Source organism: Bradyrhizobium ferriligni, from assembly GCF_056837965.1.
In genome coordinates, this window is the sequence record NZ_JBXEJO010000037.1 from 1 (window position 1) to 56876 (window position 56876).

The 56876-nt window shown below is 63.8% G+C and carries 50 protein-coding genes and 1 tRNA gene (1 of these 51 running past the window's edge); 25 read left to right on the top strand and 26 right to left on the bottom strand.

What is annotated here, in order from left to right:
- From AC1VNY_RS22140 to AC1VNY_RS22155, 4 genes are all read left to right on the top strand, one after another.
- Nucleotides 1–1685 (top strand): ParB/RepB/Spo0J family partition protein (locus AC1VNY_RS22140; RefSeq protein WP_482406760.1); only part of this gene is annotated, 1685 nt, incomplete at its 5' end.
- Between the two features lie 708 nt (nucleotides 1686–2393).
- Entirely contained in the window at nucleotides 2394–2705 is a 312-nt protein-coding gene (locus tag AC1VNY_RS22145; RefSeq protein ID WP_456798625.1) for a DUF736 domain-containing protein, read from the top strand.
- Between the two features lie 509 nt (nucleotides 2706–3214).
- Nucleotides 3215–4303, top strand: coding sequence for an IS110 family RNA-guided transposase (locus tag AC1VNY_RS22150; protein ID WP_482406761.1), 1089 nt, complete (start codon nucleotides 3215–3217; stop codon nucleotides 4301–4303).
- Between the two features lie 497 nt (nucleotides 4304–4800).
- Nucleotides 4801–4944 carry a hypothetical protein gene (locus AC1VNY_RS22155; protein WP_482406762.1) on the top strand — a complete coding sequence of 48 codons (144 nt, stop codon included), beginning with the start codon at nucleotides 4801–4803 and terminating at the stop codon, nucleotides 4942–4944.
- Nucleotides 4945–6241: 1297 nt separating this feature from the next.
- Here AC1VNY_RS22155 and AC1VNY_RS22160 read toward each other — a convergent pair.
- The 5 genes from AC1VNY_RS22160 to AC1VNY_RS22180 all read right to left on the bottom strand — a co-directional run bounded on the left by AC1VNY_RS22160 (nucleotide 6242) and on the right by AC1VNY_RS22180 (nucleotide 11830).
- On the bottom strand, nucleotides 6242–7360 hold the full coding sequence (locus AC1VNY_RS22160; RefSeq protein ID WP_482406763.1) for a zinc-binding metallopeptidase family protein: 1119 nt from the start codon (nucleotides 7358–7360) through the stop codon (nucleotides 6242–6244).
- A gap of 2535 nt (nucleotides 7361–9895) precedes the next feature.
- Nucleotides 9896–10525, bottom strand: coding sequence for a hypothetical protein (locus AC1VNY_RS22165; RefSeq protein WP_482406764.1), 630 nt, complete (start codon nucleotides 10523–10525; stop codon nucleotides 9896–9898).
- 14 nt (nucleotides 10526–10539) lie between these two features.
- On the bottom strand, nucleotides 10540–10860 hold the full coding sequence (locus tag AC1VNY_RS22170) for a hypothetical protein (RefSeq protein WP_482406765.1): 321 nt from the start codon (nucleotides 10858–10860) through the stop codon (nucleotides 10540–10542).
- A 214-nt stretch (nucleotides 10861–11074) separates the two neighbouring features.
- Nucleotides 11075–11326, bottom strand: a complete 252-nt coding sequence (locus AC1VNY_RS22175) for a hypothetical protein (protein ID WP_482406766.1) — start codon at nucleotides 11324–11326, stop codon at nucleotides 11075–11077.
- 258 nt (nucleotides 11327–11584) lie between these two features.
- Nucleotides 11585–11830, bottom strand: a complete 246-nt coding sequence (locus AC1VNY_RS22180; RefSeq protein WP_482406767.1) for a hypothetical protein — start codon at nucleotides 11828–11830, stop codon at nucleotides 11585–11587.
- 915 nt (nucleotides 11831–12745) lie between these two features.
- Between AC1VNY_RS22180 and AC1VNY_RS22185 the strand changes: the two genes are divergently transcribed.
- The 5 genes from AC1VNY_RS22185 to AC1VNY_RS22205 all read left to right on the top strand — a co-directional run bounded on the left by AC1VNY_RS22185 (nucleotide 12746) and on the right by AC1VNY_RS22205 (nucleotide 19447).
- Nucleotides 12746–15940 carry a GAF domain-containing protein gene (locus tag AC1VNY_RS22185; RefSeq protein WP_482406768.1) on the top strand — a complete coding sequence of 1065 codons (3195 nt, stop codon included), beginning with the start codon at nucleotides 12746–12748 and terminating at the stop codon, nucleotides 15938–15940.
- A gap of 345 nt (nucleotides 15941–16285) precedes the next feature.
- Nucleotides 16286–16465, top strand: coding sequence for a hypothetical protein (locus AC1VNY_RS22190; protein WP_482406769.1), 180 nt, complete (start codon nucleotides 16286–16288; stop codon nucleotides 16463–16465).
- Nucleotides 16466–16573: 108 nt separating this feature from the next.
- On the top strand, nucleotides 16574–16714 hold the full coding sequence (locus tag AC1VNY_RS22195) for a hypothetical protein (RefSeq protein WP_482406770.1): 141 nt from the start codon (nucleotides 16574–16576) through the stop codon (nucleotides 16712–16714).
- Nucleotides 16715–17036: 322 nt separating this feature from the next.
- Nucleotides 17037–17234: a hypothetical protein gene (locus AC1VNY_RS22200; RefSeq protein WP_482406771.1), complete on the top strand. Its 198-nt coding sequence runs from the start codon at nucleotides 17037–17039 to the stop codon at nucleotides 17232–17234.
- Between the two features lie 1946 nt (nucleotides 17235–19180).
- Complete coding sequence (locus AC1VNY_RS22205) at nucleotides 19181–19447, top strand: helix-turn-helix domain-containing protein (protein WP_482406772.1); 267 nt, start codon at nucleotides 19181–19183, stop codon at nucleotides 19445–19447.
- 28 nt (nucleotides 19448–19475) lie between these two features.
- Here the strand turns inward: AC1VNY_RS22205 and AC1VNY_RS22210 are convergent, their stop codons facing one another.
- Together AC1VNY_RS22210 and AC1VNY_RS22215 are read right to left on the bottom strand one after the other, a co-directional pair.
- Nucleotides 19476–20846 (bottom strand): tyrosine-type recombinase/integrase, encoded by a 1371-nt coding sequence (locus AC1VNY_RS22210; protein WP_482406773.1) that lies wholly within the window; start codon nucleotides 20844–20846, stop codon nucleotides 19476–19478.
- A 210-nt stretch (nucleotides 20847–21056) separates the two neighbouring features.
- Nucleotides 21057–21141, bottom strand: a tRNA-Leu gene (locus tag AC1VNY_RS22215).
- Between the two features lie 521 nt (nucleotides 21142–21662).
- Here AC1VNY_RS22215 and AC1VNY_RS22220 point away from each other — a divergent pair.
- Nucleotides 21663–22235: a disulfide bond formation protein B gene (locus tag AC1VNY_RS22220; protein WP_482406774.1), complete on the top strand. Its 573-nt coding sequence runs from the start codon at nucleotides 21663–21665 to the stop codon at nucleotides 22233–22235.
- Between the two features lie 273 nt (nucleotides 22236–22508).
- Here the strand turns inward: AC1VNY_RS22220 and AC1VNY_RS22225 are convergent, their stop codons facing one another.
- Together AC1VNY_RS22225 and AC1VNY_RS22230 are read right to left on the bottom strand one after the other, a co-directional pair.
- Nucleotides 22509–23594 (bottom strand): AbrB family transcriptional regulator, encoded by a 1086-nt coding sequence (locus AC1VNY_RS22225; RefSeq protein ID WP_482406775.1) that lies wholly within the window; start codon nucleotides 23592–23594, stop codon nucleotides 22509–22511.
- A 324-nt stretch (nucleotides 23595–23918) separates the two neighbouring features.
- A complete protein-coding gene (locus AC1VNY_RS22230; RefSeq protein WP_028342570.1) occupies nucleotides 23919–24200 on the bottom strand; it encodes a PsiF family protein in 282 nt (93 codons plus the stop codon).
- Nucleotides 24201–24408: 208 nt separating this feature from the next.
- Between AC1VNY_RS22230 and AC1VNY_RS22235 the strand changes: the two genes are divergently transcribed.
- Entirely contained in the window at nucleotides 24409–24894 is a 486-nt protein-coding gene (locus AC1VNY_RS22235) for a hypothetical protein (protein ID WP_018269666.1), read from the top strand.
- 75 nt (nucleotides 24895–24969) lie between these two features.
- Here the strand turns inward: AC1VNY_RS22235 and AC1VNY_RS22240 are convergent, their stop codons facing one another.
- Nucleotides 24970–25527, bottom strand: coding sequence for a TetR/AcrR family transcriptional regulator (locus tag AC1VNY_RS22240; protein ID WP_482406776.1), 558 nt, complete (start codon nucleotides 25525–25527; stop codon nucleotides 24970–24972).
- Between the two features lie 94 nt (nucleotides 25528–25621).
- On the opposite strand from AC1VNY_RS22240, the gene AC1VNY_RS22245 reads away from it, so the two are divergent.
- The 6 genes from AC1VNY_RS22245 to AC1VNY_RS22270 all read left to right on the top strand — a co-directional run bounded on the left by AC1VNY_RS22245 (nucleotide 25622) and on the right by AC1VNY_RS22270 (nucleotide 29453).
- Nucleotides 25622–26056 (top strand): acyl-CoA thioesterase, encoded by a 435-nt coding sequence (locus AC1VNY_RS22245; protein WP_038386591.1) that lies wholly within the window; start codon nucleotides 25622–25624, stop codon nucleotides 26054–26056.
- A 6-nt stretch (nucleotides 26057–26062) separates the two neighbouring features.
- Nucleotides 26063–26530, top strand: a complete 468-nt coding sequence (locus AC1VNY_RS22250) for a PaaI family thioesterase (protein WP_482406777.1) — start codon at nucleotides 26063–26065, stop codon at nucleotides 26528–26530.
- Between the two features lie 230 nt (nucleotides 26531–26760).
- Nucleotides 26761–27147: a CidA/LrgA family protein gene (locus AC1VNY_RS22255; RefSeq protein WP_137476834.1), complete on the top strand. Its 387-nt coding sequence runs from the start codon at nucleotides 26761–26763 to the stop codon at nucleotides 27145–27147.
- Nucleotides 27144–27866: an LrgB family protein gene (locus AC1VNY_RS22260; protein ID WP_411779337.1), complete on the top strand. Its 723-nt coding sequence runs from the start codon at nucleotides 27144–27146 to the stop codon at nucleotides 27864–27866. The genes AC1VNY_RS22255 and AC1VNY_RS22260 overlap by 4 nt, the downstream gene beginning before the upstream one ends.
- A gap of 93 nt (nucleotides 27867–27959) precedes the next feature.
- Nucleotides 27960–28739, top strand: a complete 780-nt coding sequence (locus AC1VNY_RS22265; protein ID WP_482406778.1) for a sulfite exporter TauE/SafE family protein — start codon at nucleotides 27960–27962, stop codon at nucleotides 28737–28739.
- A 36-nt stretch (nucleotides 28740–28775) separates the two neighbouring features.
- Complete coding sequence (locus AC1VNY_RS22270) at nucleotides 28776–29453, top strand: DsbA family protein (RefSeq protein WP_482406779.1); 678 nt, start codon at nucleotides 28776–28778, stop codon at nucleotides 29451–29453.
- 77 nt (nucleotides 29454–29530) lie between these two features.
- On the opposite strand, the gene AC1VNY_RS22275 is transcribed toward AC1VNY_RS22270, so the two are convergent.
- Complete coding sequence (locus AC1VNY_RS22275; RefSeq protein WP_016841536.1) at nucleotides 29531–29737, bottom strand: hypothetical protein; 207 nt, start codon at nucleotides 29735–29737, stop codon at nucleotides 29531–29533.
- Between the two features lie 63 nt (nucleotides 29738–29800).
- Nucleotides 29801–30688, bottom strand: a complete 888-nt coding sequence (locus tag AC1VNY_RS22280; RefSeq protein WP_482406780.1) for a LysR family transcriptional regulator — start codon at nucleotides 30686–30688, stop codon at nucleotides 29801–29803.
- A 119-nt stretch (nucleotides 30689–30807) separates the two neighbouring features.
- On the opposite strand from AC1VNY_RS22280, the gene AC1VNY_RS22285 reads away from it, so the two are divergent.
- A complete protein-coding gene (locus tag AC1VNY_RS22285) occupies nucleotides 30808–31548 on the top strand; it encodes an SDR family oxidoreductase (RefSeq protein WP_482406781.1) in 741 nt (246 codons plus the stop codon).
- Between the two features lie 56 nt (nucleotides 31549–31604).
- Entirely contained in the window at nucleotides 31605–32504 is a 900-nt protein-coding gene (locus AC1VNY_RS22290; protein WP_482406782.1) for an SDR family oxidoreductase, read from the top strand.
- A 218-nt stretch (nucleotides 32505–32722) separates the two neighbouring features.
- Here the strand turns inward: AC1VNY_RS22290 and AC1VNY_RS22295 are convergent, their stop codons facing one another.
- From AC1VNY_RS22295 to AC1VNY_RS22305, 3 genes are all read right to left on the bottom strand, one after another.
- Nucleotides 32723–33790, bottom strand: coding sequence for a carboxylesterase family protein (locus tag AC1VNY_RS22295; protein WP_482406783.1), 1068 nt, complete (start codon nucleotides 33788–33790; stop codon nucleotides 32723–32725).
- Nucleotides 33791–33967: 177 nt separating this feature from the next.
- Entirely contained in the window at nucleotides 33968–34939 is a 972-nt protein-coding gene (locus AC1VNY_RS22300; RefSeq protein ID WP_057016190.1) for a S1C family serine protease, read from the bottom strand.
- A 144-nt stretch (nucleotides 34940–35083) separates the two neighbouring features.
- Nucleotides 35084–36598, bottom strand: a complete 1515-nt coding sequence (locus AC1VNY_RS22305; RefSeq protein ID WP_482406784.1) for an AMP-binding protein — start codon at nucleotides 36596–36598, stop codon at nucleotides 35084–35086.
- A 322-nt stretch (nucleotides 36599–36920) separates the two neighbouring features.
- Here AC1VNY_RS22305 and AC1VNY_RS22310 point away from each other — a divergent pair, with 322 nt between their 5' ends.
- Nucleotides 36921–37241, top strand: a complete 321-nt coding sequence (locus AC1VNY_RS22310; protein WP_482406785.1) for a PilZ domain-containing protein — start codon at nucleotides 36921–36923, stop codon at nucleotides 37239–37241.
- Between the two features lie 111 nt (nucleotides 37242–37352).
- Here AC1VNY_RS22310 and AC1VNY_RS22315 read toward each other — a convergent pair whose 3' ends face one another.
- The 3 genes from AC1VNY_RS22315 to AC1VNY_RS22325 all read right to left on the bottom strand — a co-directional run bounded on the left by AC1VNY_RS22315 (nucleotide 37353) and on the right by AC1VNY_RS22325 (nucleotide 40264).
- Nucleotides 37353–37625 carry a hypothetical protein gene (locus AC1VNY_RS22315; protein ID WP_304498557.1) on the bottom strand — a complete coding sequence of 91 codons (273 nt, stop codon included), beginning with the start codon at nucleotides 37623–37625 and terminating at the stop codon, nucleotides 37353–37355.
- Nucleotides 37626–38221: 596 nt separating this feature from the next.
- Entirely contained in the window at nucleotides 38222–39250 is a 1029-nt protein-coding gene (locus AC1VNY_RS22320; RefSeq protein ID WP_482406786.1) for a peptidoglycan -binding protein, read from the bottom strand.
- Nucleotides 39251–39277: 27 nt separating this feature from the next.
- Nucleotides 39278–40264 (bottom strand): flagellar motor protein MotA, encoded by a 987-nt coding sequence (locus AC1VNY_RS22325; RefSeq protein ID WP_482406787.1) that lies wholly within the window; start codon nucleotides 40262–40264, stop codon nucleotides 39278–39280.
- A gap of 542 nt (nucleotides 40265–40806) precedes the next feature.
- Between AC1VNY_RS22325 and AC1VNY_RS22330 the strand changes: the two genes are divergently transcribed.
- The 3 genes from AC1VNY_RS22330 (at nucleotide 40807) to AC1VNY_RS22340 (ending at nucleotide 46427) form a co-directional block, all read left to right on the top strand.
- A complete protein-coding gene (locus tag AC1VNY_RS22330; RefSeq protein WP_482406788.1) occupies nucleotides 40807–42012 on the top strand; it encodes an efflux RND transporter periplasmic adaptor subunit in 1206 nt (401 codons plus the stop codon).
- A 6-nt stretch (nucleotides 42013–42018) separates the two neighbouring features.
- Nucleotides 42019–45174: a multidrug efflux RND transporter permease subunit gene (locus tag AC1VNY_RS22335; protein ID WP_482406789.1), complete on the top strand. Its 3156-nt coding sequence runs from the start codon at nucleotides 42019–42021 to the stop codon at nucleotides 45172–45174.
- A gap of 116 nt (nucleotides 45175–45290) precedes the next feature.
- Nucleotides 45291–46427, top strand: a complete 1137-nt coding sequence (locus AC1VNY_RS22340; RefSeq protein WP_482406790.1) for an AAA family ATPase — start codon at nucleotides 45291–45293, stop codon at nucleotides 46425–46427.
- Between the two features lie 14 nt (nucleotides 46428–46441).
- On the opposite strand, the gene AC1VNY_RS22345 is transcribed toward AC1VNY_RS22340, so the two are convergent.
- The 8 genes from AC1VNY_RS22345 to tkt all read right to left on the bottom strand — a co-directional run bounded on the left by AC1VNY_RS22345 (nucleotide 46442) and on the right by tkt (nucleotide 56173).
- Nucleotides 46442–47236, bottom strand: coding sequence for an inositol monophosphatase family protein (locus AC1VNY_RS22345; protein ID WP_028332804.1), 795 nt, complete (start codon nucleotides 47234–47236; stop codon nucleotides 46442–46444).
- A gap of 229 nt (nucleotides 47237–47465) precedes the next feature.
- On the bottom strand, nucleotides 47466–48557 hold the full coding sequence (locus AC1VNY_RS22350; RefSeq protein WP_482406791.1) for a tetratricopeptide repeat protein: 1092 nt from the start codon (nucleotides 48555–48557) through the stop codon (nucleotides 47466–47468).
- Nucleotides 48558–48564: 7 nt separating this feature from the next.
- Nucleotides 48565–49254 (bottom strand): thiamine phosphate synthase, encoded by a 690-nt coding sequence (locus tag AC1VNY_RS22355; protein ID WP_482406792.1) that lies wholly within the window; start codon nucleotides 49252–49254, stop codon nucleotides 48565–48567.
- Entirely contained in the window at nucleotides 49255–50280 is a 1026-nt protein-coding gene (locus tag AC1VNY_RS22360) for a class I fructose-bisphosphate aldolase (RefSeq protein ID WP_304498562.1), read from the bottom strand.
- Between the two features lie 190 nt (nucleotides 50281–50470).
- Nucleotides 50471–51538 carry a class II fructose-bisphosphate aldolase gene (fba, locus tag AC1VNY_RS22365; RefSeq protein ID WP_026192208.1) on the bottom strand — a complete coding sequence of 356 codons (1068 nt, stop codon included), beginning with the start codon at nucleotides 51536–51538 and terminating at the stop codon, nucleotides 50471–50473.
- A gap of 143 nt (nucleotides 51539–51681) precedes the next feature.
- Nucleotides 51682–52878: a phosphoglycerate kinase gene (locus AC1VNY_RS22370; protein WP_482406793.1), complete on the bottom strand. Its 1197-nt coding sequence runs from the start codon at nucleotides 52876–52878 to the stop codon at nucleotides 51682–51684.
- A gap of 144 nt (nucleotides 52879–53022) precedes the next feature.
- Complete coding sequence (gap, locus tag AC1VNY_RS22375) at nucleotides 53023–54030, bottom strand: type I glyceraldehyde-3-phosphate dehydrogenase (protein ID WP_482406794.1); 1008 nt, start codon at nucleotides 54028–54030, stop codon at nucleotides 53023–53025.
- A gap of 160 nt (nucleotides 54031–54190) precedes the next feature.
- Entirely contained in the window at nucleotides 54191–56173 is a 1983-nt protein-coding gene (tkt, locus tag AC1VNY_RS22380; protein ID WP_304498565.1) for a transketolase, read from the bottom strand.
- Nucleotides 56174–56503: 330 nt separating this feature from the next.
- Between tkt and AC1VNY_RS22385 the strand changes: the two genes are divergently transcribed.
- Nucleotides 56504–56824 carry a DUF4164 domain-containing protein gene (locus AC1VNY_RS22385; protein WP_028343976.1) on the top strand — a complete coding sequence of 107 codons (321 nt, stop codon included), beginning with the start codon at nucleotides 56504–56506 and terminating at the stop codon, nucleotides 56822–56824.
- Nucleotides 56821–56876, top strand: partial view of a cell division protein ZapA gene (locus AC1VNY_RS22390; RefSeq protein WP_028332812.1) — the 5' portion only. Its footprint extends 328 nt past the window's final position; 56 of the gene's 384 nt are visible here — the first part of the coding sequence; the start codon lies at nucleotides 56821–56823; its stop codon lies off the right edge, out of view. Before AC1VNY_RS22385 ends, AC1VNY_RS22390 begins: the two co-directional genes overlap by 4 nt.

Sequence of the window (56876 nt, forward strand, 5' to 3'; positions counted from 1 at the left end):
ACGAGATCAGCCTGGACGAGAATGTCACCCGGGAAAACATGCATCCCGCCGACCAATTTGAAGCGTTCAGGAAGCTCGCGGACGAGCGCGGCCTCGGTGCGGAGGAGATCGCGGCCCGCTTCGGCGTCACGGCGCATGTGGTGCGGCAGTGCCTGCGATTGGGTGCGGTTTCGCCCAAATTGATGCAGCTCTATCGCGAGGGCGATCTGACCCTTGAACAGCTGATGGCCTTTGCCATCGTCGACGATCATGCCCGGCAGGAAGCTGTCTACGAGCGGCTCTCGTATGACCGGGATACCAGCACCATCCGCCGTCTGCTCACCGAAACCCATGTCGTCGCAACGGATCGTCGGGCGCGCTTTGTCGGGATCGAGGCCTATACGGAGGCGGGCGGCACGGTGCTGCGCGACCTCTTCACCGAGGATCGCGGCGGGTATCTGGAAGACGTCTCGCTGCTCGATTTGCTGGTGACAGCAAGGCTCGGCCGCGAGGCCGATAGCCTGCGGGCAGCCGAAGGGTGGCGATGGACGGAAGCCCATCTCGACTTCCCGCATGCTCACGGCATGCGTCGCGTCTACCCGCATCCGGTCGAGCTTTCGGCGGAAGATCAGGCTGCCCTTCAGGCGGTCCAGACCGAGTTCGACCGACTGACGGAGCAGCATCAGTCGGCCGAGGAATTGTCTGACGACGTGGACGCACGGTTTGGCGAACTAGAGGCCGAGATCGACCGGCTGGAGGCAAAACGGCAGGCCTACGATGCTTACGATGTTGCCCGCGGCGGCGCGTTCGTGGTTCTCAATCACGATGGCACGGTGCGGGTCGAGCGGGGTTTCATCCGCCCGGAGGACGAGAAACCTGAGGCTGAAACCGGCTCCGTCAGCGATGTCGGGGCGCGGGATGAGGAGGACCGGGGAGGCGAGGAAGCCGCGCCAGATGGCGAAGACGACGAGGGCGTGGCCGACGAGGAGGACGAGAACCAACGGCTATCCGACGCTCTCGTTCGCGACCTCACCGCGCACCGAACCTTGGGGCTGCGCCTCAATTTGAGTGAGCAGCCTGACGTCGCCATCGTGGCGGTGACCCATGCGCTCGCCGCTCAAATCTTCTATCTCGGGGCGGCCGCGCATGTGGTCGGCATCCAGCCAGTGAAGACCGATCTCGCTGCGCACGCGGACGGGATCGAGGACACGGCGGCAGGCAAGATGTGGTCGGATCGCCACGCCAATTGGGCACGGCAGTTGCCCAAGGACGTCGCCGGACTGTGGGATTTTGTGGCCGGGTTCGACCACGACAGCCGCATGGCGCTGTTCGCGCATTGCGTCTCCCTGACGGTCAACGCGGTCAAATTGCCGTTTGACCGGAGGCCACGCGCTCTGGCGGCGGCCCGTCGTTTGGCCGAGGCGTTGGCGCTCGATATAACCTCCTACTGGCGTCCGACGGTGCGCAGTTATCTCGGTCGCGTCACCAAGGCGAACATCTTGGAAGCTGTCCGCGAAGGCGTCAACGGGGAGGCGGCCGAGCGCCTGACGGACATGAAGAAGGCCGACATGGCACAGACTGCCGAACAGCTGTTGGCGGCGACCGGCTGGCTGCCGTCGTTGCTGCGGACGGCCGTACCGCAGGGGCAAACTGACGTGCAAGTCGAGCGGCAGGACAGCGAACCGCATTCGCAAGCAGCGGAGTGAAGCCTGCGCCGGGGCCGCGCGGGCGGCCCCGGGGGGTCAAAAATTTCGGCCGCGCCCTGTGGCGCGCGGCCGGTTCCATCGATGCCAAGCGGCGACTTTCCACGCATCCTCCGATCAGGGGCACGATCCGTCCCGATCGACGCCGATTGCTGCAGCCAGAGTGGCATTGCCGCACCTCCTTCAACCTTCATCAGCGAGGCGTAGATCGGGGCCGGGAAGCTCGGATCTTGGTCTTGACCGCGCATGCAGCGTGCATTGGGGCGGACAATTCCGGCGGCGCGATCGTTTCCCTGTGCGAACATGTGGCCGGGTTCGCTTGCGTTGGTTTGGCTGGGTCGTCCCTGCGATTGATGCTCGGACATCGGCTCATCTTCGACCGAGTCAGCCCCTGTCTGATGCTGCAGCGGGGCGGTCGCCACGACAATCTCCATCAGTTCCGTCGTGGTGGCGCGTCAAACGCAGTCACGATTGGGCTGATCAAGCCCGGGGGACGGCAAGAGCCTCGATCGCCTTCCCGCAACGGCTCACGCCTCTTTTTTCCCCTGCCGCGAAGCGGCGGCATTCCTCGCGAAGGACAAAAAAGCAGGCTTATCGCCGTCCTCCGCTGGCGCTGCGGGCCTTGCGGCTGCGGGCCGATCGCTCCCCGGGCCAGGGATCGCCATCGAGGCTGCGATGGGCGCGGCCCGAGCAAAACAAACGGAGATCATCATGGCGACCATCGGCACTTTCACCGCTTCTGAGAACGGCTACACCGGCTCGATCAAGACGCTGACGCTCAACATCAAGGCCAAGCTCGTCGCATCCGAGAAGGACAACGACAAGGCTCCCGACTACCGCATCTTTGCGGGAGCAACCGAGTTCGGCGCCGCCTGGAAGAAGACCGTCCGCGACAGCGAGCGCGAATATCTCTCGGTCAAGCTCGACGATCCGAGCTTCCCGGCCCCGATCTACGCCTCGCTGGTGAAAGTCGAAGGCGAGGAGGGTTTCAGCCTGATCTGGTCGCGACGCAGCGGCGATTAACCCTGACGGATCGTCGGCCCCGCCTCCTCGGAGGCGGGGCTTTTTTTGCGCTTCTCGCGCCGCTTTGGGGAGCAAGTGGAGCGGCATTTTTTATTCGGAAAGGAGGCTTCGCCGCCGGTGAGAATGCGACCGATTGGACGGAATTTGGGGCGCGTCTTGTCGTGAGTCTCCTGGAAGTCTGCGTTGGCTCGAGCTTCGAATTTCGATCGCCGGGCGTGATATTGCGGCAGTTTCGCAAGGGGGAATGACGTCTCCGCGCGTGCTCTCAGAGTTCGAATTGCGCCGGGTTTGGTGAGCGAAAGGGCTGCATTTCAGGCCGCTTCGATTGAATCCGCGGTGGATCGAGTTGGCAGTTTGAGCAAACCCAGGCGGATCAAGTGGGATGAAGAGGAGGGCAGAGGATCACTGCCGCCCGTAATCGGTCTGCGCCCGAACTTGCGGCTGATCGCGTGGCTCGCGCGCCGAATAACCCGCACACTGCACCGCCTCAGCAACGCGGAAGGCGTGCGATGGAATGGTTCTGTGGACTGGATGTCGGGATGGACGAGAGCGCGATTTGCGTGGTCGACGACACCGGCGCGGTGGCGCTTCAGACGACGGTCGTGACCGATCCGGAGGCGATCAAGGCGGCGCTCAAACCGTATCTTTCCCGGCTGCGCCGGCTCGGCCACGAGGCCGGCGCGCTGTCGCCCTGGCTGCACCCGGAGCTCGTCAAACTGGGCTTGCCGGCGGTCTGTCTCGAGACCCTGCACATCCGCGCGGCGCTGAACGCGCAGCGCAACAAGACCGACAAAACCGACGCGCTCGGCATCGCCCACATCATGCGCACGGGCTGGTTCCGGCGCGCGCATATCAAGAGCGAAGCCTGCTACCGGCTGCGGCTTTTATTGACTCACCGGCGCAATCTGAAGCGCAAGTTTCTGGATCTCGAGAACGCGATCCGGCACTCGCTGAAGGCGTTTGGCATCCGCCTGAGCCGGGTCGGGCGGGGCGGTTTTGCGCAAGCCGTGCGCGACGCGGTAGCGCACGATGCGCTGGTCAGCGAGCTGATCGACGCCATGCTGAACGCGCGCGCGGCACTGTGGAAAGAGTACTGCCGGCTGCACAATCTGGTGGTCAAACTGGTCGCCGGCCACGCGTTGTGCCGCCGCTTCATGCAGATCCCCGGCGTCGGTCCGATCGCGGCGTTGAGCTTCATGACCGCGGTTGACGATCCTTCCCGGTTCAGGCGCTCGCGCGACGTCGCCGCCTATTTTGGCCTGACCTCGCGGCGCTGGCAGTCCGGCACCTCGATCGACGTGCAGGGCCGCATCAGCAAGGCCGGTGACGCCGATGTGCGGCGCGCGCTGTACGAGGCGGCGAGCGCGCTTTTGACCCGCTACAAGAAGAAAGACAAGGTCAAAAGCTGGGGCCTGGCGCTCGCCAAGCGCAGCTCGCACCGCAAGGCAACTGTCGCGGTGGCGCGCAAACTCGCCGTGATCATGCACGCGATGTGGGTCGACGGCACGTTCTACTGCGGCGACCCCGATGCTCCAAAAGCGGACGTCAGCGCACGCGCCGCGGTCAAGCAACGCAGGCTGCTCGCGCCCCTCGCGTGAGGCCGCAGGGCCAGATTTGGGAGATCGATTGAGCTGATCAACGCGACGTTTTGAACACGGAGCTCCGCGACGAGCGGATGAGACCTGGTGCAGATCCACGACGACGGGACGCACGTTATCTTGCCTGTGGCCACGCCCCAAAACGGGCGCCTGGACCACGCGGCACTGCCTGTGATGTGGCTCCGTCCAACCGATGGAAAGATGCGCCGCGACGGCTGCCAGCTGCCCCGGAGCAGCGATTTTGGGCCGTCGACGAGCGCGGAAGAGTGCACGGCGCACCGGGACTCTCGCGCGTCGCCAACGCTTCGTGGCGTCGATGCAAGGACCTTGTCACAGCAAAGAGAGGAAGCCAGAATGGGTGAGATGAAGCGCGACAGACGACCGATTAAGAGGGCAAGATAAAAGCACTGTCGCCGAAGGACGGCTAAGTCATTGTCTGCACATCCAAGAGTTGGGGATGCGGCAGGCTGCGATGTCGCCAATCGCCGTCTAAGGCAATGCCGCTGTTCGCCGATTGCGGCTGCGACTTGGCGGTCTTCCATTGGCTTTACACGTCAGCGGTCATCGCTGCCGGGAGCCGCGACATGCGAGGAGTCGGCGACGAATTCGAAGTGAAGCTCGGGCGGATCGGCAACCTCTGAGCCAGGAGAGCGACCGGCTAGTTACGAGGCATCCGGCAGGAGGCGACGAAGGCTGGTACCAGTGCGCGGACAGGGTCGTCGTTTACAGGCGGCCGCGCGCAGGTGCGATGTCGGAGGGATGCAGACGAAGCCAGGCCAACGCCGTATTTTAGTCAAGGCACGGATCGTACGGATCAAGTCAAGTGACACGGCGCCATGCGAGCTTACCTCCGTTACATCCAACGCTACGGCGTCACGCGGGCGAGCTAAGGGAGCTGACCTTTACGGAACGCAGCGCCAGCGATCGCCAGCAATTCCGGTTTAGTGGTGCCGGAGATAGCGCGCGTTTCAGGGGGCCTGCGCGACAAGGGAGCGCAAGGAAATGACCTTGTGATCGTTCGCGACTGTATTACTCACGGCTTGCGGGCATGGGCGGCGGACATGATCGCCCACGGAGCTTGATCCAGAGACCGAGATCGAGGCCGCTCGCAAGCTCGAGTGGGAGGTTACAGCCGAGCCGTTCACGCACTTGACCGGGCAATCCTGCACGATGCACAGAATGGCGTGCTGGAGCACAATATGCAACGCGCAGGAGCCTCAGCCCGACATACCGCACGACCCTGCAGGAAAGGCTCAAGAGGTTTGCGGCAGAGAGCCGCGAGCAAGCTAGTCACATGCCTTATGTGTCGAGCGCAAACAGCTCGTGAAGAGAGCCCATCAGGCCGAGACTGCCGCCTGTCTCGATGAGTGGATGAGTTCGCCGGGTCTTCCAATTCCGACGTAGGGGCTTGGGCCTCTCCTCCCTTTAGGCTCTTAAGGCGGGCCCGTACGGGGGCCCTTCGCTTTAGGAACTTAGCGCTCTACCCAGCGTTCAATGCTTATGAGTGAGAGTGTACACGTCCTCGTCGAGAATGCCGTCCAAATCGCTTGGGACTTCCTTGAAGGGTCCGGCGAGATTATCGATGGGTACGAAACAAGCCGCTTTCTTGTAGCTACGATAGGGAAAATGGCACTGGCCGGTGAGCGACGTAAGCTCATGCTCGCAAACCGTGCTATCGACGCTTACCGGAAGAGTAAGCCACAAGCCGCATGAACAAACGGATAGACGAGGCGGTCGCATCCCGTGCTTATGAGCGCTTAATTGCGGGCCGGCGTGGCGGCGTACTCGTCCATGATCTCGAAAATTCCTCGGTAGCATCGCACTTCTTTCCGCACATGGCCTAGCTGTGCCAAAAACTGTCCAGAAAAAGTTTGTTTAAGTCCTTTTCGAGCATGTCCTTTCGCCGCGAATCCTTGTCGAGACAAGAATCACAGGACATCAGGATTCGCGGGAGGTTCGTACGCGGGTGCGCGGGAACCGTTCTCCGACATCATGCTCGCCGACAGTGCCGCCTCGGTTCTCGCGCACCAGCCGGTGGATGAATTCGAGCTTCTCGATCACGGCCGGCGCGAGAACGAAGGGATACAGATCCTTCGATCCGATCGCCCGGTTCACGCTGTTCATGGCAAAGACAAACGGCAGCCACGCGTTCGTCACTCGATCGAACTCGACGATCCTGTACGGATCGAAGTCGATGCGGACAGACAGGCCTTCGGCCGCCTCGGCAGTCGCGTGGATCTCAATGCCGAAATTGCCCGCCATCTCGAGCGTATCGACGATGTGGATATAGTGGGCCCACGTCTCCGCGAAGTCCTCCAAAGGATGTACGGAAGCGTAGGCGGACACGAAGCATTCCTGCCAGTCCGCCGGCGCTCCGTCGCGATAATGGTGCTGCAGCGCCTGCTGGTAGTCCACGGTGTCATCGCCAAACAGCCGCCGGAACTCCGTCAAACCGCCGCCGTCGCGCACCAGGGTGTCCCAGTAGTGATGGCCCACCTCGTGCCTGAAATGACCGAGCAGAGTGCGATAGGGCTCGCCCATCTGTATGCGCCGCCACTCCCGCTCGATCTCGTCGGCCTCCGTGAGGGCGATCGTTATGACGCCGTTTTCGTGGCCGGTCATGACCTTAGCCGCGGGAGTATCGGCGAGGAAGTTGAAGATCAATCCGTGCTCAGGATCCTCGGAACGCGTGCGCAGCGGTAGCTGCCAGCGCAGCAGCGAGTAGAGCAGGCGGTGTTTGGCGGCCTCGAGATCGCGCCAGCCGGTCAAGTTGTCGGGCACTGAGAGATCCGGGACCGTGCCGTTATGTCGGCAAGCCAGGCAAAGGCCGCTTTCCTGATTCTCGGGCAAAAGCCAGTTGCAGGCGCACTGGCCTGCGTTTGCGCAGAAGAAGCGGCGGGCTTCGCCGTTTACCGGCTGGAAACTCATGCCGGCGTCTTTCAGAGCGACCAGCGTCCCGCAGCTCGGATCGTAGCCAAGCTTATGGCCGCACCGGCCGCATGTGTGGTTTTCAAAATACAACACATTCCCGCAAGCTTGGCAGGAGAAAATCTTCATTGGGAAGCTCGACGAGAGAGCTAAATGGATGCGTATTGGCCCATTCAATTTCCGAGCCAAGCTTCGGTTCCAAAGCTGGAGGCGTCGACGAGCCGTCAGCGAAAGGATGCTTCGCGGGCTAGCGACACCCGGGTATACGACCGGTTCGCTTCGATGCCTGCTTTTGGCCGAAAGGCGCCGACGAGTGACGACGTCGACCTCGCTCAGTCGCCGTGTGCCCCCAGCAAAAGCTGCACGCCTCGCAAGCCTGTGCGCTGAATAGCTTTGCCGGCGGGCGGCGGTGAATAGTCGGTTTGGACTGATTCATGCTTTGGAATAGCCAAACATGGAGAAAGCGCAATGAGGCAAGACCTGTTGGCTATCAGCGGTGGAATACTTGCCACCGGCGCTGTCGCCTGGATGCTTTGGGGTAATCCAGTGCACGCGCCGCGCTTACCTCAAACATTGAACGCGGACCGAGACTTACGAGTGGTCTCTCAGCAAGGTCCGTATATGCTGGATGAGCGGTCTCGCGAGGCTTCATCACCCCCTTAGCGATGACCGCTGCTCTCGTTTGGGGCGCCGGCGCACCGGCCGAATCCTCTGTCATAGCTTTCGGTTGAGGGTGTCTCGGCACGTCGGATGGCGGACGTCAGCCGGGCGTTTCTTGTCGGGCGAATAGATTACCGCTATAGGAACGTGCAGTTGGATGCAGCGTTGCTGCGGCATGGAATGTCCCCAATGCTGCAAGCCAATGACGGCTCGACGCGAAAAGGGTTTTACCTTTGAGCCGTGCCGCGAGTGTTTTCGTCTTTACCCTGACGTCTAACTTTTGGCTCTCCCTGTACGATCGATCGGCATCATCCGGCCCCCCAGGCCGATACCAGCGTCAGTGCCGCAGGGTCGGTGTGCTTATGGAGGAAAGGGGATTTTATCCGCTCCATTGATTCATTTCTCTGGTCGCCTCTCGAGCGAGCCGGAAACCTAGCATTGCTGCATCGGAAGGTCGCCGATAGCCTGTTTGGGTCATTGACGCAAGGCGCTCGCACAAATGTCATCGTGGCGGTTGCGATGACAGTTGCAGAGAAAATAGTTCGCATTGTTCGCGAACAACCAAGTCTAACTGAACGCGAACTTGCTGACTGCCTTTTCGGAGAGGGCGCAACAATACAATGCGTCAATCCGACATGCCGTAAGCTCGTCGCTCAGGGCTTGCTCCTGCGCCAAGGCAATGGATGGAGGGCCGATCCATTCAGGTACCATCCGGCAAATCCGACACGGTAGGTCCCGCTCGATGATTAGGACTGTCTTGGGGCCCCCGGGGCGGTTTTGCGAACCTATGGCTCGTCTCGCTACTCCCACCTCAGGTTCATTTCCCCGAGGCGTTCGTCGCCCGCTGGTTGACGTCCTCGTCGCGTCGCAGCGGCGCTGGATCTCGCGACGTCCTCGGAAACGTCCTCGGACCAGCGCTCGGCGGTGTTGAAGCCGATCATCCGGATCAGATCGGAATGTTCGCGGCTTATCCGAGCCGGGCTTTTATAACGCTGGTTAACTATCGGGAACTCTGCCAGGCCGGCCACGGAACCCATGACAGGAATTAAAGCATAGGCCCATGCGCGGGCCGGAGTTGTCGCGGCAACTATGTCCGGTACCATGCTTATGCGGTCCATTCGCGTGGTTGCCGCTAGAGGCGTCATCACGCACGCCCGACAGTTAAAGTCTAAACTAGGCTCCAGCTTGGCCCCCTCGCTGGAGCTCTTCTTTTTAGATGGCGGGGTTAAATTCGGTCACCGCAAACGAGGAGCGATATGGATCGCGTGTCCCTTCTACTCCCTAGCCTTAATCACTCTGATCACGGTGGCTGGCCTGAGCGCCTTTGTGGCGATTTATCTGGAGATCGGACACCATCACTGATGGCGTGCTACCTTTCGATCTTGCGAAGCTGTCGCTTCAGGCTCTCGATCTCTTTGCGGATGTTTTCGTGGGTAGGACCGTCCGAGAATTTGGCGCGCCAGCGTTTCGCCCCGCGTTAGCTTATTGCTGAGTTCTTGGCGCTCGCGTTCGTGATCCGTCGTCTCGGCACAAACTGCACATTCGGAAGACTTAGCTTTTCTAAGATTGTGGTTCCCGTACTGGCTTCCCTCTTGCGGGCGCCGATAGCTCAGTCGCCGCATCATCGAGGCAGTCAACTCTATGTGGCCGATAGGAGCGCATGGGCTTTCGATGGCTCAAGACACCAATGTCGGTGCACTTCTCCCTTTCATGTTCAGCGCAGCGACGTGCTTTGAATCGAGCTGCCGCTGAATGATACTCACAGTCCATCCTTCCCGGATTTTCTTCAGCACTTTGTCGAGCGCTTCCTCGCGGAAGGTCGCTGCGAGCCAAATCTGGATGGACTTCGGTCGCCGGTTGCATGAGCGGTAAAAGCTGAGTGCCTAGGATTGTTTCAAAGACTTCCGTTTGGCGACCTAAAGGCGAGCAATGAAAAGGCCCCGACGGTGAGGAGACATGCGTCGGGGCCTTTGGTAGGCGAATTAAGGAAACGACGTCCGCGCGTCAGCGGCCGATTCCGGTTCCTTCGCCATAGAGTTCCCGCTCGCGCTGTATCTGGTCGCTGCTGAATGGCCGTGCCGCAGGATCAAATCCCTTCCAGCCCGACTGCTGCCAAGCGGCCGTGCGCTTGCTCATGTCCACTGATGACTGATCGAGCACGGCTTCTACTCGACCGCGATCCTGTTCGTTGACGCGTGCACAGACAAGCGTTCCGCCACGACGCACGCCCTCGGCATAGCGCGAGGCTTCCTCTTCCGGAACGCCAGATTGGGTCAACGCGCCGATGATGCCCCCCGTTGCGGCGCCTGCGACAGCACCGGCCGCAGTGGAGACAAGCCATCCAGCGGCGACGACCGGGCCGAGGCCAGGAATTGCAAGCAAGCCGAGGCCGGCGAGCAGACCTGCAGCTCCGCCCAGACCTGCGCCGATGCCCGCACCTGCACCCGCTCCCTCTGCTCGGTCGTCGACGCCGTCGCGGTCTCGATCAACTTTGCTATCCCGGCCGTGCCAGCCTTCACCATTATTCGCGATGACGCTGATGTCGGATGACGGGATGCCGCTCTGCTCAAGTCGCTGGACGACACGCTCCGCGTCGCCATAGTTGTCATAGAGGCGAGAAATCGTTGTGGTCATGCTGGTCTTCCTTTCTAGTTCGCCGGGTTCACGTTGCCCTGGAAGTCCAGGCTGACTTCGGCCTGCTTGCCACCCTTGGTGGCCTTTCCTCTCCAGACGCCGTTATCGTCCTTCTTGAGATCGGAAACCCCAGAATAGCCGGCAGCCTCAATCCGCGACTTCGCTTGTCCCTCGGTAAAGCTGTTTCGGCCCGCCACGGGTGCGTTCGAGTTGTTTTCACCCGAACGATTGACGGCGCTATTGTTCGGGCCGCTCTGCGCGGGTGGCGTTTGCGCCGAGACCGACGCTGAGCTCAGCAGAACTGCCGTGGATATGAAAGCAAGCACTCGCAACATCTTTTTGTCCTCTGGTTTGGCAATTGCCGAGGACAAATGAGCGTCAATTCGATTGGTTGCTAAGTGCGTTACTCCACCGCAGGGGACCGCTTGCGCGTTATCGCATGTTAACGAGCGGGACGATCGGTTTTGTCCCGCAGCAGATCGGCTCTAGGCGCCCTAGGATACGGCGCGGCTTTCTCGGGGGCGAAGTAGGTCCAATCACCACCGTATTTCACTCCGTCCGTACTTGAGTGAGGTGCCGCTTGAGGGCGCTGCGACTGACTGTGGTGATGGCCTCATCGAGGAGTTCGAGACGCATCTCGAGGATCGACATGAGGTCCAGATTGTCGCGCCGGTTGGACACGAGTCGTCCGCGCGTAACCGCGGTATAGATAGAGCGAAGGCTTTGCAGCGCTGTTAAATTACCTTGCGCGATGTAACCATCCACCAAGACCACGAAGGCAAGACTATACTCGACCGCCACCTTCCCGCGTGCTCCGTGTGTCATTGTCGAAGTCCCACCTGGGCGCGCCCCGCCCGTGGATGCATTGTTAGTTGTCTCATCGCGCATGTTGCTGCGTGGCGTGAATATGCGGGGTGTGGATCTTGCTTTCGGCGAATCGGCGGCTATCAAACGTCGCGCCGCAGGGACAGCGCATCAGCGACGAAGGCTGTTGAGAAGGCAGCTTCTCGCCTCGCCCCCGCATGGCTGCTTGCGCGCGATCCGATCGCGCGGATCAAGTCAGGCCTGGAAATTCGCCTCGGTCAGCGTAGGCAGCAACTCGCCCCATACCGCTTCGAACGCCGCGCGCTTCATCAAAGGTCGCGGCCGGGCCTCCGGTCGCAGCCCCGGGTGGAAGCCGCATTTCCATTCCCACTGATCGGCGTGGTTCGGCGCGCCGGTGCGCCCCCCAATCGAGTCAACGACGACGTCGCCATAGATATGTTCCACTTCCCCCCGGCCGCGCCGACGCATCAGCTCGGTCACGGTTCAGCGCTGCCACAGCTCGGCGGCTGGCCGCTTTCCGGCCTTGCCGCATTTTACACAGCGCAGGCGGCCGGCGAGGTCATGCACGTGGGTTGTGGGTGCATGTCGCAGGGCGGCCCGCGCGGCGCTTGCAACGGGTGCATTTGATCTCGAGCCTGGGATAGCCGGCATTGATGGCTTAGTCGATCAAGGGCGACGGGTCGATCGGACGCCATCGGCGCACATCTTCTCGTTCCAGTTCTGACATAGCAACTCGTCGGCCTCGCGGATTAGCGCCTCGGCGGCGTCGCGCTTCTCGGCCGATCAGGCGGCAAGCATCGCGGCGCGCCAGCTCCTTCGTCAGCGTTTTGCGGTCACCGCCGCAGAGAGGGGTGGGGTGGTGTCTTGGGCCGTGATGCGCATTCTCCTGCGGAATCGAACGTGCCGGGAGTCGCAAGGATATGACTCTGTTGCGGCGAGCCGCGCTATCCATTGGTCAATCGTTCTTTTGTTAGGCGCGAGAGCCCAGGAGTGTACTCATAAACATCGGCTTCCACTCAGAAAACGGAAGTTGCCCAGTCGTTCATCGGCGGCTTTCAGCGGACATTGTGCTTTAGGGCGCGTGCTTGCTCTTAATTTCCGCTGTGCTCGCAATGACGAGATCATGTCGCGAGATGCTCTCGCGTCTCGGAAACGATACGCGCGATTCGACTTTTGGCTACAAAGTATGGCCCAGCGCGGGCGAGGCTTTCTCCAGACTAAGGTCCCTCCTGCAGCCTGTTTTCAGCAGGCCGAAAGGGGGCACTCTGAGCAATGCTGGCCAGGATCCCAATTTAGACGAAACCTTTCAGCGGCTTGGTCGTTATGGGAACCGAAGGGCGGAGGGACTTGGATACGAATGAATATGCAAGGGCGGCGGCTGGCGGGACGCGGCCGATGACGGAGGGTGGAAAGACAGTCTCGGCGCTTGGCCGCGCCGAAGTCCTCGCCGCATTGGGCGAATGCATCCGCGAAATTCAGAATCCCGACGAGCTTGCTTATGCGGCCGCGAAATTGCTGGGCCGGACCCTCAAGGTCAGTCGGGCCGGCTACGGTACCATCGACACCGCTCGCGAGACCATTACCATCACCAAGGACTGGAACGCCCCGGGCATCAAAACCCTCGCCGGCACCCTGCACTTCCGCGATTACGGCAGCTACATCGAGGATCTCAAGCGCGGTGAAACGGTTGTTTGCGAGGATGCCGAGAAAGATCCGCGCGTTGGCGATCGCGCCAAGGCGCTGGAAAATATTTCGGCGCGCGCGCTTGTGAACATGCCGATCACGGAGCCCGACGGCGTCGTAGCGCTCCTCTATCTCAATAATACCACGCCCCGCCTTTGGACCGAGGCGGAGCTTGAGCTCATCCGCGAAGTGGCCGAGCGGACCCGTACTGCCGTCGAGCGGCGTCGCGCCGAAGCTACCATCCGCGAAAACGAGGCGCGCCTTTTGTTTCTAGATGCGCTTGGCAAGGAAACGGCAGCGAGCCACAACGCCGACGATGTGCTTGCCGTCACCACACGCATGCTCGGCGAACATCTCGGCGTATCGAGTTGCGCTTATGCGGATATGGATGCCGACGAAGACGGCTTTACCATCCGCGGCGATTGGGCGGCACCCGGCGCCATGCATATCCTCGGTCATTATAGCCTGGCGGACTTTGGCAAGAAAGCTGTGCGGGACCTGAGTGCGGGTCGGCCCCTCATCATAAACGATAATAGGAAAGAACTCGCGCCGGACGAGGCGGGCACTTTCCAGAAAATCGGCATCGGCGCCACCATCTGCATACCCTTTATCAAGGAGGGCAAGCTCACGGCGTTGATGGCAATTCACCACAAGGGCCCTCATGAATGGACACTACGCGAGCTTGCTCTCCTCAGCGAAGTAACAGAGCGCTCCTGGGCTCATATCGAACGGGTCAGATTGGAGGAAGCCGCTCGTGAGGCGGCCGAGCGTCTGCTTCTCGCCAACAAGGCGGCCGGCATCGGCACCTGGGACTTTGATCCGGTCCGTAACATTCTGCGCTGGGACGCACGCTGTAAGGCGCTGTTCGGCCTGCCGCCGGATGCCGATGTCACCTATGACGAGACGTTTCTTGCCGGGTTGCATCCCGAAGACCGCGATCGTGTTCATGAGGCGGTTTCCAAAGCCTTGGCTCCGGACTCCGTAGCCTACAGCATCGAATATCGAACGATCGGGATCAGGGACGGAATCGAGCGCTGGCTCGCTGCGACGGGCGATGCCATCTTCGAGGGCGGCCGCGCTGTGCGCTTCATCGGCACCGTGATCGATATCTCTCCTCAGAAAAAATTTGAGCGCCATCTCCGGCTTCTCAACGATACCGGCGCCTCGGTCGCCCGCGAACGCGACCTTGATAGGATCGTGCAAATCGTCACCGATGCCGGCGTTGAGCTCAGCGGCGCTCAATTCGGCGCTTTCTTCTACAATGTGATTACGGCCGATGGCGGCAGCTATATGCTCTACGCGCTGTCCGGCGTGCCGCGCTCGGCCTTTGAGAATTTTCCGATGCCGCGCAACACAGCTGTCTTCGAGCCGACCTTCAAGGGAACCGCAGTAGTCCGCTCCGATGATATCCTCAAGGATTCGCGGTACGGGAAGAATGCGCCGCGCCATGGCATGCCTGAAGGCCATCTTCCGGTCCGTTCCTATCTGGCGGTCCCGGTTATCTCGCGATCAGGTGATGTGCTCGGCGGCCTGTTCTTCGGTCATGCCGAGCCCGGGCGCTTTCAGATCGGGCACGAAACGGCACTCCTTGGCATTGCCGGCCACGCCGCGACCGCCATCGACAATGCACGTCTCTTTCTTTCCGCGGAGCGCGAACTTTCGGAGCGCCGACGCGCCGAGACCAATCTGCAGACACTTAATGCCGAACTCGAGGAACGCGTCGCCGGAGAAATCGCCGAACGCCTGAAGGCCGAAGAGCAGTTACGTCAGGCGCAAAAGATGGAAGCCGTTGGTCAGCTGACGGGCGGCATAGCCCATGACTTCAATAATATGCTTGCGGTCATCATTGGCGGCCTCAACCTCGCAAGGCGTAAACTCGTCAAAGGTGAAATCGATATCGATCGCTTCATTGATGGTTCGATTGACGGAGCCAATCGCGCCGCCACACTTACCCAACGCCTGCTCGCTTTCTCGCGTCAGCAGCCGCTCGCGCCCGAGTTACTGGACGTCAATAAAATGATCTCCAGCATGAGCGAATTGCTCGACCGATCGTTGGGTGAACTGATCGAGATCGAGACGGTGTTGGCGGCAGGTTTATGGCGTGTCAAGGCTGATCCAGCGCAGCTGGAAAGTGCGGTGCTCAATCTTGCGGTCAATGCACGCGATGCGATGGCGACAGGCGGAAAACTCACGATAGAAACCGGCAATGCATCGGTCGACGACCGTTACGCGCGCGAGTACGCGCTTGGTGCCGGCCAGTACGTTCTTATCTGCGTAACCGACAATGGTACGGGAATGCATACTGACGTGCTCGCGAAAGCTTTCGATCCCTTCTTCACGACCAAGGGCGTGGGCAAAGGTACGGGTCTCGGCTTAAGTCAGGTCTATGGCTTTGTTCGCCAGTCCGGCGGGCACGTCAAAATCTATTCAGAGCCGCGCGTTGGCACGACCGTCAAGATCTACTTGCCGCGTTATCAGGGAAACGAAGCCACATCGTCCGGAACGGCGCCGGATGCGCGTGGCGGGGTGACCGGTCATACCCGCGAAGTGGTATTGGTCGTTGAGGATGACGATCGCGTGCGGGCTATATCCTGCGAAACACTGCGCGAGCTAGGCTATACAGTGATTGAGGCGGGCGGCGCACGGGAAGCGATCCGCAAGGTCGAAGCCGGTGCTTCTCCGGATCTGCTTTTTACCGATGTTGTCATGCCGGAAATGACGGGAAGCGAGCTTGCCAAAGTCCTGGTCGAATTACGGCCTAGTCTAAAGGTGCTCTTCACTACCGGCTACACCCGCAATGCCATCGTGCACAATGGCGTTCTTGATTCCGGCACGAGCCTTCTCTCGAAGCCGTTCAATATCGAAGACCTTGCCACAAAGGTGCGGAACATCCTCGACGGCCTCTAAGGATCGGGGCTTAGCGATCGCACCTGGTACCTTGAGAACGAGTCTGGAGCCAAGCTCGCGCGGCCTGAATCATTCCGGCTGCGCCCAATTAAGCGAGAAACTGGCAGTCGGCGGCGCGCGGTCGGCCGAGCTGCTCAATGCTGGCATCCTCGAGGCTGGAAGCGGGCGTAGTTGCCAAAATGAAAGGGGCCGCTCCCGCGACCCCTGCACGAAAAATGAACCATGACCTTACCGCAATTTCTGCCCAAGGCGGCTTCCGTAAAAATACGGGGGGTGCCGTTCCGGGCTTGACGAGCTCGAATCGCCGTCTAAGTCGTTTCCGTGACAAGTCACATGAGGAAGTTAATGAAGGATATGGAGACGCACTTGGAGAAGCTTCGGATTGAAGCTGAGGAGTGCGAGCTGATCAGCAGACTGGCGACCAACACGACCAAGAAGGAATTGTTCGCCAAGCTGGCGGCGCATCACCGCGCGCTAGCTGACGAAGTCGCGCACGCAATCAGCGCATCTCAACCAAAGACCTAGTTGCAGCCGGAGGAATCTCTTGCTCGCACCCGGGGCTCCAGTCCATGTTCCGGGCAAAGGAACCGGTAGGGAATGCAGGGACATATGCAACTCCACTGGAGTGACGAGATGAATCGACGACTGGCGGCTATTTTCGGCGTTGGTCCGATCGGCAGCGACGCTGCTGTGAATCAAGGTCGTGAATGCAGCTTCGATCCCTTCCGCAGCATGATGTTCGTTCGCCGGGGCACTCGCGCCGTCATTGCATGACCGCGTCGCTATCACTGCCCTCTCGTCGGCTGCCCTTTTAGCCAGCGGCCACTGCGGAAGGGCAAGGGGCAGTTCGTTCAAGGGACGCAACCGGAAACATGGGTGGGCTTTCCACCCGCGGCGCCGTTCGGTCTTGAGAGGGTCAAGGCTGCACGGCTGGCACCTTAGTCCGGTGCGCTGGTCCAAAGACAAAACGCAAAATGGCCTTGAGGGGCCTGCCGCAGTGTGAGCATTTGGCCAGATCCAAGGCATTTCCCGCACGTGACTCGCGCGGGGAACAATGGTTCCTCGGCGGCGTTATCGCGTTTTTCGAGGGGATTCGATGGAAAAGATCGTTGAGCGAGTGGTCCGCACCTACGGAATGATGGTCAACCTCAGCCCACAGGAAGAAAGTTCAGTCAGGCAGCGGGTTGTTGAATTCGTCGAAGGCCGAACAGGCGATGAGAACGCGATCGCGGTTGAGGCTATCAAACATCTGCGCGGTGTGAAGCCGTATCGGAAGCGGTCACCTCGGGCGTGACGGCTCTGGCCGAGGCTGCTCGATTACTCGTTACCGGCCCACCTCTCTCGTCGCTATTGTTGTTCCGCGATCGAGTGCGTTGTTGATTAGATATCTGACCAGCGACATGACGCCGAGATCGCAGTCGCATCGTTCTTTGAGGTGGGTGCTGCCCTCGCGCGCGCCAGAGTAAAGCGCCGGCTCGCCGGCGCCGCCACGTGCGGTAGCGGCTCACGAAACCGGCTTCTTCGCGAACTGCGGAAAAGTCTCGGCCACAACCGGTCCATCCAGCCGCCATAGATAGCTAGGCGCCGACGAAGAATGGCTGCTCTCGCTGCTCAAGCAGTTCGCGTACGACCGGCGTCACGTCGTCAGCCAGCTGGATTTACGGATGCGCCGCCGAGCCCGCGAAGGCCTGCTTGCCCAATAAGGGAGGGAGGCCCGAGAGAGAAACCTCATACCGATGCGGATGATGGGCCGCTCTTTGGAGCCAAAGCCGCGACGCGAAATGACGGACGCCAAGGCGTGTCTCGATCAATCGGGCCGATCGCACGCTGAGAAGTCGCTAGAAGTCGCGATGAGTGGACGCCAGCGAACCGCTCTAGCGCGGTTGGTCCGGGATTTCTTGCCAAGTCTTCGAGTGCTCTGAAATCCACTTCGCGGCGTCGTGCTCAGTAGTAAAACCCTTGATGACTTCCGTTTCGCCATCGGGCCACAGAATGTCGATCCTCCAGCCAGTGCCGGGACTTTTGTAAGCCATGAAAGCCGGTCGCTGCTCGATCATTCATTGACTATGCGCCGACGGTGGCTAGCTACAAGCCAGTGATCCTGCCACACCTCCATCTTTTTTTGCTCGTGCAACCCTTAGATCTCACGCCGATCCTTTCGTGGTCGTGAGTCAAGAAGATCCGGCAACGGTGACAATTGAGGACGCGGCTCGAAACTTGGCTCTGTGGTTGCTTCGCCCTGTCCGGCACCGGTGGCTAATCACAAGGCCAATCAGGCCGACCGCTATAAGCGAGGCTCCTGCGATTATCAGCCAACACGGCAATTGCAATGAGAGCAGCAAGGCCTTTGCCATTTTCACTCCAGGACAGCGCACTCAAATGCCGCGCCCTCGGGGCGTTTTCCTCAAAGCACTTCTCACCGGCCTCGATCGAAGCGAAGACCTCGATGTGGTCCTCGTCGCTTGGCCGTGTCCGCGTAGATCCAGACAGTTCTCATCGCATCAACTCAAACAGTTCCTTAACCTCGCTCAGACCTTCTCGCAGCGTGCTGTGACCCTGCGTCTGCTCTCGCGACAAGGACGAGAAACGCTGAAGCTGCCCGCGGTCAAATTGCAGAAAAGAGCCCGTACCCTCGTGAAAGTGTTGCCGGAAAGGTGAGGCTTGCCGACAGCGTGTCGAAATTGTCGAGAAACTCCGCAATCTTACCGAGAGGCAAGATTGTTCGCCGCGATGAAGCGCGGAGCGATGAACAGCAATTGGCTCGTTCATTCCCTCGATTTGGCTAACCGCAGGCCGAGTGCGAGCCGCCCGCGAACGAAAAGGGCACGTATCTGGTGCGGTCGTCGCTCTGCGGGCAACCGGGACCCAGTAAGTTATTGATCTTCTGGGTGGGCCCGGCAGGACTCGAACCTGCAACCAGACCGTTATGAGCGGTTGAGCTGACGCGACCTGGAAATATCCTCGCGTTTCGATCCTGTCTCGCCGTTCCGCGCTCCCAAACTGGGGAACAGGAAGGTAGTTAATGGGGCGCGTGCCGCTCACGCCTTATTGAATAGCTTCACCACACGCGCCAAAGCTTGCCAGAGCTTGATGTGTATATGGCGTAACTCGATTGAAATTGCCGAAGCTCAATTCGCGAATCCTAACAGCTGTTGAAGTACCTTCATCGTTGCGTTTTGTATCATCCGGTCGGTCTCCAGACGCTGCAACCAAGCGGAGCTTTCGTGACAAGGAGAGACTATGACGGATAAGCCACCTGAGGAGGCCCGGCGAAGACCGACTGGAAGTTCGTTTTCGCCTGCGGATAATCGCGATGGGAATGTGGTTCCATTTCGCGAGCGACTCAGCTGCACGGTGGACGAAGCTTGCGCGGTAACGGGCTTGGGACGCACAAAGCTTTATGAGCTGATAGGATCGGGCCAGCTTATCACGACAACAATTGGGCGTCGGCGCCTGGTGATTGTACGATCGCTTCTCGAACTTGTGGACCGAACTATTTCGGCTTGAGCGAACCTTGATCAGCGCGATAGCTGGCTCAGCGCTGCGCGCCCTCCTTGATCGGAATGATCCTCTTGGGATCGAGCCAGTGGTCGATCCTATCAGCCCAATGTTGCATCAGCTTCGTGCGCGAGCCGATCAACGCGAGTGGCCCGTGCTTCTTGTAGAGACCTTCCACAGTGGAGTTATCGAGATGCGCGAGCTGCAGCTCCACGACGTCGCCGTCCCATGCCTTGGTGTCCTTGATCTCTTCGTGGTGAGACAGAGTCGAGAAGGTGGTTCTGAAGCCGTGGGCACAATGGTCCGTTTTGGTGTCAACGCCAAGCAGCCGCAAGCGCTTGTTGAGCGTGTTGTTTGATAGCGGCGCATCCTTCGAGCAGGAAAATGCATATCGGCGATGGCCGGTTAACTTCTGAACGCTCCGCAGGATTGCGAGTGCCTGCCGCGACAAAGGCACAACATGGTCCCAGCCGGTCTTCATCTTGAAGGCTGGAACAGTCCAGCGTTCGGCACCCCAATCGACCTCGCTCCATTCCATTTCATTGACCATGCCGGGGCGGGGAATGGTCAGCGCATCGAAGCGCAAAGCAAGGCCAACGACGTCACCAAATCTCGCTCTTGTCCACGGTGCGCTGATGAGCTTGAAGACGCGCGTGACGTCACGTGGTTCGGTGACGCCGGGACGCGGCGTTGAAATGTTGGCAATCATCTGCCCATTCAGATTGCGGAACGGATTGTAACCGTCGCCTTCGACATCGGCATAGTCGCAGATCTGCTCACCGATGCTGCGTACTCGATCGCGGGTTTCCAGTTTCCCGTCGGCTTCGTAGGAACGCATGAACGCGAGCACGTCCGGGCGCTTGATGTCCTGCCTGCACAGCTTGCCGAAGCGCTTCTTGACGTAGCCGACGCGAAGCTCAAGCACCTCGATGGTCTTGGGATCTCGCACCGCTACGATCCTGCCGCGTTTGACTTTCTCCACCTTTTTCTTCGCGAGCCACTCGTCGGCCCATTGTTCGAAAGACCGGGCGGCTGCCTGCCTGTGCTTGGCCAACTGCTTCTCGATGCTGGGGTCTTTGCCATCCTTGAGCTGGTCTTTGGCCTTGTCGCGCTCGCGCCGGGCATAGGCAAGCGAGCAAGTGCCATCGCTGCCATCGCCGTAAGGGCCGATGGAGTAGGTTTTCTGACGGCCGTGGAAGCGGTAGCCCATCCGCCAGAGCTTGGAAGCGGCGCTGCCGGGCCTGCTCACGTCCGGCGTGACGAAGAGATAGAGGCCGCCGCCGGTCACGTCGGAAATCTTGGTCGGACTCCACGCGCCTCCGCCGAATTTCGGTCGGGCAACGCGGCAGTCGACGTCGGTCCTGATCTGCTTTGGATTTGCATGCGCGTCGTCGTTCTTGCGGGCCATCTGCTCAATTCCTTAATTAGGAACAACGGAAGTCGCCGTGAACGTCTGTTCTCCCGATACCAACAGAAATACCAACAAATCGAGCGGCTGGGATCGGATGAGAACAAACGGTGACGAACACCGAGCTATGCAGAAGTGCCTATTTTTCAAGGGTTTGAAGCGCCGCGCGGACGGCTGCGGACGCTTGCGAATGGGAGCGAACAGCCTAGTTGGTGCCCCTGGCCGGAATCGAACCAGCACTCCTTGCGGAACTCGATTTTGAGTCGAGCGCGTCTACCAGTTCCGCCACAGGGGCATTCGCAATGGTCCCGGCCGGGAAGGCCGGGGTCGCGAAGCGCGGCGGACTATAGCGGGCGGCCCGTCACGGTCAACCCGCGCGGACCGGATGTCCCGCGCCCCGGCAGCGGAATTTCCGGCGGGTGTGATCCCAGGGACGACGCAACGCCGTGGCCGTCCGTATGACGTCACAGGAGAGTTTGCCCGGCGGCGGCCGCCTGCCACCGTGCCCATGCCCGGCCGCGGCTGCGGCAACGTTTCCGGGACGGAGGCGCGAGCGTAACGGTATTGTCCGTTCGTCGATCTCGATGACGCACATGAACGCAGGCTGCTCAACCCGAGTCTTTTCTTTTCCGACGAGTTGCAGGCGGCGATGACCCAGTGGCGCCTGCGCGTTCCTACGCATCATCGACTGAACGCGATTTGACCGCGGCGGACGGCGACCGTCACGGTCAACCCGCGCGGATGTGATTGTCCCCTGCCTCGACAGCGGTATCTTCACGCGATACGACCGCAATCGACGATCTTGGAGCAGGGCCAATGACCCTCCCGAACGATGCCCGCAGGAGGACCGACGTGACGATTGCCACCGCCCATCCGTCGCATGCTGCCGCCGCCGGCAATCCGGCGCTGACCTCGGCGCTGGCGATTGCGGTGATCGCGGCGGCGACGCTGGCCGGCGCCTGGTTCTTCCAGCTCGTGCTGGAGATCATGCCCTGTCCGCTCTGCCTCGAGCAGCGCTATGCCTATTACCTCGCGGTGCCGCTCGGCGCCCTGGTCGCGCTCGCGGCCGCCCGCGGCGCGCCGCGTCCGGTGCTGCTCGCCGGCCTTGCAATCCTCGGCCTCGCCGCGCTCGCCAATGCCGGGCTCGGCACCTATCACGCCGGCGTCGAATGGGGGTTCTGGCCGGGGCCGACCGATTGCACCGGCCCGATGGTGGATTTCGGCAAGGCCGGCTCGCTGCTGGACCAGCTCGACAAGGTGAAGGTGGTCCGCTGCGACGAGGTGCAGTGGCGCTTCCTCGGCATCTCGCTGGCCGGTTACAACGTGCTGATTTCGCTGCTGATGGCCGCGATCGCCGGCTGGGGCGTGATGCGAGCCGCGCGGGCATAAGCCCGTAGGGTGGGTAGAGCGAAGCGAAACCCACCATCCTTGCTGCGGAACGAAGCCGATGGGTTTCGCTGCGCTCTACCCATCCTACGCTTCCACGGATAAAGCCCGCCCGTCTCTCGATCCGTCATGCTGAGGAGGCCGCGAAGCGGCCGTCTCGAAGCATGGACGGGCACCAGCCAGGCCGTTCATCCTTCGAGACGCGCGGAGCCTGTCATCGGGCCGCGCTTCGCGCGGACCCGGTGGCGCTCCTCAGGATGACGGGACAAAGAGGGCCTAATCGTCGACGTCGTCCTGCGGCCGGCCGAACAGATGGATGATGCCCGGCGTCGAGATGGTGACGAACAGGAAGCGCGACAGATGATGCGCGCCGACGAAGATCGGGTCGATGTGCAGCGTCAGCGCCAGCGCCAGCATCGCATCCATCGCGCCCGGCGCGAAGGCGACCACGACGTCGGCGAGCCGCACATGGGTGGTGAAGCCGATCACCGCGACGAACACCGCCGAGATCAGGATGGCAATCGCAAACGAGCCGAGCCCGGCGTTGACGTGACTGAGCAGGGTCGAGGTTTTCATCCGCGCGAAGCGGGTGCCGATGATGGCGCCGATGCCGACCAGCGCGATGTTGCGCAGCCAGGGCGGCAGGCCGCCATCGACCAACCCGGAGCCGTGCAGCAGGCTGGAGGCGAGCATCGCGCCGAACATCCAGCTGGCGGGGAATTTGATCCAGCGCAGCAGCAGCGAGACGCCGATCGATAAGGCGACCAGCGCGACGAGGCCGAACGGCGAGGCGACCGAGGTCGGCAACGGCGGTGGCGCGGCATGTGTCACCCCCGTCAGCGCCAGCACCAGCGGCAGCGCCGCGGTCAAAATGATCACGCGCATGGTCTGCACCACCGCGATCGCCGCGACGTCGGCGCCCCTTTCGGCGGCCAGGATCGTGATCTGCGACAGCGCGCCCGGGCTGCCGGCAAGGAAAGCCGAGGTCTGGTCCCAGCCATGGACGCGTTGCAGATAGAGGCTCGAGCCGAAGGTCGAGCAGAACGTCGCCAGCGCCAGCAGGCCGATGGTGAGCGGATAGGAGCTCATGTGCTGCAGCAATTGCTGCGACATCAGCGAGCCCAGGGAGATGCCGAGCAGTAGCAGCACCGATTGCGTGAGCACCGCCGGCACCGCGAGCGGCCGTCCGGCCAAGGCGGCGATCGCGACCGCGACCATCGCCCCCGAGATCAGGCCGCCCGGCAATTCTGCCCACAGAAACAGCAAGCCGCCGACGGTGCCGATGACGAGAGTCTCGAGCCCGTTCAGGACTTTGCTGCGGTCGGGAATGGCCGTTGCCATCGAAGCGCGGATCAGGGTCACGCCGCCTTATGGCAAATTCGCGTGAACGCGACAAATGCATCTCGCGATTGCAGCATTGCGCCCCGGCTCGCGCGGCGCACAGATTTTCACCCTTCGAAACAAGCTGGGGATGGCGATCAGCATCGCCACAAACTCGTCATGACCGGGCCAAAGCGCGAAGCGCGTCTTCGCAGGTCTCCTGGCCATCGACGTCATTCCCACGCGCAAGCCAAGACGTAGATGCCCGGCACAAGGCCGGGCATGACGGGTTCGTCGAGGGATCGAGCGCATGTGCGATTGCCCTCCCCGATGGGGAGAGCGAATCGCATCAAGCCTGTCCGGACGTTATTTCGTCGCCGCGGGCGCGGCAGCGGCGCCGCCCGACTTCTCCTTCTTGCACTCGGAGCGGAATTTCTTGCGCTCCTTGCCGTGCAGCCCCTTGGCGTCGGCTTCCTTCGAGCATTCCAGCGACTGGGCGGTGCGCGGCTTCTTCTCGGCCGGCGCCTTGGTCTCGGCCTTCGGAGCGGCGTCCTTGGCGGCGGGCGCGGCCGTTTGCGCGAAAGCTCCGCCCATCAGCAGCAGGGAGGCAAGGGCGGTTGCGGACGCGAGCGTGGAAATCGTCTTCATGGGGCACCTCGTGAGGGAAAGAGGGTCGAAACGTCGCGCGATGATGCTGAACCGTGGATGAACATGCAGTGGTCCCGCCGCCACAATATTTTAACGCGCAGGCGCGCTGGTGCGTTGTCGCAAGTCGGGGTTGCGCTAGGATAATGGTCTTACGCCAATGCCCCCCACGGGAAACCAACGGGAAACCAGGGATGACGGGAGACCAGGGATGACCATTCAAACCAGATTGTTGTGCGTGATTGCGGTGTCGGGCTTTGCAGCCTTTGCGGCGAGCGCTCCGGCGCAGGCCCTGACCGCGCAGGAATGCAGCGCCAAGTACCAGGCGGCCAAGTCGGCCGGCACCCTCGGCGGCCAGAAGTGGAATGATTTCCGCAAGGCCCAGTGCGGCGCCGACGCGACCCCCGCTGCGGCGCCCGCCGCTCCGCCGCCGGCAGCCGCCGCGCCCGCTCCGGCCGCGCCGAAGGAAGCCAAGCAGGCGCCCGCCGCGGCACCGGCGGCGCCGTCGGGACCCGCCGTGTTTCCGAACGCCATCGATCCCAAATACGCCAAGGAGTCCGAAGGCAAGGGACGCATGCACACCTGCGTCGACCAGTACAATGCCAACAAGGCCACCGGCGGCAATGGCGGCCTGAAGTGGATCCAGAAGGGCGGCGGCTATTACAGCGAATGCAACAAGCGCCTGAAGGGCGCCTGAGTCCTTACCCGTACGGATGTTCGACGAGAGCGGCCGGCGCAAGCCGGCCGCTTTCCATGGCGGCTAGCTCTGGAGCTATTGGCTGTCCGTGAGCAGCTTGTCCGCCGACTGCGCCAGCAATTGCGCGCGCTTGCGTGGGCCGCGGTCGAGAAACAAGAGGCTCTGGCCGAAGATGAAGCAGTAGAACAAAAAGGCCTGCGCATCGGCCTCTTCAGTCGGCAGCCCGGTGGCGCGATAGAGCTGGGCGACATTCTTCAGCCGCGCGGCATCGACGCTCGCGGCAGCGGCGGCAGCGGCTTCATCGGTGCGCGCCCATTGCCGGATCGCGAGCTCGACCGCCATCGCCTCGGTGTTCATGCGCTCCGAATAGAGCGTGATGATCGCCTTCAGCCGCTCGCGCGCGCTCGCGCCGTCGAGCGCGGTGTGCTTCTCGATCGATGCGATGCGGCCGTCGCGCCAGCGCGTCAGCATGGCCTCGAGCAGCGCGGCGCGATCCCTGAAGCGGCGGTAGAAGCCGCCCTTGGTGACGCCCAGATTCTTGGCCAGCACCTCGACCCGCACACCGTCGACCCCGCTATGCGCGAGTTCGGCAAAGCCCGCCGCGACCCAGACATCGCCCTTGCTTTCAGTCATGTGATCTCCGCGTACCCCTCTGATACGGTACCGTATTGCTAGCCCGCTTCGTCCCTGATACGCTACCGTATCAAAGATCGAAAGGAGGGATCCGATGGAGGGTGAGGCGACCTATCGCGGCACGGTCTATCCCTGGCACTGCGACCATATCGGCCACATGAACGTCATGTGGTATGTCGGCAAGTTCGACGAGGCGAGCTGGAACATGTTCGCGCGGCTCGGCCTGACGCCGAGCTATCTGCGCGAGTCCGGCCGCGGCATGGCCGCTGTGCAGCAGAACATCTCCTACAAGCGCGAGCTGCTCGCCGGCGACCTCGTCGAGGTCAAGAGCCGGCTGGTCGAGTTCCGCGACAAGTCGATCCGCATCCTGCACGAGATGCGCAACGCGGAGACCGGCGAGGTCGCGGCGACCTGCGAGATCGCGGCCGTGCATATCGATCGCGCCGCGCGCAAGGCGGCGCCGTTTGCGCCGGCGATCCGCTACGCCGCGATGCCGCATCTCGTCCCGTCAGAACCCGTGAGTGCGTGACCCGCCATGTCCCGCTTCGAGCCGAAGAATCCCGATTATCGCGCGGTCGCGACCGATACGTTCGCGCGCCAGCGCGCGATGCAGACGCTCGGTATCTCGATCGCGCGCATGGAGCCCGGTGAAGTCGATCTCGCGATGCCCTACGCGCCGAAATTCTGCCAGCAGAACGGATTCGTGCATGCCGGCATCATCACCGCGGGCCTCGACAATGCCTGCGGCATAGCCGCCTTCACGCTGATGCCTGAAGGCTCCGACATCCTCACCGTGGAGTTCAAGACTAATCTCTTGGCGCCGGCCCGCGGCGAGCGGTTCGTGTTCCGCGGCGTCGTGGTCAAGCCCGGTCGGACGCTGACGGTCTGCGACGGCCGCGCCTACGCGATCCAGGACGGCGTCGAGACGCTGGTCGCAACCATGAGCGGCACGCTGATGGCGCTGGCGCGGCGGGAGCCGCGTGTGGTCGCGGCGGAAGGCTAATCCCGTCATGCTGAGGAGCCGCGTAGCGGCGTCTCGAAGCATGCACGGCCCGGCTAGTGGCCGTCCATCCTTCGAGGCTCGCTCCGTTCGCACCTCAGGATGACGGTCTGAAAAGGTGTGACGTATTCGAAAGCGGCGCCCAAGATCTGCGCACGCATCCAAGACCCGCGCATTGACAAGCTCCCGCCACACCGACCTGATAGGCGGATGCGTCGCGCGAGCTTCCTGCCATGATCGCCAGCCTCAGCCTGATCCTGCTCTGCCAGCTGGTCGGCGAGGTCGCCGTGCGCGCGCTGGCGGTACCGGTGCCGGGTCCGGTGGTTGGCCTCGTGCTGCTGCTGTTGCTGCTGCTGGCGCGCGACCGCTTTCCGGCGCTGGCGCGCGGGCCGCTCGGCGATGACGGCGTCGAGAGCGCGAGCCGCGGCATGCTCGCCAACCTCTCGCTGCTGTTCATTCCGGCCGGCGTCGGAGTGGTGCAAAAGCTCGATCTGCTCGCCGAGCACGGCATCGCGGTCCTGGTGATCCTCGCGGTGTCGGTCATCGTCACGCTGCTGGCGACGGTTGCGACCTTCGTTGCGGCGAGCAGTTTGTTTTCGCGCGAGGAGGAGAGGCCGTGAACGACAATCCGTTCTCGCTCTGGGTCTACCTCTCGCAGTCGCCGCTGCTCTGGCTGACGGTGACACTGTTGACCTACGCGGTGGCCGACGCGGTGTCGCTGAAGACTAGGCGGCACCCGCTCGCCAATCCCGTGCTGCATTCGGTGTGGATCATCGGCGTGTTCCTGCTGCTAACCGGGACCACCTACACCACCTATTTTGCCGGCGCGCAGTTCGTGCACTTCCTGCTCGGGCCGGCGACGGTGGCGCTCGCGGTGCCGCTCTACGAGAACCGCAGGCGGGTCGCAGCGGCGATCCTGCCGATGCTGGTTGCGCTCGCGATCGGCTCGCTGACGGCGATCGTCTCGGTGGTGCTGCTGGCGCAGGCGTTCGGGCTGCCGCGCGACGTCATCCTGTCGCTGGCGCCGAAATCGGTCACCGCCGGCGTTGCGATGGGCATCAGCGAGTCGCTGCATGCCGATCCCTCGCTGACCGCGGTGTCGGTGATCCTCACCGGCATCATGGGAGCGATCATCGTCACGCCGCTGATGAACTTCACCGGCATCACCGACTTTCGCGCCCGCGGCTTTGCGGCGGGCATCGCCGCCCATGGCATCGGCACCGCGCGCGCCTTCCAGGTCGACGAGGTCGCCGGCGTGTTTGCCGGGATCGCGATGAGCCTGAATGCGCTGGTCACCTCGCTGCTGGTGCCGCTGGCCGTGACATATCTGCTGCGCTAATCCCGGCTGCAGGGCAGTTTTGTGCTATTGGTATGGCGTTGAGCAGCAAATCCTTCTAGGGTCGCCGCCTCAAACGCGAGTCTGTTCCCCTTGGTGTTCTCCGCAACTCAAAGCATGCTTGGGCTGGCATCGGGCATGCTGGTCGGCTTTTCGCTGGGCCTGGTCGGCGGCGGCGGCTCGATCCTTGCCGTGCCGCTGATGGTCTATGTGGTCGGCGTGCCGGAGCCGCATGTCGCGATCGGCACGTCGGCGATCGCGGTCGCTGCCAACGCCGCGGTCAATCTCTCCAACCACGCCCGCGGCGGCACCGTGATCTGGTCCTGCGCGCTGGTGTTCGCGCTGTCGGGCATGCTGGGCGCGTTCGGCGGCTCGATCCTCGGCAAGATGCTGGAGGGGCAGAAGCTGCTCGCGCTGTTCTCGCTGGTGATGCTGGTGATCGCGGGCCTGATGCTGAAGAGCCGCGCGCGGGTCGGGCTGACCGACGTCAAGATCTCGATGTCCAACATGCCCGCGATCATCGGCCTCGGGCTTGCCACCGGAACCATGTCCGGCTTCTTCGGCATCGGCGGCGGCTTCCTGATCGTGCCGGCCCTGATGCTGGCGACCGGGATGCCGATCATGAACGCGGTGAGTTCCTCGCTGGTGGCCGTCACCGCCTTCGGCATGACCACGGCCCTGAGCTATGCGTGGTCCGGGCTGGTGTCGTGGGGCCTGGCGGGGCTATTCGTCGCCGGCGGCATCGCGGGCGGCCTGCTCGGCACGAGCGGCGCCCGCCACCTGTCGGAACGGCGCGGCGCGCTGAATATCGTGTTTGCGGCTGTGATTATCGTGGTGGCGATCTATATGCTGCTGCGTAACATCAATGTGTCCTGAACGTAGAAGGGCGACGAGCCCTTGCGAAAGCCAGCCATGACCCAATTGACGAAATCGCCCCTGATCAACGCCGGTGCCACCCGCCGCAACGTGCTCGGCCTGATCGGTGCCGGCATCGCGCTCGTGGCCGGGGGAGCCGCGCGCGCCGAGGACGACAATGTCCTGACCGAGGAGCAGGTGCTGCGCGATCGGGATATTCCGGTGATCGGCAATCCCAAGGGCGACATCACCATCGTCGAATGGTTCGATTACAACTGCCCGTATTGCCGCAAGCTTGCGCCGGAACTGCGCCAGGTGGTGCAGGACGACGGCAAGGTCCGCCTCGTGCTGAAGGATTGGCCGATCCTCGGGCCGGTCTCCAAGGTCGCGGCGCGGATGGCGCTGGCGGCGAAGTACCAGGACAAGTTCGACGTCGCGCATGAGGCGATGATCTCGGTCAATTCGCGCATCACCGAGCCGCGCATCGCCGAATTGCTTTCGGGCGCCGGCCTCGACATGGACCGGCTGAAGAAGGATCACGACGCCAACGCCAAGACGATCGACGCGATCCTTTCGCGCAACAATGAGCAGGCGTTGGCGTTCGGCTTCAACGGCACGCCGTCATTCATCGTCGGCAAGTACCGCGTGCCGGGCGTGCTCAGCATGGATCAGTTCGAGCAGGTGATCGCCGACGCCCGCAAGGCCAATATGGGCCGCAAGACCGAGCAGAATTGATCGCGCTTCCTGCGACGAAAATGGCCTCTCCGGCGCCGGAGAGGCCATCTGCTTTTGTGTCGGCTTGAAAGCAATCGTTACTTCGCCGCGATCTTGTCCCACTGCTCGCGGGTGCGCGTCTTCAGCAGGTTCCAGTCATGCGCCGCGACGTCCCAATTGACGATGGTGCGCGTGTCCTGCGCCACCTCGCCATTGGCGACGCTCGACGTCCGCATCGAGTCATAGACATAAACGCCGCATATCAGCAGCAGCGCGCCCAAAATCATGCCGAAAAAGGTCCGCATCGCTCAATCCCTCCGGTGTCGGAAGCATAACGTTGTGGGGCTCGGTGTGGTTCCGGCGATCGATCAGCTGCGCGCGAACGCCCGCATCACGTACTCGATGAACACGCGCACGCGCGGCGAGAGCTGGCGGTTGCGCGGATAGAGCAGGTTTACCGGCACCGATGGCGGCGGACATTGCTGCAGCACCGGGAGCAGCGTTCCGCTGGCGAGATCGGTTTCGGCATGGAAGCGCGGCACCTGCACGAGGCCGAGACCGAGTTTGGCGCTCGCCAGATAACTCTCAGGGCCGGTCACCGACATCGGCGCAGGCAGCGGAAACTGTTTCAGCACGCCGTCGATCACGAATTCCATCGGCCGCAGACGTCCGGTGGTCAGCGAGCGGATGCCGATCATGCGATGGCCGTCGAGTGCGAACGGATCGACCGGCGTGCCGAAGCGCGCAAGATAATCCGGCGTCGCGCAAGTCAGCCGCTCCAGCATCGTGACCTGCCGCGCGATCATGTCGCTGTCGGGCAGCTTGCCGAAGCGCAGCACGCAGTCGACGCCTTCGCGGATCAGATCGACCCAGCGGTCGCTCTCGCTCATGTTGATCTCGATGTCGGGATATTCGGCGAGGAAGCCCGGCAGGTTCGGCAGCAGGAAGTGCCGCGCCAGCGTGCCCTGCACCTCGAGCCGCAGCAGTCCCTTCGGCCGCGCGCCGCCGAACGCACCCTCGGCGTCTTCGAGGTCCGCGATCAGCGACAGGCAGCGGCGGTAGTGTGCCTCGCCGTCGAGCGTCGGGCGCACCGTGCGCGTGGTCCGCTCGAGCAGCCGCACGCCGAGCCGCGCCTCCAGGCCCTTCACCGCGTCCGTTACCGTCGAGCGCGGCAGCCCCAGATCGTCGGCGGCGAGCGAAAAGCTGCGCCGCTCGACCACCCGGGTGAACACGCGCATCGCGTCGAAACGGTCCATCTATTGTCCGACAATAACGAATAGTGATGTCAGATCATGCGTGATTATCCGGTGGATGCCAAGGCGTAGCGTCCCTCCATCGAACGCGGCGCGGCCGCACAACCCGATGGGAGACTAAAATGACCAACCAAACCAACAAGGTAGCCCTGGTGACGGGTGCCTCGCGCGGGATCGGCGCGGCGGTTGCCGAACGCCTCGCCAAGGACGGCTTCACCGTCGTCATCAACTACTCAGGCGACGCCAAGCCGGCGCAGGCGCTGGCCGACAGGATCGAGGCCGCCGGCGGCCGGGCGCTGACCGCGAAGGCCGATGTCAGCGATGCCAGCGCGGTGCGCGGCATGTTCGACGCGGCGGAAGCCGCCTTCGGCGGCGTCGACGTGCTGATCAACAATGCCGGCATCATGAAGCTCGGCAAGATCGCCGACAGCGACGATGCTGCGTTCGACCAGCAGGTCGCGGTCAATTTGAAGGGCAGCTTCAACACCATGCGCGAGGCGGCGCGCCGGCTGCGCAACGGCGGACGCATCGTCAACTTCTCGACCAGCGTCGTCGGCACCAGGCTCGAGACCTACGGCATCTATGTCGCGACCAAGGCCGCGATCGAGTCGTTGACCGCGATCCTGTCCAAGGAATTGCGCGGCCGCGGCATCACCGTGAATGCGGTCGCGCCCGGGCCGACCGCGACCGACCTGTTCCTGCACGGCAAGTCGGACGAACTGATCGACCGCTTCGCCAGAATGGTCCCGCTGGAGCGGCTCGGCACGCCCGATGACATCGCCTCTGTCGTGTCGTTCCTCGCCGGCCCCGACGGCTCCTGGATCAATGGCCAGACGCTGCGCGCCAATGGCGGCCTGGTCTGACGCCCGCACATCTCCAACCCGACGCGCATTCAACCGACTTCACAAGGATATTTGTCATGAAACAGGTCATCGTCATCACCGGCGCTTCGAGCGGCTTCGGCCGCCTCACCGCCAACGCGCTCGCCAGGGCCGGCCACAGCGTCTACGCCTCGATGCGCCACACCACCGGCCGCAACGCCGCCGCGGTCGCCGATATCGAGGAGTTCGCGCGCGACAACAAGGTCGACCTGCGCTCGCTCGAGCTCGATGTCGGTTCGCAGGCGTCGGTCGATGCGGCGATTGCGCAGATCGTCGCCGAGGAAGGTCGCCTCGACGTCGTGATGCACAATGCCGGCCACATGGTGTTCGGCCCGGCGGAGGCGTTCACGCCCGAGCAGCTTGCCGAGCTCTACGACGTCAACGTGCTGTCGACCCAGCGCGTCAATCGCGCGGCGCTGCCGCAGCTGCGCAAGCAGGGCAGGGGACTCGTGGTCTGGGTGTCGAGCAGCTCTTCGGCAGGCGGCACGCCGCCCTATCTCGCGCCGTATTTCGCGGCCAAGGCCGGCATGGATGCGATGGCCGTGATCTATGCCCGCGAGCTGTCGCGCTGGGGCATCGAGACCTCAATCATCGTGCCCGGCGCCTTCACCGGCGGCACCAACCACTTTGCGCATTCCGGCCGTCCGGCCGACGAGGCCCGCGTCGCCGAATACGAGGCCGGTCCCTATGCCGGCTTCGGCGAGGAGATCATGAAGGCGTTCGCGGCGATCGTGCCCGAGGATGCCGACGCGTCGCTGGTTGCGGATGCGATCGTCAAGGTGGTCGACACACCGTTCGGCAAGCGGCCGTTCCGCGTCCACATCGATCCGACCCAGGACGGTGCCGAAGTCGCATTCGGCGTGATCGACCGCGTCCGCAACGAGATGCTGCACCGGGTCGGCTTCTCCGACCTGCTCAGGCCGCGAGATAACCAGTAACGTTGTCTGGGTTGAAGAGTAGCGCCCGCGCGGCCCCACCCGTCACCGTCATCCTGAGGAGCGCGAAGCGCGTCTCGAAGGATGCACGGCCCCGATGCAGCCGCGCGGCCGCAGCGGGGCCGTCGACCCTTCGAGACGCGCTTCGCGCTCCTCCAGCGACAAAGGCAAAGCCTTTGCGCGGGGGTGACGGGGAGAGAGTCCTTTGAGTGCCGTTGCTCTCATTCACTATTCAGCCACTGCATGATCTCCGCATTGATCTCGCGCGGATAGGTGTGGCTGAGATCGTCGATCTCGCGATAGATCACCTTGGCGCCGGCGGCCGACAGCAGGCCTTGGGTCTGCCGCGCGGTCTGCACCGGAAACATCCAGTCGAGCCGGCCGTGGGTGATGAAGATCGGCAAGCCGCGCAGTCGCTCCGCGTCGGCGATTTCCGCCATCAGCGGATGGAAGGTCGCCGCAACCGGCGCCAGATGCGTGAAGCGCGAGGCGCCGTCGAGGCCGCTCACATAGCTGAAGGTGCCGCCGTCGCTCATGCCGGTCAGCAGCATGCGCGTCTCGTCGATCTTCCAGCGCGCACGCACCTGGTCGAGGATGCGGTTGAGGTTCGGCGTGTCGCTGTCCTCGCCCATCAGTGCCCAGGTCTGGCCGGTCGCGGTCGGCGCCACCAGGATGGCGCCGCGGCTGCGCGCGTCGCGCAGCCAGCTCCACAGGAAGCCGCGGCCGTTGCCGCTGCCGCCATGCAGCGCCATCACCAGCGGCCATGTGCGATCGGGCGTGTAGTATTCCGGCACGTACATCGAGAAGCCGCCGCGGCTGCCCGGCTCGTTGCGCTCATGGAAGATGCCGGTGTCGGCGTTGGGCTTGGCGGCGAGCTTCGCCTGCAGCTCGGTATCCTCGCGCAGATCGGGCGCGACGAAGAAACCGCTGACCGGCGGCAGCTCGGTCAAGGGATAGAGCGCCTCCTGCGCCCGCGGCAGATAGCGCAGCGCGCGGAACACGCTGACCAGATCGCCTTCGCCGTTCTGCACCGCGCGCAGGCCGGCATAGCCTGACAGCGCCGGTTCGATCGCGGCTTCCAGCGCGGTCTTGATGTGCGCGAATTTCTCCGGCCAATCGGCAAGCCGCGGCCGCACCGCCTGCAAGGCCTCCTCCGGTTCACCCGCGATCTGCATCACCCGATCGAAATCCGGCGGGTTGAGGTTGCGGGCGACGAAGGACAGCGACTCCAGCGTCTGCAGCAGCGGCGGCAGCACGGCCACGATGTCGTCAACCACCGCCTCGCTCATCGCTGCTGTCCTTTGATGGTTAGAGCTTGAAGAGGAGAGCTTGATTCGTGGCCGCAGACGCACTGCAAGCGAGAACCGTTGCATGGAAAGAGCCCCCACCCGCATTGCATCTGCGATGCAATGCGACCTCCCCCGCAAGCAGGAGAGGTGAAGAGAAAGGGATCGGTCCGAAGATCATCAATGCAGCCGCGGCGCCTTCAACAGCTTTATGCGGTCGATCGAGGTCAGCGTGACGTCGAAGGTGACGCCCTCGTGATAGATGGTCAGCGGCACGTCGACGCCGGCCGCGCCGAGCGACCAGAGCTTGCGGTAGAAGCCGGCCTGGCTCGTCACCTTGTCGCCGTCGACGGCGAGGATCACGTCGCCGGTCTTCAGTTCGGCGCGCGCCGCCGGTCCCTTGCTGGCGACGCCGACCACCACGAGGCGGTTGTCGATCTCGGTCGTGAACATGCCGAGCCACGGCCGCGCCGGCTTGTCGACCCGGCCGAACTTGCGCAAATCGTCCAGCACCGGATTGAGCAGGTCGATCGGCACGATCATGTTGACATGCTCGGCGTGGCCCGAGCGCTCGCGTTCGAGCTGCAGCGAGCCGATGCCGATCAGCTCGCCGGCATTGTTGATCAGTCCGGTGCCGCCCCAGTTCGGATGCGACGGAGAGGTGAAGATCGCCTCGTCCAGCAGATACTCCCAATAACCGGCGAATTCCTGCTTCGCCGCGATCTGGCTTGCGACCGAGCGCGTGCGGCCGCCGGCGCCGCCGAGCACCACATTGTCGCCGACCTGCGTCGCCGCGGACGAGCCGATCCGCAGCGGTTCGAGATCGACCCGGCCGAGCGCCTGCACCAGGCCGAAGCCGGATTCGAAATCGAAGCCGAGCGCGTGGCCCTCGACCGCGCGGCCGTCGCCGAGATGCAGCCACACCGTGGCGGCTTCAGTGATCAGATAGCCGATGGTCAGCACCAGCCCGTCGTCGATCAGGACGCCATTGCCGGCGCGCTCGGTGCCGAGCGTCTCGGCGCTGAAAGCATCCGGCGGAATGATCGAATGCAGCCCGACCACACTCATCAGCGCGCGATCGAGATCGTAGCGGTAATCTTCGGGGCGAGGCTGAAAGGCCGCGGGCACTTTCCATTCGGTCGTGGAGGGCATCAAGGGATCTCCTGGCGTGCAGGGCGCTGGAACCTCAAGGTAGACCGAGGTTCTGCCGGCAGGGAAGATGGAATGATATACCTTGCAGGGCCGCCTGCACAGCTCATGTGGCGTGCAGACCTGCCCCTCGCAAGATAATTGAACCTATTCGGTTTTTGCCGCACGCGCCGGCATGATGCGGAAGGCACGGTTGTCCTTGATCCACGCGGCGCGCTCGTCGCGCAGCATGGTGCGGCGAACCTTTCCGGAATCGTCGCGCGGCGCGGTGCCGACGCGCTCGAAACTTTCCGGATGCTTGTAGCGGCTGAGCCGGTCCTTCAGGAAATCGCCCATGCCGTCGGCGATCGCTTGTGCATCGGCGCTGTCGGCGAGCTCGAGGATTGCGTGCACACGCTGGCCGAATTCCGGATCGGGCAGTCCGACCACGACGCAGGAGCGCACCTCGGGATGCTCGCTGACCGCGGCCTCGACCTCGGCCGGATAGATGTTGGCGCCGCCGCGCAGCACCATGTCGGCGAGCCGGTCGCCGAGATAGAGGTAGCCCTCCTCATCGAGCCGGCCGATATCGCCGAGCGATTCCCAGCCGTCCGGTCGCCGCTTCGGCGCGGCGCCGAGATAGTGATAGGTCGAGCCGGCGCCGTCATTGGGCAGGAAATAGATTTCGCCGGTCTCGCCGGGCGCGACGTCGTTGCCGTCCTCGCCGATGATCCGCAGCTTCGCGGTCTCGCCGATCTTGCCGACCGAGCCCTTGTGCGCCATCCATTCGACGCCCGAGATCACGCAGGCACCCTGCCGCTCGGTGCCGCCATAGAGCTCCCAGATCCGCTCGGGGCCGAGCCATTCGATCCATTTCTCCTTCAGCCAGGGCGGCATCGGAGCCGCCATGTGAAACACGATATTCAGGCTGGAGACGTCGTAGCGGCTGCGAACCTCCTCGGGCAGCGCCCAGATCCGGTGCATCATGGTCGGCACGAAATTCACCCACTGCACGCGCTCGCGCTCGATCAGTCGCAGCGTCTCCTCGGCGTCGAACTTCACCATGCCGGTGACCCTTCCGCCCCCGAACAGCGCAAAGTGCGAGAGGATGAATGGCGCATTGTGATAGAGCGGCCCTGGATTGAGCAGCGAGGTGTCGCGCGCGATGCCAAGCGTCGCCTCGGCCGTGGTCTCGATCACCGCGGGGTTGTGATCGAGGATCACCTTCGGCCGTCCGGTCGAGCCGCCGCTCGTCATCGCCTTCCAGTAGCGCGCGACCGGCGCATCGAGCGGTTCCCCGGAGAATCCATCCGGCACGAAATTCACCGGCAGCGAATTCGGCGCATTCCAGTCGGGCTCGCCGCCGACCACGAGCGACGGTTTCAGAATCTCGAGCACCGCAGCGGCCTCGCCGCGCGGCAGCCGCCATGACAGCGAGGTCGGCGTCGCGCCGCACTTCCACACCGCGAAGGTCGTCTCGAAGAACGCGTTGCTGTTGGGCAGCCCGATCGCGACGAAGTCGCCGGGCTTGACGCCCTTGGCGGCGAAGGCGCGCGCCCGTGCATTGGCGCGCCGCTCGAGCTCGAGCCAGGTCAACGCATCAGCGCCATGACTGATGGCGATCGCATCCGTGGGCTTGCGTTCGGCATACCAGCGCGGCACGTCGGCGAGGGGGATCAGCATGGGTCGTTTCCGTCGGAAAAGGCGGCTTGAAGCGCTCTTGTTGCAGGGATGTGGCCAAGGCCACGGCCGCCACTTCACCAACAGTGCGGTCTCCGTGTCAAGCCGATGGCTGCCGACGCGGCCGGTATCCCGCTGATGGAATTGTAGAATCCCTGTTCGCTAAAAGCCCCGTCAAGATTCCGGTAAAGTTCAAGCGATCGCGCTAAGCCGGACTTTACGGGGGGCGGGCATTGTGGCCGCTGCGGTTCTGTGCCGGGCGCGTCGATCGACGTGCGCGGTGTGCAATGTCTTTCAATGACCAACGGCTTCAAGGACGGCGACGATGGCGAGCAATGGAGCACGGATCAAGGTCAGTCGCGAGCCGCGGCGCCAGCTCAATAATCGTGCGGCCTGGATCACGGTCGATGATGGCGTGACCGAGCGCGAATGCACCGCGGTCGACATCTCGCCCGGCGGCGCCAAGATCACGACCGAGGTCGAGTTCGAGGTGAAGGACCGCCTCGCGCTGACCCTGCTCGCCGATCACGCCAAGCGCTATCCTTGCGAGGTGGTCTGGCGTCGCGGCAAGACCTACGGGCTCAGATTCGTGACCGCCGAAGTCGAGCCGGTTGAACCGGCCGCGGAGCCAGCCGGCGCGACCTAGCGCGGCGTTTCGTCAATCAATGTTCGAAGGGACGTCGGCGCAGACATCGCCGATCGCATCGGTTGCGCGTTCAATTGTTCACGCCAGGACGTCCCGCAAGCGTGGCTCACGTCATCGCCGCTGCGGGGTGTCGGCATTGCCGGTGGTGCCGGTCGGGCCTCCCGGAAGCGCCGGTGCGGCGCTGCCGCCGCCGGTGCCGGAAGACGGTGCGACGCGCTGGCCGGACTGGGTCGGGAGCGCCGTGCCGCCGACGCCGTTCGACGGCGCGGCGCGGTCGCCTGGCCTCGGCGGCAGCGGGGTGCCGCCGGTGTTCTGCGCGAGAAGCTGGGCCGGTGCGAGGATGAGGCCGGCGGCGATGATGATGGCGAATTTGGTCTTGAGCATTTGCAGGTCCGAGATGGCGCGGTGAGGCTTGAGCGACAGGCACAGCCGCGACGGAGACGAAATATCCGCCAAGCCCGCGAGATTGCGATACCAACATAACGTCAGCCGCATTTGATGCGTTCCCGAACGCCTCGCCAGAACGAAGCAAATATCCGTGTAATGAAGGGTCTCGACCGATCGCGGCGACGCCTCGCCGGTCGTTGCGGATCTTTCGGCATGAAGTTTGGACATTCATGTCGCGAGAATGCGGATGTGTGACTCACGGACCGCGCCACACACTCAATGTCGTCCTGGCGAAAGCCAGGACCCATTACCCCAAATCTCAATTGTTGCGCGACGCTGGGGCCACGATCTCGTCCATGATCAACTGCGGTGGTTATAGGTCCTGGCTTTCGCCAGGACGACGATGTGGATGCAGGTTGTGCCGCATACTCGGTGTCGTCCCGGGCTTGACCCGGGACCCATAACCACGAATGCTCGTTGTTGCACGACGTTGGGGCCACAGCTCACTTCAACAACACAGGCTTGTGGTTATGGGTCCCGGCTTTCGCCGGGACGACGGATGGTGAGCGCCGGACTGGTTGACTGCGGCGACCCTACTTCTCCGTCAGCTTCAGCTCGATGCGGCGGTTGCGCTTGTAGGCGTCTTCGGTCTGCGCGGTGTCGAGCGGTTGGAATTCGGCGAAGCCTGCGGCGACCAGACGCTGCGCCGGCACGCCGAGCGAGACCAGGTACTGCACCACCGAGATCGCGCGCGCCGAGGACAATTCCCAGTTCGACTTGAACAGCGGGCTGTTGATCGGCCGCACGTCGGTGTGGCCGTCGACGCGCAGCACCCAGGCGATCTCGGGTGGGATCTGCTTGTCGAGATCGATCAGCGCGCTCGCGACCGTTTCGAGCTCGGTCTTGCCCTCGGGCAGCAGCGTCGCCTGGCCGGTGTCGAAGAACACTTCCGACTGGAACACGAAGCGGTCGCCGACGACGCGGATATCGGGACGGTTGCCGAGGATCGCACGCAGCCGGCCGAAGAATTCCGAGCGGTATTTCGACAGTTCCTGCACCCGCTGCGCCAGCGCAACATTGAGGCGCTGGCCGAGATCGGCGATGCGGTTCTGCGATTCCTTGTCGCGTTTCTCGGAGGCGTCGAGCGCCTCTTCGAGCGCGGCGAGCTGGCGGCGCAGGGCGCTGATCTGCTGGTTCAGCAGCTCGATCTGCGCCAGTGCGCGCGACGATACGGCCTTCTCGGACTCCAGCGCCTTGTTGAGCTCGTTGGCGCGGCCCTGCGCGTCGCTGCCGGAACTCGCGAGCCCCTCATAGAGCCCCTTCATGCGGTCGCGCTCGCCTTCCGCGGAAGCAAGCCCGGCGCGCAGCTGCGCCACCTGGTCGTCGAGCGTCAGCTTGGAGAGCTTCTCCAGCGACAGCAGGTCGTTGAGCTGGGCGATCTTGGCGGTGAGCTGTTCCAGAGCCTTGTCCTTGCCGGTGACCTCCTGCGACAGGAAGAATTGCACGACGAGGAACACCGACAGCAGGAACACGATCGACAGCACCAGCGTCGACAATGCGTCGACAAAGCCGGGCCAGTAGTTGAAGCCGGATTCGCTGCGGCGCGAGCGGGCGAGGGCCATGGGTTTCTCCTTGGGCTTGCTCCCCGGCTAGCTCTTCTCGGGCTGGCGGGCGAGGCGTTCGAGCAGCCGCTTGATCTCGCGGTTCTGCTCGCCCTGGCCGTCGGCCCATTCCCGGATCATCTGCTGCTCGGTGCGCATATGCGCAACCAGCCCCTGGATCGCCTCGGCAAGATTGGCCATCGCGGCCGTGGTGCTGCGGCCGCCGCCGCCTTCCTCGAGCGCGGCGCGGAGCCGGTCGATCGCGCCCTGCATGTTACCGGAAACGCCGGCTTCATCGCCGGAAATGCCGCGCACGGTGCCGGCGAGCCAGTCCTCGAGGTCGGTGTAGAAGCGGTTCTGGGCCTGGCTCGACTGCAGGTCGAGGAAGCCGAGGATCAGCGAGCCGGCAAGGCCGAACAGCGAGGACGAGAACGAGATGCCCATGCCGCCGAGCGGCGCGGCGAGGCCCTCCTTGAGCGTATCGAACAGCGCGCCGGAGTCGCCGCCGACCTTGAGCCCGTCGATCACCTTGCCGACCGAGCCCACCGTCTCGATCAGGCCCCAGAACGTGCCGAGCAGGCCGAGGAACACCAACAGGCCGGTCATGTAGCGCGAGATGTCGCGGGCTTCGTCGAGGCGGGTTGCGATCGAATCGAGCAGATGCCGCATGGTCTGCTGCGAGATCGACATCCGCCCCGAGCGTTCGCCGCCGAGGATCGCGGCCATCGGGGCAAGCAGCGTCGGGCGGCGCTCGATCGCAAGGCCGGGATCGGCGATGCGGAAATTGTTGACCCAGGCGACCTCGGGATAGAGCCGGATCACCTGGCGGAACGCCAGGATGATGCCGATCAGCAGCACCGCCCCGATCAGGGCGTTCAGCCCCGGATTGGCAAAGAAGGCGGTGACGATCTGCTTGTACAGCACGACCCCGACCAGGCCGCAGAGCACCAGGAACACCAGCATCCGCAGCAGGAAGATCCGGGGCGAGGACAGCTTGCTCAATTCGATCTCCATGTCGGAGCGGGAAGGGGGCATTGCCGGGTCATCCGTTCGCGAAGGCCGCATCTTTCAGCAATATGGCACAGCGGCAAAGTGAGGAAAGCCGATTCCAAGGGCAGCAAACAGCACCTTGGGTTGGAATCTCGTGGGCCGTTGCCGCTTTGCACGGCTTTCCGACCGGTCGGCGGATCGCCATCCACAGAGCTGCGCGTCCCACCCGTCAATCGCGAGATGAGGTCGGTTTGCACGCGCCCTCGGACGAGGCGTGCGCGGCCCGCGGTGATTCGGTCCAATCGTCTCGGTGTTGCGAGGTGCGGCATTCTGCGCAGGCAAAATGGCGGAGTTCCCGCTCACGCAGACCTTAACGCATTCCCACAGCCTGCGATGGAACCCGCTCACAATGCGGTGACAAGGTAAAAGATGCCGCGAAATCAGGGTGATAGCGTTCTGTGACATTGAGCCGCCGAAAAACGCATTGCGTCGCAGCAAGCAGATTTTATTTTCATCGCAGCAACACGAGCGGTGTCGCCGTGACACCGCCGTTCGTTTGTTCAAACCTTTCAGGGGCGATTATCTCAATGTCTGGACTTCGCGCGCAATCGGCATGCATTGCATTGATGCTGGCTGCCATCGCGCCACTGCTTGCTGGCTGCGACGAGCCGAACACCGCAACCGCCGCCGTACAAGCACCCGAGCCGGACGTCAGTGTCGTCACCGTGAAGCCGCAGGCGCGCGCGATGCTGCGCGAGCTGCCGGGCCGCATCGCTCCGACCCGTGTTTCCGAGGTCCGCCCGCGCGTCTCGGGCATCGTCGTCAACCGCATGTTCCATCAGGGCAGCGAGGTGAAGGTCGGCGATCCCTTGTACCAGATCGATCCGCGCCCGTTCGAAGTCGAATTGCAGTCGACCGAGGCGGCGCTGGCGCGCGCCAAGGCCGTGCTCGAACAGGCCGCGTTGCAAGCCCGCCGTATCGCCACCTTGACCAGCCAGCGTGCGGCGCCGGAAGCCGAGAACGAAAAGGCGATCGCGACGCTGAAGCAGGCCGAAGCCGACGTGCAGGGCCGCGAGGCCGAAGTCGCGCGCGCCAAGCTCAATCTGGATTACGCCACGATCCGCGCGCCGATCGACGGCACCATCGGCGCTGCGCTGGTCAGCGAGGGCGCCCTCGTCGTGCAGAACGACGCCGCGAGCCTTGCGACCATCCAGCAGCTCGATCCGATCTACGCCGACTTCCAGCAGTCGGTGACCGAGATGAACCAGCTCCGCCGTGCCTTCGAGAGCGGCGATCTCGACCGTATCGCGCCCGACGCGATGAAGGTGCGCCTCGTGCTCGACGACGGCTCGATCTACCCGCTGCCGGGCAAGCTGCTGTTCTCCGACGCCAAGGTCGACGCCTATACCGGGCAGGTGACGTTGCGCGGCGAGTTCCCGAACCCGCATCGCATCCTGCTGCCGGGCATGTATGTGCGCGTGCTGATCGAGCAGGGCATCGACAGCGATGCGATTGCCGTGCCGCAGCAGGCGATCCAACGCAATGGCGGCGGCGGCAGCGAGGTGTTCGTCGTCAAGGCCGACAATCACGTCGCGGTGCAGCCGGTGCGCACCGGCTCGCTGCAGGGTGGTTCCTGGTTCGTGACCGACGGCCTGAAGGCCGGCGACAAGGTCGTCGTCGAGGGGTTCCAGAAATTCGCCGCCGGCGACAAGGTCCGGCCGCAAGCCTGGCGCGAGGTCGACGCAGCTGCAGCACCGACGGATCCGCACCAGACCGCGCACGCAGTGCGGTGATCCGACATGCCTAGCTTCTTCATCGACAGGCCGATCTTCGCCTGGGTCGTCGCGCTGTTCATCTGTCTGATCGGCGCGATCTCGATTCCGTTGCTCGCGGTCGCGCAATATCCGATCATCGCGCCGCCCTCGATCTCGATCTCGACCAGCTATCCCGGCGCGTCACCGGAGAACCTCTACAACAGCGTGACGCGGCTGATCGAGGAGGAGCTCAACGGCGCCGCCAACATCCTGAACTTCGAATCGACCTCCGACTCGCTCGGCCAGGTCGAAATCATCGCCAACTTCAAGCCGGGCACGGACACCAGCCAGGCCTCGGTCGAGGTGCAGAACCGCCTCAAGCGCGTCGAGGCGCGGCTGCCGCGCGCCGTGATCCAGCAGGGCATCCTGGTCGAGGAAGCCTCTTCCGCCGTGCTGCAGATCATCACGCTGAACTCGACCGACGGCTCGCTGGATGAAGTGGGCCTCGGCGACTTCATGATCCGCAACGTGCTGGGCGAGGTGCGCCGCATCCCCGGCGTCGGCCGCGCCACGCTATATTCGACGGAGCGGTCCTTGCGGATCTGGATCGATCCGGCCAAGCTGGTCGGCTACGGCCTGTCCGCCGACGACGTCAACAAGGCGATCACGGCGCAGAACGCCCAGGTCGCCTCCGGCAGCATCGGCGCTGAGCCGAGCACCGATACCCAGAAGATTTCCGCGCAGGTGCTGGTGAAGGGCCAGCTGTCCTCGCCCGACGAGTTCGGCGCCATCATCCTGCGCGCCAACAATGACGGCTCGACGGTCCGGCTGCGCGACGTCGCGCGGATCGAGATCGGCGGCCTCAGCTATCAGTTCAACACCCGCCTCGACGGCAAGCCGACCGCCGGCCTCTCGGTGCTGCTGTCGCCGAAGGGCAATGCGCTGGCGACCGCGAGCGCGGTCGAAGCGAAGATGAAGGAGCTGTCGCGCTTCTTCCCGGCCAATATCTCCTACGAAATCCCCTACAACATCACGCCCGTCGTGAAGGCCTCGATCGAGAAGGTCCTGATGACGCTGGTCGAGGCGGTGGTGCTGGTGTTCATCGTGATGTTCCTGTTCCTGCAGAACATTCGCTACACCATCATCCCGACCATCGTGGTTCCGGTGGCGCTGCTCGGCGCCTGCGCCACGCTGATGATCGCGGGATTCTCGATCAACATGCTGACCATGTTCGGCATGGTGCTGGCGGTCGGCATCCTCGTCGACGACGCCATCGTCGTGGTCGAGAACGTCGAGCGCATCATGGCGGAGGAAGGCCTGCCGCCGAAGGAAGCCACCAAGAAGGCGATGTCGCAGATCACCGGCGCCATCATCGGCATCACGCTGGTGCTGATGGCGGTGTTCGTGCCGATGGCGTTCTTCCCCGGCTCGGTCGGCATCATCTACCGGCAGTTCTCGGTCACCATGGTGGCGGCGATCGCGTTCTCGGCGCTGCTCGCGCTGTCGCTGACGCCGGCGCTGTGCGCGACGCTGCTCAAGCCGGTCAAGAAGGGCCACGGCCATGCCAGCAAGGGCGTGTTCGGCTGGTTCAACCGCGTGCTCGACACCAGCCGCGCCGGCTATGTCAGCACCGTGCAGGGCTCGCTGAAGCGCACCGGCCGCCTGATGCTGATCTACCTCGTGCTGTTCCTCGGCGTCGCCTACGGCTTCGTGCGGCTGCCGGGCGGCTTCCTGCCGGTCGACGACCAGGGCTTCATCACGACCGACGTGCAGACGCCGTCGGAGTCGTCCTATGCCCGGACCGAAGCTGCGGTCGAGCAGGTCGAGAAATACCTCAAGGACCGCGCCGGCATCGAGAACGTCACGTTCCTCACCGGCTTCAGCTTCCTCGGCCAGGGCATGAACACCGCGCAGGCCTTCATCACCCTGAAGGACTGGTCGGAGCGCGGCCCGAAGGATTCGGCTGCCGCCATCGTCGCCGACATCAACCGCGACCTGTCGTCGATCCGCGACGCCCGGATCTCGGCGCTGCAGCCGCCGCCGATCGACAACCTCGGCAACTCCTCGGGCTTCTCGTTCCGCCTGCAGGACCGCGGCCAGAAGGGCTATTCGGCGCTGATCGCCGCGTCCGATCGCCTGATCGCGGAGGCCAATGCCAGCCCGATCCTGCAGAAGGTCTATGTCGAAGGCCTACCGCCGGCGCCGCAGGTCAATCTGATGATCGACCGCGAGAAGGCCGGCGCGTTCGGTGTCACTTTCGAGGACATCAACAACACGATCTCGACCAATCTCGGCTCGAACTACATCAACGACTTCCCGAACCGCGGGCGCATGCAGCGCGTCATCGTGCAGGCCGACAAGACCAGCCGCATGAATGCGGACGACATCCTCAACTACAACGTCAAGAACAGCCGCGGCCAGCTGGTGCCGTTCTCGGCCTTCGCCACCATCGAGTGGACGAAGGGGCCGACGCAGATCGCGGGCTTCAACTACTATCCGGCGGTGCGCATCTCCGGCGAGGCGCGGCCCGGCTTCACCTCGGGCGATGCGATCGCCGAAATGGAGCGGCTCGCCGACAAGCTGCCGCGCGGCTTCGGCTATGAATGGACCGGCCAGTCGCTGCAGGAGAAGCTGTCGGGCTCGCAGGCGCCGTTCCTGCTCGCGCTGTCGGTGCTGGTGGTGTTCCTCTTGCTGGCCGCGCTCTATGAGAGCTGGACCATTCCGCTCGCGGTGCTGCTCACCATTCCGCTCGGCATTCTCGGCGCGGTGGTGGCGGCGACGATGCGCGGGCTGTCCAACGACGTCTATTTCACCGTCGGCCTGATCACCATCATCGGCCTTGCCGCCAAGGACGCGATCCTGATCATCGAGTTCGCCAAGGATCTGCGTGCGCAGGGCAAGCCGCTCGTCGAGGCGACCATCGAGGCGTGCAGTCTCAGATTCCGCCCGATTCTGATGACCGGTCTGGCCTTCGTCTGCGGCGTGCTGCCGATGGCGATCGCGACCGGCGCCGGCGGCGCCAGCCAGCAGGCGCTCGGCACGTCGGTGATGGGCGGCATGATCGCGGTGGTGATCCTCGCGCTGCTGCTGGTGCCAGTGTTCTTCGTCAGCGTGCAGCGCGTGCTGGCCGGTGATCGCGAGACGGCGCCGGGGCAGGGTGAGGTGTATGGCCCGCCCGCGCCGGCAAGGATCGGTCACTGATATCAGGGATCGGTGCTGCTCAGATCAGCGGCTTGCTTTCGCAAGCCGGCCAATCCAGATTGCAGCTCTGGATTGTACGGGGAGCGTTTGGGCAACCCCGGGATTGAGGGCATGCGATGCGGCCGAGCGATATTGCGATCTCGAATTATCGCTCGATCCGGCGGCTCTTCATGCCCATCCAGCCGCTGTCCGTCTTCGTCGGCGAGAACGGCGTCGGCAAATCCAATCTCTACAAGTCCCTGTCGCTGCTGCGCGACGCGGCGACCGGCCGGATCACGCGCACGATCGCCGACGAGGGTGGATTGTATTCCGTCTTCTGGTCCGGCAATCGCAGACGCGGAGACGATGCGCGTCTGCGGTTGGCTGTGAGATTCGACCACGTCAGATATTCCATCGAGCTCGGATTCCCGAGCCCGGTCGTGGCGGCATTTCCCGGTGAGCCGATGATCAAGTCCGAAACGATCGAGGCGACCCACGGCAAGAAAACTATACTGATGATGGAGCGCACCAACTCACTCGTCAGTGTCCGCGATGAGAACGGCACCTGGAGCCAGCACAAGGATGCGGTGCTGCCGTCGGAAACCGCGCTGGCCGGATTTTCGGATGGTAAGGGAAGTCCCGAGATCGACCTGATCCGAAATGCAATGCTGAGTTGGCGATTCTATCACGACTTCCGGACCGATCCGGCGTCGCCGATACGAAAGCCGTGTCTCGCGATCACGACACCTTCGCTGAGCGCCGATGGCCACGATCTGGCTGCCGTGTTGGCAACCCTGTTCACGATCAGGCAGGATGCCGGCGATCTGCAGGATGCGATCGAGGATGCGTTCCCGGGCGCCGAGCTCCGCGCATGGGCGGAAAATGGACGGTGCGAATTCGAGCTGCAACAGGCGGACATGCCGCGTCCGTTCAAGGCGCACGAACTATCCGATGGGACGCTGAAATATATCTGCCTGCTCGCGGTGTTCATGGGCTATCGGCTGCCGCCGTTCATCGCGCTGAACGAGCCCGAGTCCAGCCTGCATCCATCGCTGCTGGCGCCATTGGCGCGGCTGATCGCCAGGGCGTCGCGCCGCGCCGACATCTGGATCGTCACCCATTCGGAGCAGCTGATGGAGGCGTTGCGCAGCGAGAGCGCGGTCCCGCCGCGCCGGGTGATCAAGGCGAAGGGCGCCACCACCATCGAGGGCCTGACCGCCGGCGTTGAATTTCGTGACGGGCAGGACGACGATGATGAGGATGACGACGATTAAATAGCGCCGTCGCGCTACTGCCCGAGCGGCTTCAGGATCTTGATCAGCTCGCCGTGCACGAACTCGTTGCCGCAGACGACGTGGCCGGTCTGCAGCGGGTCGTCATTGCCCTGGATGCCGGAGACGGTGCCGCCGGCTTCGCGGACCATCAGCAGACCGGCCGCGACGTCCCAAGCCTGCAGATTGCGCTCCCAATAGCCGTCGAGCCGGCCGGCGGCGACGAAGGCGAGGTCGAGCGAGGCGGCGCCGAAGCGGCGGAAGCCCGCGACCTTGGTCTGCAGCGCGGCCATCTCCTGCAGCGCGAGCTGGTGATTGCCGCGGCCGATATGCGGCAGGCCGCAGGCGACCACGCATTCGTTGAGCTGGCGGCGGCCGGCGACGCGCAGCCGCTGGTCGTTCAGGAACGCGCCCTTGCCGCGCTCGGCGATATAGAGCTCGTCATTGGCGGGATTGTAGATCACGCCGGCGATCACGGTGTCCTCGCGCTTGAGCCCGATCGAGATCGCGAATTGCGGGATGCCGTGCAGGAAGTTGGTGGTGCCGTCCAAGGGATCGACGATCCAGGTGTGGCTCTTGTCGCTGCCTTCGCGCTTGCCGCCTTCCTCGCCGAGGAAACCGTAGCCGGGCCGGGCCTTCTCGAGGTCGGTGTAGAGCATCTCCTCGGCGCGCTTGTCGGCGAGCGAGACGAAGTTCGCCGGCCCCTTCAGCGACACCTGGAGATGTTCGATCTCGCCGAGGTCGCGCTTGAGGCTGCGGCCGGCGCGGCGCGCGGCCTTGACCATGACATTGATGAGAGCGGAATAGAGCATGATGGAAGCTGGTGGCTTTCGAGCGTTGGAAATCGATCGGGCAGCGTGGGCAAGACCCTGCCCGTCATCCTGAGGAGCGCGGAACGCGCGTCTCGAAGGATCGGCGGCCCGGTTCGGGGCCGTGCATCCTGCGAGGCTCGCTCCGCTCGCACCTCAGGATGACGGGAAACGGCCTGTGGCGCCCTGGGTTTCGGACTGGGTGCCCTCTGGAAGTGGCGCCGTCAAGGCGTCATTTGACGTTGTTTCCGATCCATTTTCGCGCGGCTGCCTCGGCCTTGGCGCGGTCCTCCGGGCTCATATCGGCGAGGATGTCGTCGAGATCGGGGTCGCCCTTGCCGGCGGTCTTGGCGACCGTGTGCCATTTCAGCGCCTCGACCTTGTCCACCGGGGCGCCGGCGCCGGTCGCCAGCACATGGGCGAGGCGGTTCTGCGCGATCGCGCTGTTCTGCCGGGCCGCCTTGCGCAGCAGCGCCACCGCCGCCGGCACGTTCCGCGGCGTGCCCGAGCCGTTGTAGAGCGCGATGGCATATTCGACCTCGGCATCGACATTGTCGGCCACCGAGGCGGCCTGCAGCAGCCGCGCCGCCTTCTCAAGGTCCTTCGGCACGCCGGTGCCTTCCTTGTAGAAGGTCGCGAGCGCGTATTGCGCCTCGGGGCTGCCGGCGTCGGCGGCCATGCGCAAGAGCTCGGCGGAGCGGCGGAGGTCCTGCGGCAGGGTCTGGCCGTCGAGATAAAGCAGCGCGAGATTATAGGCCGCCTTGGGCTCGCCGAGCTTGGCCGACGACGCCAGCAGTTTGACCGCGGCATCCTTGTCGACCGCGCCGCCGCGGCCCGCGATCTTCATCATGGCGAGCGCGAACATCGCCTCGCGGTCGCCGGCATCGGAGGCGCGCTTGTACCACTCGTCGGCCTTGACGTAGTCGCGCTTGACGCCGAGCCCATTGGCATAGAGCTCGCCCAGCATCGTCATGGCCTTGGCATCGTTGTTGTTCTGCGCGCGCACGGTCGCGAGGTCGAACGCGGTCTTGTACATGCCGCGCTGATAGGCGCCGTAGACGAGGTCGACATTGGGATCGTCGACGGCCTGGGTCGGGGTCGGGGTCGGAGAGGGCGTCGGAGATGCGGCAGGCTTCGGCGTCGCGGAGGCGGCGGGCTTGGGCGTCGGCTTCTTCGCGACCGGCGAATGCACCTTCGGCTTCGCAGCCTCCTTCTTCGCGGGCGCCGGCGTCTGGGCCGGCGGCGTGATCGAGAGCTGCGCCATCGCGCCGCTCGCCAGCATCGTGCAGCCGAGCGCAATACCTATCGGACGCAGGCATTTCATTCCGGCGTCATCCCTCGGCCTTTCCGTCGGCCTTGGCCTTGCCGAATGCGCCGGCATGCGCCTGAGCCATCGCGTCGCCGATCTCGACGAGCGCCGCCTTGGCGCCGCGCGGATCGGACCAAATGAAGTCTCCGACCAGCACGAAATCCGCGCCAGCCGCCGCGAACGCCTCGGCTTCCTCGCGCGAGGTTGCAAAGCCGATGCAGGGCGGCTCGAACAATTCGTCCCACCATTCCAGCCGCTCGGCGATCGCCTCGCGCGAGGGCCGCTGTCCGTTGGCGTCGGGCTCGCCGAACAGCACATAGTCGGCACCAGCTTCGCCTGCGGCCATGGAATCGTGGCGGGTCGCGAGCCCGCCGACGCCGACAATGCGGTCGGGCTTCAGCGACGGCACCGCCTCTTCCATCGCGGCGATGCCGGTCAGATGCGCGCCGTCGGCGCCGGCGCGAGCCACGATATCGGGATGGCCGTCGATCAACAGCGCCGCGCCGGCGTTCTGGATCGCAGGCGCCAGCGCCTTGATGGTGGAGATCATGCTGCGTGGATCGCTCTCGCGCAGCCGAACCAGCACGGCCGCGACATCGGCCGCGGCAAGCAGCTCGGTGAGCTCGGCCGCAAGCCGCCCGGGCTCATCGACCGGCGGCGTTGCCAGATAGAGGCGCGGCGCAGGCCGCGGCGGAACGGGCTTGGTCGCCAACTATGCCGCCTGTTTCTCGAGGCCAGCTTCCCAATTGCCGGTGCTCGCGAGCCCGTTCATCCGGGCGCGATGCGAGAAGGCATGCTGGCCCGCGGGCACATTGTCGGGCTTGCCGGACCACGCCTTCTGCGGCGCCGCCTGCAGCGCACGGCCATAGGAGAAGGTCAGCCGCCAGGGCAAATTGCCAATCTTGTTCATGGCGTCGAGATGGGCGGTCGCTTCCTCGTCGCTCTGACCGCCGGAGAGGAAGGCGATGCCGGGCACCGCGGCCGGCACGCAGCTCTTGAGCAGGCGGATGGTCTTCTCGGCGACTTCCTGCACCGGCGCCTGTTTCGGGCACTTCTTGCCCGAGATCGCCATGTTCGGTTTCAGGATCATGCCTTCGAGCGCGACGCGCTGCACCCGCAATTCCTGGAAGGTGCGGTTCAGCACGCGCTGCGTCACCTCGTAGCAGCGGTCGATGTCGTGATCACCGTCCATCAGCACCTCGGGCTCGACGATCGGCACGATCTGCGCGGCCTGGCACAACGCGGCGTAGCGCGCCAGCGCATGCGCGTTGACGCGGACCGCGGTCTGGGTCGGGATTCGCGGCCCGATATCGATCACGGCGCGCCATTTCGCAAAGCGCGCACCGCGCTCGTAATATTTCTTCAGCCGCTCGGCGAGCTTGTCGAGGCCGACGGTGACGAGTTCGCCCGGGCAGTTCGGCAAAGGCTGCGTGCCCTCGTCGACCTTGATGCCGGGGATCGCGCCGGCCTGCTCGATCAGCTTGACCAGCGGCGTGCCGTCCTTGGCATTCTGCCAGATCGTCTCGTCGTAGAGGATGACGCCGGAGATGTACTTGCTCATCGCCTCCTGCGAGCGGAACAGCATCTCGCGATAGTCGCGGCGATTGTCCTCGGTCGAATCGACCTTGATGGCGTCGAAGCGCTTCTTGATCGTGCCGGAGGATTCGTCGGCGGCGAGGATGCCCTTGCCCGGGGTGACCATGGCAAGCGCGATTTTGTTGAGGTCGGAGAGGTTCATCGGGGCGTCCTCCAGAGCCATTGCCTTTGCAAACCAAAATAGGCGGTTCTCGGGCAAATGCCTAGAAAACGTTCGTCGCGGCCGATGTTTGTCGCAGCCGGCGATCAAGCCTTCGGGACACCGTTTCCGACTGCGTCGGAGCCGGTGTCCCGCCGTAATGTTTCAGGCAATATGTTGTCAGGCGACCTTGTCAGGCGACCTTGGGGTCGAGCTGGCCCGCAGCGTAGCGCTTGGCCATTTCCGCCGTGGTCAGCACCTTCTTGATCTTGCTGGCCTGGCCCGCGGTGTTGAACTCCTGCAGGCGCTGCTTGCACAGCTTGGTCATCGCCTCCATCGCGGGCTTGAGGTACTTGCGCGGATCGAACTCCTCCGGATTGTCCTTCAGCACCTTGCGGATCTGGCCGGTCATCGCCATCCGGTTGTCGGTGTCGATGTTGATCTTGCGCACGCCGTTCTTGATGCCGCGCTGGATCTCGGCGACCGGCACGCCCCAGGTCGGCTTCATCTTGCCGCCATTGGCGTTGATGATCTCCTGCAGCTCCTGCGGCACCGACGAGGAGCCGTGCATGACGAGATGCGTGTTCGGCAGCTTGCGATGGATTTCCTCGATCACGTTCATGGCGAGGATGTCGCCGTCGGGCTTGCGGGTGAACTTGTAGGCGCCGTGCGAGGTGCCCATCGCGATCGCGAGCGCATCGACCTTGGTTTCCTGGACGAACTTCACGGCCTCGTCCGGATTGGTCAGTAGCTGGTCGTGCGACAGCTTGCCCTCGGCGCCATGGCCGTCTTCCTTGTCGCCCATGCCGGTCTCGAGCGAGCCGAGCACGCCGAGCTCGCCTTCCACCGAGATGCCGCCGAGATGGGCCATGCCGGTCACGGTCCTGGTGACGCCGACATTGTAGTCCCAGTCGCCGGGGGTCTTGCCGTCGGCCTTCAGCGAGCCGTCCATCATGACCGAGGTGAAGCCGGCCTGGATCGCGGTCATGCAGGTGGCGGGCTCGTTGCCATGGTCGAGATGCACGCAGACCGGGATCTGCGGGTAGATCTCGGTGACGGCGTCCATCATGTGCTTGAGCATGACGTCGTTGGCGTAGGACCGCGCGCCGCGCGAAGCCTGGATGATGACGGGCGCGTCGACCTCGGAGGCTGCCGCCATGATCGACAGCGCCTGTTCCATGTTGTTGATATTGAAGGCAGGTACGCCGTAATCATGCTCGGCCGCGTGGTCGAGCAGTTGCCGCAACGTAATGCGAGCCATTCCATTTCTCCCTGTAGTGCAAGTTCGCGGATGTGAACCAGATCATGATGCGTTTCCACGGAATCGCATCATGATCTCATCTCCTTGTTTGAGCATGATCTTTTCGGAAAACCGCTTCACACTTTTCCGGATCATGCTCTGGATCAACCTTTTTTCAAGACTTCGACGCCCGGCAGCGGCTTGCCTTCCATCCATTCAAGAAACGCGCCGCCCGCGGTCGAGACGTAGGAAAAATCACCGCCCACGCCCGCCTGGTTCAGCGCCGCGACGGTGTCGCCGCCGCCGGCGACCGAAATCAGCTTCCTGGCCTTGGTGCGTTCGGCGGCATGCTTGGCCGACACCACGGTGCCGCGGTCGAACGGCGTTAGCTCGAAGGCGCCGAGCGGGCCGTTCCAGACCAGTGTCGCCGCGTCGTCGATCGCGGCATGGATGCGCGCGATCGATTGCGGACCGACGTCGAGGATCATGCCGTCGGCCGGGATCGCATCGAGGCCATAGGCATGCGACGGCGCGTTGGCGGCAAACTGGTTGGCGACGACAGCGTCGACGGGGAGGATGATCGCGCAGTTGGCGGCGTTGGCCTTCTCCATGATCCGCAGCGCGGTCGGGGCGAGATCCTTTTCGGCGAGCGACTTGCCGACGGCGACGCCCTGCGCGTGCAGGAAGGTGTTGGCCATGCCGCCGCCGATCACCAGCGCGTCGACCTTGTTCACGAGGTTTTCCAAGAGGTCGATCTTGGTCGAGACCTTGGCGCCGCCGATGATCGCAATCACCGGCTTGGTCGGCGCTTCCAGCGCCTTGCCGAGCGCGTCAAGCTCGGCCTGCATGGTGCGGCCGGCATAGGCCGGCAGCTTGTGGCCGAGGCCTTCGGTCGAGGCGTGGGCGCGATGCGCGGCGGAGAAGGCGTCGTTGACCCAGATGTCGCCGAGCTTGGCGAGTTCAGCGACGAAGCCGGCGTCGTTCTTCTCCTCTTCCTTGTGGAAGCGGGTGTTTTCGAGACAGAGGACGTCGCCGTCCTTGAGGGCCGCGACAGCGGCGGCCGCGGCATCGCCGATGCAGTCCTCGGCGAAGGCGACCGGACGCTTGATCACCTTCGACAGCGCGTCAGCAACCGGCTTCAGCGATTCCTTGGGATCGCGTCCCTTGGGGCGGCCGAAATGGGCGAGCAGGATCACCTTGCCGCCCTTGTCGGAAATTTCGGTGATGGTGGGGGCAACGCGCTCGAGCCGGGTGGCATCGGTGACGCGGCCGCCTTCCATGGGGACGTTGAGGTCGACGCGCAGCAGCACGCGCTTGCCCTTCACGTTGACGTCGTCGAGGGTGCGGAACGATTTTGTCATGAGCGTTTCCTGTGCGGCCGGACACCGCCGTCCGACGGACGGCGTCGCTTTCGCTTGCCGATGTCGCGGCCGTTGAGGTCGCGAACGCGGGGGGGCAAACACGCAGATGCCCGGCGCTTGGCCGGGCATCACGAACAGTCGAACTTAAACCAGCTTGCCGATCGCGACGGCGGTGTCCGCCATACGGTTCGAGAAGCCCCACTCATTGTCGTACCAGGACATCACGCGCACGAAGTTGCCGTTCTGCACCTTGGTCTGGTCCATGTGGAAGGTCGACGAGTGCGGATCGTGGTTGAAGTCGATCGAGACGTTCGGCGCGTTGGTGTAGCCGAGGATGCCCTTGAGCTGCTGCTCGGACGCACGCTTCATCGCCTCGTTGATCTCCTTGGCGTCGGTGTTGCGCTTGGCGACGATCTTGAGGTCGATCACCGAGACGTTCGGGGTCGGCACGCGGACCGAGACGCCGTCGAGCTTACCCTTCAGCTCGGGCAGCACGAGGCCGATCGCCTTCGCGGCACCGGTCGATGTCGGGATCATCGACATTGCCGCGGCGCGGCCGCGATAGAGATCCTTGTGCAGGGTGTCGAGCGTCGGCTGGTCGCCGGTATAGGCGTGGATCGTGGTCATGAAGCCGGTCTCGATGCCGACGGTGTCGTTCAGGACCTTGGCGACCGGCGCGAGGCAGTTGGTGGTGCAGGAGCCGTTCGAGATCACCAGGTGATCCTTGGTCAGCGTGTCGTGGTTGACGCCGTAGACGATGGTGGCGTCAGCACCGTCGGCGGGCGCCGAGACCAGCACGCGCTTGGCGCCGGCGGTGAGGTGCGCGGAGGCCTTGTCCTTCGCGGTGAAGATGCCGGTGCATTCCAGCGCGACGTCGACGCCGAGCGCCTTCCACGGCAGCTTGGAGGGATCGCGCTCGGCCGAAACCTTGATCTTGTTGTCGCCGAGGCTGATCGAGTCGCCGTCGACGGTGACGGTGCCGGGGAAGCGGCCATGCACGGAATCGAAGCGCAGCAGGTGCGCATTGGTCTCGACCGGGCCGAGGTCGTTGATGCCGACCACCTCGATGTCCTTGCGGCCGGACTCGGCGATGGCGCGCAGAATGTTGCGGCCGATACGCCCAAACCCGTTGATCGCGACGCGGATTGCCATGCTCGTCTCCTCTAATGCTGTTGTCAGCCCCGCGGGAGCGCTCCCACGAGGTTTTTACGGCGGAACGCCCGGTTCGGCCGGGCGCGTACGGAAAAGATGGAGCTTAGGTAATCCTTTTTTGCGACAAGCTCAACCTTGGCCGACGGGTGTCAGGCCAGCGTCAGACGCGCTTGGTGGCAGCGTTAACGACGGCTTCAGCAGTAATGCCGAAATGCCGGAAAAGGTCCTTCGCCGGGGCGCTGGCGCCAAATCCGTGCATGCCGATGAATTCGCCGTCATGGCCGATCACGGCATCCCAGCCCCAGCGCACCGCGGCCTCGATCGCGATCTTGACCGGGGCGTTGCCGATAATGGCATTTTGCCGCTCGGCGGGCTGCGCCAGCAGCAATTCCAGCGACGGGACCGAGACCACCCGCGTCGCGATGCCGCGTCCGGCCAGCTGTTTCTGCGCCTCGACCGCGATCTGGACCTCGGAACCCGACGCGAACAATGACACTTTTGCGTCGCCTTGGGCGGCGACCAGCTCGTAGGCGCCGTGGCTGCACGGGTTGTCGTTCGGCGCCGTGGTGCGGAGCTGCGGCAGGTTCTGGCGGGTCAGCGCCAGCACCGTCGGTCCGTCGACGCGGTTGAGCGCCAGTTCCCAGCACTCGGCGGTCTCGACCGCGTCGCAGGGACGGAACACGCGCATGTTGGGGATCGCGCGCAGTGCGGAGAGGTGCTCGACCGGCTGGTGCGTCGGGCCGTCCTCGCCGAGGCCGATCGAGTCGTGGGTCATGACATAGACGACGCCGGTGCCCATCAGCGCCGACAGCCGCATCGCGGGGCGCGCATAATCGGTGAACACCAGGAAGGTGGCGCCGTTCGGCGCGAAGCCGCCGTGCAGGAAGATGCCGTTGAGGCATGCCGCCATGCCGTGCTCGCGGACGCCGTAATGGATGAAGCGGCCCTTCGGCGTCTTGGCACCGAACGCCGTCGCCGACTTCGCCTTGTTGTTGTTGGAGCCGGTGAGGTCGGCCGAGCCGGCCACGAATTCCATCGGCATCGCAGCCGCAATCACCTCGATCGCAGCCTCCGACGATTTGCGGGTCGCGACGTTGAGCGGATTTTCCAGCAGCCCCTTCTTGAAGGCGCGCAGCCCCTTGGCGAGCGACTGCGGCCGCTCGTGGCGAATGCGGCGTTCGAACTCGGCGCGCTTGCGGCTGCCGAGCTGCGCGAACTGCTCGTCCCACGCCTTGTGCTCGGCGGCGCCGCGGGCGCCTGCCTCGCGCCAGGCCTTCAGCACATCGTCGGGCACCGAGAACGGCTCGAGCGAGATGCCGAGCTTCTCCTTGGCGGCCTTGAGCTCGTCGGCGCCGAGCGCCTCGCCATGCGCCTTGGCGGTGCCGGCCTTGTGCGGCGCGCCGTACCCGATCGTGGTCTTGCAGGCGATCATCGAGGGCTTGTTGGATTTCTGCGCGCGGGTGATTGCAGCGGCAATCGCCTGCGGATCGTGGCCGTCGATCAATTCGGCGGCCCAGCCTGCGGACTTGAAGCGCTTCACCTGGTCGACGGAATCGGAGATCGAGGTCGGGCCGTCGATCGAGATGCCGTTGTCGTCGTACAGCACGATCATCTTGTTGAGCCGCCAGACACCGGCGAGCGCGATCGCTTCCTGCGAGATGCCCTCCATCAGGTCGCCGTCGGAGGCGAGCACATAGGTGTGGTGGTTGACGATCTTCTTGCCGAACTCGGCGGCCAGCATCTTCTCGGCGACCGCCATGCCGACCGCGGTCGCAATGCCCTGGCCGAGCGGACCGGTGGTGGTCTCGATGCCCTTGGTGTGGAAGTTCTCCGGGTGTCCCGGCGTCAGCGATCCGAGCTGGCGGAAATGCTTGAGCTGGTCGAGCGTCATGTCCTTGTTGCCGGTGAGGTACAGCAACGAATAGAGCAGCATCGAGCCATGGCCGGCCGAGAGCACGAAGCGGTCGCGATCGGGCCACGCCGTGTCGGCCGCATCGAATTTCAGGAATTTTGTGAACAGGACGGTCGCGACGTCGGCGGCGCCCATCGGCAGGCCGGGATGGCCGGAATTCGCCTTTTCGACGGCGTCCATGGCAAGGCCACGGATCGCATTGGCCATACGGGTGTGATCGACCTGCGTCATGATGAAAAGTCCGCCTAAAATGAGGAGCTGATTGCGGGACGGATCGGGGCGGGCAGCCGCGATACGCGCGTGGATGGCCTTACGGGTTGCGGGTGGATTAGCACCTCAATTCCGCAAGTCCAAGGCGATGAAACGCCTCAAAACGGGGAAAAGTTGCCCGAAATCGCCCTATTTCATTCAACGGTGCATAGTTCTGCGCCGCCGTTGCGCTGGGCTCGCTTGCCACGTAAATTTCGTCCCGTAAACGCTTGCCGAACCGCCAGTTTTGCCGTGCGGCAGGCTTCTCTGCAGCAGGCTACCAAACCAACCGAAGGGTCCACGCCGCGTGTCATGAGTGATCGTCTCGCCAACGGGTCTGGCAATACCGAGGCACCGCTTGCCGATATCGATGCTGCGACAAAGCGGCTGATGTCAGCGCTTGATGCGCTGGAGAGCTCGGTGGAGCGGCGCCGCGAGGCCGACCGCGACGAGAACGAATTGGCGAGCCGGATCCAGGCACTCGGCGCCGATCGCTCGCGGCTTGCCGACGAGCTCGACGGCTCGCTGGTGAAGACGCGCAAGCTCGAGCGCGCCAATCGCGAGATCGCGGAAAAGCTCGACGCGGCAATCGGCAGCATTCGCGCCGTGCTCGATGGCGGAGACAGCAGATGAGCCACATCAACGTCACCATCAATGGCCGGCAATACCGGATGGCCTGCGAGGA

Coding starts and splice junctions, on each gene's coding strand:
- AC1VNY_RS22145 (WP_456798625.1), top strand. CDS start 2,394: ATGGCGACCATCGGCACTTTCACCGCTTCTGAGAACGGCTACACCGGC.
- AC1VNY_RS22150 (WP_482406761.1), top strand. CDS start 3,215: ATGGAATGGTTCTGTGGACTGGATGTCGGGATGGACGAGAGCGCGATT.
- AC1VNY_RS22155 (WP_482406762.1), top strand. CDS start 4,801: ATGCCGCTGTTCGCCGATTGCGGCTGCGACTTGGCGGTCTTCCATTGG.
- AC1VNY_RS22160 (WP_482406763.1), bottom strand. CDS start 7,360: ATGAAGATTTTCTCCTGCCAAGCTTGCGGGAATGTGTTGTATTTTGAA.
- AC1VNY_RS22165 (WP_482406764.1), bottom strand. CDS start 10,525: ATGACCACAACGATTTCTCGCCTCTATGACAACTATGGCGACGCGGAG.
- AC1VNY_RS22170 (WP_482406765.1), bottom strand. CDS start 10,860: ATGTTGCGAGTGCTTGCTTTCATATCCACGGCAGTTCTGCTGAGCTCA.
- AC1VNY_RS22185 (WP_482406768.1), top strand. CDS start 12,746: ATGACGGAGGGTGGAAAGACAGTCTCGGCGCTTGGCCGCGCCGAAGTC.
- AC1VNY_RS22190 (WP_482406769.1), top strand. CDS start 16,286: ATGAAGGATATGGAGACGCACTTGGAGAAGCTTCGGATTGAAGCTGAG.
- AC1VNY_RS22195 (WP_482406770.1), top strand. CDS start 16,574: ATGAATCGACGACTGGCGGCTATTTTCGGCGTTGGTCCGATCGGCAGC.
- AC1VNY_RS22200 (WP_482406771.1), top strand. CDS start 17,037: ATGGAAAAGATCGTTGAGCGAGTGGTCCGCACCTACGGAATGATGGTC.
- AC1VNY_RS22205 (WP_482406772.1), top strand. CDS start 19,181: ATGACGGATAAGCCACCTGAGGAGGCCCGGCGAAGACCGACTGGAAGT.
- AC1VNY_RS22210 (WP_482406773.1), bottom strand. CDS start 20,846: ATGGCCCGCAAGAACGACGACGCGCATGCAAATCCAAAGCAGATCAGG.
- AC1VNY_RS22220 (WP_482406774.1), top strand. CDS start 21,663: ATGACCCTCCCGAACGATGCCCGCAGGAGGACCGACGTGACGATTGCC.
- AC1VNY_RS22230 (WP_028342570.1), bottom strand. CDS start 24,200: ATGAAGACGATTTCCACGCTCGCGTCCGCAACCGCCCTTGCCTCCCTG.
- AC1VNY_RS22235 (WP_018269666.1), top strand. CDS start 24,409: ATGACCATTCAAACCAGATTGTTGTGCGTGATTGCGGTGTCGGGCTTT.
- AC1VNY_RS22240 (WP_482406776.1), bottom strand. CDS start 25,527: ATGACTGAAAGCAAGGGCGATGTCTGGGTCGCGGCGGGCTTTGCCGAA.
- AC1VNY_RS22245 (WP_038386591.1), top strand. CDS start 25,622: ATGGAGGGTGAGGCGACCTATCGCGGCACGGTCTATCCCTGGCACTGC.
- AC1VNY_RS22250 (WP_482406777.1), top strand. CDS start 26,063: ATGTCCCGCTTCGAGCCGAAGAATCCCGATTATCGCGCGGTCGCGACC.
- AC1VNY_RS22255 (WP_137476834.1), top strand. CDS start 26,761: ATGATCGCCAGCCTCAGCCTGATCCTGCTCTGCCAGCTGGTCGGCGAG.
- AC1VNY_RS22270 (WP_482406779.1), top strand. CDS start 28,776: ATGACCCAATTGACGAAATCGCCCCTGATCAACGCCGGTGCCACCCGC.
- AC1VNY_RS22275 (WP_016841536.1), bottom strand. CDS start 29,737: ATGCGGACCTTTTTCGGCATGATTTTGGGCGCGCTGCTGCTGATATGC.
- AC1VNY_RS22280 (WP_482406780.1), bottom strand. CDS start 30,688: ATGGACCGTTTCGACGCGATGCGCGTGTTCACCCGGGTGGTCGAGCGG.
- AC1VNY_RS22285 (WP_482406781.1), top strand. CDS start 30,808: ATGACCAACCAAACCAACAAGGTAGCCCTGGTGACGGGTGCCTCGCGC.
- AC1VNY_RS22290 (WP_482406782.1), top strand. CDS start 31,605: ATGAAACAGGTCATCGTCATCACCGGCGCTTCGAGCGGCTTCGGCCGC.
- AC1VNY_RS22295 (WP_482406783.1), bottom strand. CDS start 33,790: ATGAGCGAGGCGGTGGTTGACGACATCGTGGCCGTGCTGCCGCCGCTG.
- AC1VNY_RS22300 (WP_057016190.1), bottom strand. CDS start 34,939: ATGCCCTCCACGACCGAATGGAAAGTGCCCGCGGCCTTTCAGCCTCGC.
- AC1VNY_RS22305 (WP_482406784.1), bottom strand. CDS start 36,598: ATGCTGATCCCCCTCGCCGACGTGCCGCGCTGGTATGCCGAACGCAAG.
- AC1VNY_RS22310 (WP_482406785.1), top strand. CDS start 36,921: ATGGCGAGCAATGGAGCACGGATCAAGGTCAGTCGCGAGCCGCGGCGC.
- AC1VNY_RS22315 (WP_304498557.1), bottom strand. CDS start 37,625: ATGCTCAAGACCAAATTCGCCATCATCATCGCCGCCGGCCTCATCCTC.
- AC1VNY_RS22320 (WP_482406786.1), bottom strand. CDS start 39,250: ATGGCCCTCGCCCGCTCGCGCCGCAGCGAATCCGGCTTCAACTACTGG.
- AC1VNY_RS22325 (WP_482406787.1), bottom strand. CDS start 40,264: ATGCCCCCTTCCCGCTCCGACATGGAGATCGAATTGAGCAAGCTGTCC.
- AC1VNY_RS22330 (WP_482406788.1), top strand. CDS start 40,807: ATGTCTGGACTTCGCGCGCAATCGGCATGCATTGCATTGATGCTGGCT.
- AC1VNY_RS22335 (WP_482406789.1), top strand. CDS start 42,019: ATGCCTAGCTTCTTCATCGACAGGCCGATCTTCGCCTGGGTCGTCGCG.
- AC1VNY_RS22340 (WP_482406790.1), top strand. CDS start 45,291: ATGCGGCCGAGCGATATTGCGATCTCGAATTATCGCTCGATCCGGCGG.
- AC1VNY_RS22345 (WP_028332804.1), bottom strand. CDS start 47,236: ATGCTCTATTCCGCTCTCATCAATGTCATGGTCAAGGCCGCGCGCCGC.
- AC1VNY_RS22350 (WP_482406791.1), bottom strand. CDS start 48,557: ATGAAATGCCTGCGTCCGATAGGTATTGCGCTCGGCTGCACGATGCTG.
- AC1VNY_RS22360 (WP_304498562.1), bottom strand. CDS start 50,280: ATGAACCTCTCCGACCTCAACAAAATCGCGCTTGCCATGGTCACCCCG.
- fba (WP_026192208.1), bottom strand. CDS start 51,538: ATGGCTCGCATTACGTTGCGGCAACTGCTCGACCACGCGGCCGAGCAT.
- AC1VNY_RS22370 (WP_482406793.1), bottom strand. CDS start 52,878: ATGACAAAATCGTTCCGCACCCTCGACGACGTCAACGTGAAGGGCAAG.
- gap (WP_482406794.1), bottom strand. CDS start 54,030: ATGGCAATCCGCGTCGCGATCAACGGGTTTGGGCGTATCGGCCGCAAC.
- tkt (WP_304498565.1), bottom strand. CDS start 56,173: ATGACGCAGGTCGATCACACCCGTATGGCCAATGCGATCCGTGGCCTT.
- AC1VNY_RS22385 (WP_028343976.1), top strand. CDS start 56,504: ATGAGTGATCGTCTCGCCAACGGGTCTGGCAATACCGAGGCACCGCTT.